Origin of the sequence: Streptomyces sp. NPDC050534 (assembly GCF_044457745.1) — a bacterium.
Classification (GTDB): domain Bacteria; phylum Actinomycetota; class Actinomycetes; order Streptomycetales; family Streptomycetaceae; genus Streptomyces.
Window position 1 is genome coordinate 167384 of record NZ_JBITHF010000001.1, and the last position, 54364, is coordinate 221747.

The 54364-nt window shown below is 72.0% G+C and carries 57 protein-coding genes and 1 riboswitch (2 of these 58 cut by a window edge); of the genes, 26 read left to right on the forward strand and 31 right to left on the reverse strand.

Annotation, left to right across the window (positions count from 1 at the left end):
- The 4 genes from ACIBN2_RS00805 to ACIBN2_RS00820 all read right to left on the reverse strand — a co-directional run.
- A protein-coding gene (locus ACIBN2_RS00805) for a GNAT family N-acetyltransferase (RefSeq protein ID WP_399131884.1) crosses the window boundary here: on the reverse strand, positions 1-26 show its 5' portion. Its footprint begins 400 nt before the window's first position; only the first 26 of its 426 coding nucleotides appear in the window; it begins with the start codon at positions 24-26; the stop codon falls past the left edge of the window.
- Between the two features lie 63 nt (positions 27-89).
- A complete protein-coding gene (locus ACIBN2_RS00810; RefSeq protein ID WP_399131885.1) occupies positions 90-977 on the reverse strand; it encodes an LLM class F420-dependent oxidoreductase in 888 nt (295 codons plus the stop codon).
- A gap of 88 nt (positions 978-1065) precedes the next feature.
- Entirely contained in the window at positions 1066-3633 is a 2568-nt protein-coding gene (locus tag ACIBN2_RS00815) for an ABC transporter permease (protein WP_399131886.1), read from the reverse strand.
- 4 nt (positions 3634-3637) lie between these two features.
- Complete coding sequence (locus ACIBN2_RS00820) at positions 3638-4453, reverse strand: ABC transporter ATP-binding protein (protein WP_399131888.1); 816 nt, start codon at positions 4451-4453, stop codon at positions 3638-3640.
- A gap of 243 nt (positions 4454-4696) precedes the next feature.
- Between ACIBN2_RS00820 and ACIBN2_RS00825 the strand changes: the two genes are divergently transcribed.
- Together ACIBN2_RS00825 and ACIBN2_RS00830 are read left to right on the forward strand one after the other, a co-directional pair.
- Positions 4697-4939, forward strand: a complete 243-nt coding sequence (locus ACIBN2_RS00825; protein ID WP_399131889.1) for a toxin-antitoxin system HicB family antitoxin — start codon at positions 4697-4699, stop codon at positions 4937-4939.
- Between the two features lie 4 nt (positions 4940-4943).
- Entirely contained in the window at positions 4944-5321 is a 378-nt protein-coding gene (locus ACIBN2_RS00830; RefSeq protein ID WP_399131890.1) for a fic family toxin-antitoxin system, toxin component, read from the forward strand.
- On the opposite strand, the gene ACIBN2_RS00835 is transcribed toward ACIBN2_RS00830, so the two are convergent.
- On the reverse strand, positions 5322-6023 hold the full coding sequence (locus ACIBN2_RS00835; protein WP_399131892.1) for a class I SAM-dependent methyltransferase: 702 nt from the start codon (positions 6021-6023) through the stop codon (positions 5322-5324). It lies immediately after the preceding gene.
- Between the two features lie 99 nt (positions 6024-6122).
- The gene (locus ACIBN2_RS00840) at positions 6123-6809 is read right to left on the reverse strand and encodes an esterase/lipase family protein (protein WP_399131893.1); all 687 of its coding nucleotides are present in this window, start codon (positions 6807-6809) and stop codon (positions 6123-6125) included.
- A gap of 137 nt (positions 6810-6946) precedes the next feature.
- Here ACIBN2_RS00840 and ACIBN2_RS00845 point away from each other — a divergent pair, with 137 nt between their 5' ends.
- The 7 genes from ACIBN2_RS00845 (at position 6947) to pqqE (ending at position 13987) form a co-directional block, all read left to right on the forward strand.
- Positions 6947-9427 carry a LuxR C-terminal-related transcriptional regulator gene (locus ACIBN2_RS00845; protein ID WP_399132856.1) on the forward strand — a complete coding sequence of 827 codons (2481 nt, stop codon included), beginning with the start codon at positions 6947-6949 and terminating at the stop codon, positions 9425-9427.
- Positions 9428-9663: 236 nt separating this feature from the next.
- Positions 9664-10767: a PQQ-dependent sugar dehydrogenase gene (locus ACIBN2_RS00850; RefSeq protein ID WP_399131894.1), complete on the forward strand. Its 1104-nt coding sequence runs from the start codon at positions 9664-9666 to the stop codon at positions 10765-10767.
- A 46-nt stretch (positions 10768-10813) separates the two neighbouring features.
- Entirely contained in the window at positions 10814-10954 is a 141-nt protein-coding gene (pqqA, locus tag ACIBN2_RS00855) for a pyrroloquinoline quinone precursor peptide PqqA (protein WP_399131896.1), read from the forward strand.
- Positions 10955-10963: 9 nt separating this feature from the next.
- Positions 10964-11863: a pyrroloquinoline quinone biosynthesis protein PqqB gene (gene pqqB, locus ACIBN2_RS00860; protein WP_399131898.1), complete on the forward strand. Its 900-nt coding sequence runs from the start codon at positions 10964-10966 to the stop codon at positions 11861-11863.
- On the forward strand, positions 11860-12594 hold the full coding sequence (pqqC, locus tag ACIBN2_RS00865) for a pyrroloquinoline-quinone synthase PqqC (protein WP_399131900.1): 735 nt from the start codon (positions 11860-11862) through the stop codon (positions 12592-12594). Before pqqB ends, pqqC begins: the two co-directional genes overlap by 4 nt.
- Before the next feature lie 11 nt (positions 12595-12605).
- Positions 12606-12863, forward strand: a complete 258-nt coding sequence (pqqD, locus tag ACIBN2_RS00870; protein WP_399131902.1) for a pyrroloquinoline quinone biosynthesis peptide chaperone PqqD — start codon at positions 12606-12608, stop codon at positions 12861-12863.
- Positions 12860-13987, forward strand: coding sequence for a pyrroloquinoline quinone biosynthesis protein PqqE (gene pqqE / locus ACIBN2_RS00875; protein WP_399131904.1), 1128 nt, complete (start codon positions 12860-12862; stop codon positions 13985-13987). Before pqqD ends, pqqE begins: the two co-directional genes overlap by 4 nt.
- Positions 13988-14006: 19 nt before the next feature.
- Here the strand turns inward: pqqE and bioD are convergent, their stop codons facing one another.
- From bioD to bioB, 3 genes are read right to left on the reverse strand one after another with little or no spacing between them, the layout of a single operon-like run.
- Entirely contained in the window at positions 14007-14723 is a 717-nt protein-coding gene (gene bioD, locus ACIBN2_RS00880) for a dethiobiotin synthase (RefSeq protein ID WP_399131905.1), read from the reverse strand.
- Positions 14724-14725: 2 nt separating this feature from the next.
- The gene (locus tag ACIBN2_RS00885) at positions 14726-16006 is read right to left on the reverse strand and encodes an adenosylmethionine--8-amino-7-oxononanoate transaminase (protein ID WP_399131906.1); all 1281 of its coding nucleotides are present in this window, start codon (positions 16004-16006) and stop codon (positions 14726-14728) included.
- Complete coding sequence (gene bioB / locus ACIBN2_RS00890) at positions 15999-17219, reverse strand: biotin synthase BioB (protein ID WP_399131907.1); 1221 nt, start codon at positions 17217-17219, stop codon at positions 15999-16001. Before bioB ends, ACIBN2_RS00885 begins: the two co-directional genes overlap by 8 nt.
- A 147-nt stretch (positions 17220-17366) precedes the next feature.
- Here bioB and ACIBN2_RS00895 point away from each other — a divergent pair, with 147 nt between their 5' ends.
- Positions 17367-18494: an 8-amino-7-oxononanoate synthase gene (locus tag ACIBN2_RS00895; RefSeq protein ID WP_399131908.1), complete on the forward strand. Its 1128-nt coding sequence runs from the start codon at positions 17367-17369 to the stop codon at positions 18492-18494.
- Between the two features lie 41 nt (positions 18495-18535).
- Here ACIBN2_RS00895 and ACIBN2_RS00900 read toward each other — a convergent pair whose 3' ends face one another.
- Positions 18536-18763 (reverse strand): DUF397 domain-containing protein, encoded by a 228-nt coding sequence (locus tag ACIBN2_RS00900; protein WP_399131909.1) that lies wholly within the window; start codon positions 18761-18763, stop codon positions 18536-18538.
- A 9-nt stretch (positions 18764-18772) separates the two neighbouring features.
- Positions 18773-19633, reverse strand: a complete 861-nt coding sequence (locus tag ACIBN2_RS00905; RefSeq protein WP_399131910.1) for a helix-turn-helix domain-containing protein — start codon at positions 19631-19633, stop codon at positions 18773-18775.
- Between the two features lie 213 nt (positions 19634-19846).
- Between ACIBN2_RS00905 and ACIBN2_RS00910 the strand changes: the two genes are divergently transcribed.
- Positions 19847-20305, forward strand: coding sequence for an ATP-binding protein (locus ACIBN2_RS00910; protein ID WP_399131912.1), 459 nt, complete (start codon positions 19847-19849; stop codon positions 20303-20305).
- 35 nt (positions 20306-20340) lie between these two features.
- On the opposite strand, the gene ACIBN2_RS00915 is transcribed toward ACIBN2_RS00910, so the two are convergent.
- The 4 genes from ACIBN2_RS00915 to ACIBN2_RS00930 all read right to left on the reverse strand — a co-directional run bounded on the left by ACIBN2_RS00915 (position 20341) and on the right by ACIBN2_RS00930 (position 22889).
- Positions 20341-20829, reverse strand: a complete 489-nt coding sequence (locus ACIBN2_RS00915) for a DUF6328 family protein (protein WP_399131913.1) — start codon at positions 20827-20829, stop codon at positions 20341-20343.
- Between the two features lie 82 nt (positions 20830-20911).
- The gene (locus ACIBN2_RS00920) at positions 20912-21385 is read right to left on the reverse strand and encodes a C40 family peptidase (protein WP_399131914.1); all 474 of its coding nucleotides are present in this window, start codon (positions 21383-21385) and stop codon (positions 20912-20914) included.
- Positions 21386-21388: 3 nt separating this feature from the next.
- Positions 21389-21600, reverse strand: a riboswitch (cyclic di-AMP (ydaO/yuaA leader).
- Between the two features lie 338 nt (positions 21601-21938).
- The gene (locus tag ACIBN2_RS00925; protein ID WP_399131915.1) at positions 21939-22247 is read right to left on the reverse strand and encodes a hypothetical protein; all 309 of its coding nucleotides are present in this window, start codon (positions 22245-22247) and stop codon (positions 21939-21941) included.
- Positions 22248-22253: 6 nt separating this feature from the next.
- Positions 22254-22889, reverse strand: coding sequence for an ATP-dependent Clp protease proteolytic subunit (locus ACIBN2_RS00930; protein ID WP_399131916.1), 636 nt, complete (start codon positions 22887-22889; stop codon positions 22254-22256).
- Positions 22890-22992: 103 nt separating this feature from the next.
- Between ACIBN2_RS00930 and ACIBN2_RS00935 the strand changes: the two genes are divergently transcribed.
- Positions 22993-23271, forward strand: coding sequence for a type II toxin-antitoxin system Phd/YefM family antitoxin (locus ACIBN2_RS00935; RefSeq protein WP_399131917.1), 279 nt, complete (start codon positions 22993-22995; stop codon positions 23269-23271).
- Positions 23272-23382: 111 nt separating this feature from the next.
- Here the strand turns inward: ACIBN2_RS00935 and ACIBN2_RS00940 are convergent, their stop codons facing one another.
- On the reverse strand, positions 23383-24396 hold the full coding sequence (locus ACIBN2_RS00940) for an ABC transporter permease (RefSeq protein WP_399131919.1): 1014 nt from the start codon (positions 24394-24396) through the stop codon (positions 23383-23385).
- Positions 24397-24530: 134 nt separating this feature from the next.
- On the opposite strand from ACIBN2_RS00940, the gene ACIBN2_RS00945 reads away from it, so the two are divergent.
- The 8 genes from ACIBN2_RS00945 (at position 24531) to ACIBN2_RS00980 (ending at position 31580) form a co-directional block, all read left to right on the forward strand.
- Positions 24531-25169 carry a TetR/AcrR family transcriptional regulator gene (locus ACIBN2_RS00945; RefSeq protein WP_399131920.1) on the forward strand — a complete coding sequence of 213 codons (639 nt, stop codon included), beginning with the start codon at positions 24531-24533 and terminating at the stop codon, positions 25167-25169.
- A 112-nt stretch (positions 25170-25281) separates the two neighbouring features.
- Positions 25282-25584: an urease subunit gamma gene (locus tag ACIBN2_RS00950; RefSeq protein ID WP_256917076.1), complete on the forward strand. Its 303-nt coding sequence runs from the start codon at positions 25282-25284 to the stop codon at positions 25582-25584.
- A gap of 9 nt (positions 25585-25593) precedes the next feature.
- Positions 25594-25905 (forward strand): urease subunit beta, encoded by a 312-nt coding sequence (locus tag ACIBN2_RS00955; RefSeq protein WP_399131922.1) that lies wholly within the window; start codon positions 25594-25596, stop codon positions 25903-25905.
- Positions 25898-27619 (forward strand): urease subunit alpha, encoded by a 1722-nt coding sequence (locus tag ACIBN2_RS00960; protein WP_399131924.1) that lies wholly within the window; start codon positions 25898-25900, stop codon positions 27617-27619. The genes ACIBN2_RS00955 and ACIBN2_RS00960 overlap by 8 nt, the downstream gene beginning before the upstream one ends.
- A 26-nt stretch (positions 27620-27645) precedes the next feature.
- Entirely contained in the window at positions 27646-28320 is a 675-nt protein-coding gene (locus tag ACIBN2_RS00965; protein WP_399131926.1) for an urease accessory protein UreF, read from the forward strand.
- Between the two features lie 86 nt (positions 28321-28406).
- Positions 28407-29090: an urease accessory protein UreG gene (gene ureG, locus ACIBN2_RS00970; RefSeq protein ID WP_399131928.1), complete on the forward strand. Its 684-nt coding sequence runs from the start codon at positions 28407-28409 to the stop codon at positions 29088-29090.
- Complete coding sequence (locus tag ACIBN2_RS00975) at positions 29078-29845, forward strand: urease accessory protein UreD (protein WP_399131929.1); 768 nt, start codon at positions 29078-29080, stop codon at positions 29843-29845. The genes ureG and ACIBN2_RS00975 overlap by 13 nt, the downstream gene beginning before the upstream one ends.
- Before the next feature lie 130 nt (positions 29846-29975).
- The gene (locus ACIBN2_RS00980; RefSeq protein WP_399131930.1) at positions 29976-31580 is read left to right on the forward strand and encodes an alpha/beta hydrolase; all 1605 of its coding nucleotides are present in this window, start codon (positions 29976-29978) and stop codon (positions 31578-31580) included.
- Positions 31581-31654: 74 nt separating this feature from the next.
- Here ACIBN2_RS00980 and ACIBN2_RS00985 read toward each other — a convergent pair whose 3' ends face one another.
- The 6 genes from ACIBN2_RS00985 to ACIBN2_RS01010 form a co-directional block, all read right to left on the reverse strand.
- Entirely contained in the window at positions 31655-32383 is a 729-nt protein-coding gene (locus tag ACIBN2_RS00985) for a lysophospholipid acyltransferase family protein (protein ID WP_399131931.1), read from the reverse strand.
- Positions 32384-32646: 263 nt separating this feature from the next.
- Complete coding sequence (locus ACIBN2_RS00990) at positions 32647-33876, reverse strand: PP2C family protein-serine/threonine phosphatase (protein ID WP_399132857.1); 1230 nt, start codon at positions 33874-33876, stop codon at positions 32647-32649.
- A gap of 68 nt (positions 33877-33944) precedes the next feature.
- Complete coding sequence (locus ACIBN2_RS00995; protein ID WP_399131934.1) at positions 33945-36437, reverse strand: SpoIIE family protein phosphatase; 2493 nt, start codon at positions 36435-36437, stop codon at positions 33945-33947.
- A gap of 126 nt (positions 36438-36563) precedes the next feature.
- A complete protein-coding gene (gene rocD / locus ACIBN2_RS01000) occupies positions 36564-37784 on the reverse strand; it encodes an ornithine--oxo-acid transaminase (protein ID WP_399131935.1) in 1221 nt (406 codons plus the stop codon).
- Positions 37781-38605, reverse strand: a complete 825-nt coding sequence (ddaH, locus tag ACIBN2_RS01005; RefSeq protein ID WP_399131937.1) for a dimethylargininase — start codon at positions 38603-38605, stop codon at positions 37781-37783. Before ddaH ends, rocD begins: the two co-directional genes overlap by 4 nt.
- Before the next feature lie 152 nt (positions 38606-38757).
- Positions 38758-39255, reverse strand: a complete 498-nt coding sequence (locus tag ACIBN2_RS01010) for an Lrp/AsnC family transcriptional regulator (protein WP_399131938.1) — start codon at positions 39253-39255, stop codon at positions 38758-38760.
- A gap of 77 nt (positions 39256-39332) precedes the next feature.
- Here ACIBN2_RS01010 and ACIBN2_RS01015 point away from each other — a divergent pair, with 77 nt between their 5' ends.
- The 4 genes from ACIBN2_RS01015 to ACIBN2_RS01030 are packed head-to-tail and all read left to right on the forward strand — an operon-like array spanning position 39333 to position 43431.
- Positions 39333-40082 carry a LytR/AlgR family response regulator transcription factor gene (locus tag ACIBN2_RS01015; RefSeq protein WP_399131940.1) on the forward strand — a complete coding sequence of 250 codons (750 nt, stop codon included), beginning with the start codon at positions 39333-39335 and terminating at the stop codon, positions 40080-40082.
- A gap of 2 nt (positions 40083-40084) precedes the next feature.
- The gene (locus ACIBN2_RS01020; RefSeq protein WP_399131941.1) at positions 40085-40447 is read left to right on the forward strand and encodes a hypothetical protein; all 363 of its coding nucleotides are present in this window, start codon (positions 40085-40087) and stop codon (positions 40445-40447) included.
- A gap of 12 nt (positions 40448-40459) precedes the next feature.
- Positions 40460-42172, forward strand: coding sequence for a cation acetate symporter (locus ACIBN2_RS01025; protein WP_399131942.1), 1713 nt, complete (start codon positions 40460-40462; stop codon positions 42170-42172).
- A complete protein-coding gene (locus ACIBN2_RS01030) occupies positions 42169-43431 on the forward strand; it encodes a sensor histidine kinase (RefSeq protein ID WP_399131943.1) in 1263 nt (420 codons plus the stop codon). Before ACIBN2_RS01025 ends, ACIBN2_RS01030 begins: the two co-directional genes overlap by 4 nt.
- Positions 43432-43434: 3 nt before the next feature.
- On the opposite strand, the gene ACIBN2_RS01035 is transcribed toward ACIBN2_RS01030, so the two are convergent.
- From ACIBN2_RS01035 to ACIBN2_RS01065, 7 genes are all read right to left on the reverse strand, one after another.
- Positions 43435-43608: a hypothetical protein gene (locus tag ACIBN2_RS01035; RefSeq protein ID WP_399131946.1), complete on the reverse strand. Its 174-nt coding sequence runs from the start codon at positions 43606-43608 to the stop codon at positions 43435-43437.
- A 13-nt stretch (positions 43609-43621) separates the two neighbouring features.
- Positions 43622-45469, reverse strand: a complete 1848-nt coding sequence (locus ACIBN2_RS01040) for a protein kinase (protein WP_399131947.1) — start codon at positions 45467-45469, stop codon at positions 43622-43624.
- Positions 45470-45496: 27 nt separating this feature from the next.
- Entirely contained in the window at positions 45497-46810 is a 1314-nt protein-coding gene (locus tag ACIBN2_RS01045) for a DUF6777 domain-containing protein (protein ID WP_399131948.1), read from the reverse strand.
- 184 nt (positions 46811-46994) lie between these two features.
- Positions 46995-47945 (reverse strand): cytochrome c oxidase assembly protein, encoded by a 951-nt coding sequence (locus tag ACIBN2_RS01050; RefSeq protein ID WP_399131949.1) that lies wholly within the window; start codon positions 47943-47945, stop codon positions 46995-46997.
- 103 nt (positions 47946-48048) lie between these two features.
- Positions 48049-49074, reverse strand: a complete 1026-nt coding sequence (locus ACIBN2_RS01055) for a 6-phosphofructokinase (protein WP_399131950.1) — start codon at positions 49072-49074, stop codon at positions 48049-48051.
- Positions 49075-49239: 165 nt separating this feature from the next.
- Positions 49240-49968, reverse strand: a complete 729-nt coding sequence (locus ACIBN2_RS01060; protein ID WP_399131951.1) for a type 1 glutamine amidotransferase — start codon at positions 49966-49968, stop codon at positions 49240-49242.
- Positions 49969-49985: 17 nt separating this feature from the next.
- Complete coding sequence (locus ACIBN2_RS01065; protein ID WP_399131953.1) at positions 49986-51224, reverse strand: MurT ligase domain-containing protein; 1239 nt, start codon at positions 51222-51224, stop codon at positions 49986-49988.
- 111 nt (positions 51225-51335) lie between these two features.
- On the opposite strand from ACIBN2_RS01065, the gene def reads away from it, so the two are divergent.
- The gene (gene def / locus ACIBN2_RS01070; RefSeq protein ID WP_399131954.1) at positions 51336-51881 is read left to right on the forward strand and encodes a peptide deformylase; all 546 of its coding nucleotides are present in this window, start codon (positions 51336-51338) and stop codon (positions 51879-51881) included.
- Here def and ACIBN2_RS01075 read toward each other — a convergent pair.
- Positions 51878-52519 (reverse strand): TetR family transcriptional regulator, encoded by a 642-nt coding sequence (locus ACIBN2_RS01075; RefSeq protein WP_399131955.1) that lies wholly within the window; start codon positions 52517-52519, stop codon positions 51878-51880. The genes def and ACIBN2_RS01075 overlap by 4 nt on opposite strands.
- A 171-nt stretch (positions 52520-52690) precedes the next feature.
- Between ACIBN2_RS01075 and ACIBN2_RS01080 the strand changes: the two genes are divergently transcribed.
- A complete protein-coding gene (locus ACIBN2_RS01080; RefSeq protein WP_399131956.1) occupies positions 52691-53917 on the forward strand; it encodes an acyl-CoA dehydrogenase family protein in 1227 nt (408 codons plus the stop codon).
- A gap of 59 nt (positions 53918-53976) precedes the next feature.
- On the opposite strand, the gene ACIBN2_RS01085 is transcribed toward ACIBN2_RS01080, so the two are convergent.
- On the reverse strand, positions 53977-54364 hold the 3' portion of the coding sequence (locus ACIBN2_RS01085; RefSeq protein WP_399131959.1) for a response regulator. The gene runs 293 nt beyond the window's last position; only the last 388 of its 681 coding nucleotides appear in the window; the start codon falls outside the window, past its right edge; the stop codon is at positions 53977-53979.

Here is a 54364-nt window from a genome sequence, read left to right on the forward strand (position 1 = left end):
GCGGCGCGTATACGCAGATCGGTCATGCGGGGATCCCATCATGCGGGCCCGGCCCGGTCCCGGAATTCCAGCATCCGGACCGGTGGTCGTCAGCGCCCGCCCAGCTCCGCGACGACCGGCGCGAACGCCTCCATGTACGGCTCCAGGACCGTCAGGTACGTGAAGCCGTACCGCTCGCGCTGCGCCAGCACCTGGGCGACGATCTGCTCGACCGTGCCGATCAGCAGGATGGGCAGGTCCAGAGCCTGCTCGACGGTCGAGCCGACCCGCTCGGCGAGCGGGCCGACCGCGGCCGCGCGGTCCTCGGTCACGGCCACCATCTGCAGGAGCAGGTTCAGTTCGGCTTCCTCCTCGCGGCCCTCGGCCAGCCGCCGGTAGCGAGCCACGCTCTCCTCGAGGTCCCTGGGCGTGACAGGTACCAGCCGCCCGGTCGTGCTCCCGGGCACCGGACGGGCACCGGTGAAGGCCGCGATGTCGGCGTGCTCTGCGGTGAGTTGCATCATCCGGTCGCCGTTGCCGCCGATCATCAGCGGCACGCGCGGCTTCTGCGCCGGCCGCGGCTGATGGTCGTCCGAGCCGAGCAGCCGGTCCAACTCCTCGATCGTGCGCCGCAGATGGTCCACGCGCTCGCGCGGTGACCCGAACGGCAGCCCCGCCGCGTCGTGTTCGGCCTGGACGTAGCCGGCGCCGAGGCCGAGCTCCAGCCGCCCGCCGGTGAGGGCATCCGTGGTGGCCACCTCGCGGGCCAGCAGTGCCGGGTTCCAGAAGCCGGTGTTGAGCACGAAGGTGCCCAGCCGCGGCCGTTCGGTCACGGCGGCCGCGGCGACGAGCGCCGGGAACGGCGCGACCATGCCGAGATGGTCGGGCACATGGATCACGTCGTAGCCGAGCTCCTCGGCCCGGCGGCACTTGGCGTGCCAGTCCCCGGCGGGCGCGGGGCTGGTCAGGCTGACCCCGAAACGGAACGGGCGTGGCATGAACTCTCCTCACCTGCACGTTGCTTGAGCACCAGCCCGAGTTGCTTGAGTACCTGCCCAAGTTGCCTGAGCACCTGCCGCGATTGCGTCACTCGTGCGCGATGGCCGCCAGCACATTCATGCGCGACGCACGCAGCGCGGGCAGCAGCGCCGCCACGATGCCCACCACCGCCGAGCCGATCACCACCGCGACGATCGTGGTCCACGGGATGGCGAGCGCCTTCATGCCCTGCAGCGCCAGCACCTGCTGGGTGCACACGCCCCACACCAGCCCCAGTGCGAGTCCGAGCACCGCGCCGAACACCGCGATCACCACCGACTCCAGCCGGATCATCCGGCGCAGCTGCCGCCGGGCGAGCCCGATGGCCCGCAGCAGCCCGATCTCGCGGGTCCGCTCCACGACCGACAGGGCGAGCGTGTTGACCACGCCGAGCACCGCGATGATGATCGCCAGCCCGAGCAGCGCGTAGACGAGGTAGAGCAGCACCGCGATCTGGTCGTGCACCAGTTTCTTGTAGTCGGCCTGGTCGCGCACCTGGACCTGCGGGTACGGCTTGAGCGTCCGGTCCAGGTTCTTGCGCAGCTGGTCGGCGCCGGTGCCGGAGGACTTGTCGACGTACAGCGCGGAGTCCTGGCCGCCGGGCACGTACTTCTCGACCGTGGAGATCCCGAAGAACAGGCCGCCCTGCATGCCGAATCCGCCGCTGTTGGCCTGGTCGGTGAGGGCGCCGACCTTCAGCCGGGTCCGCTGCCCGCCGGGGAACTCCACCGGCAGCGTGCTGCCGACGCGGACGTGGTGGTCGTTCGCGAAGCCGCGGTCCATGCCGAGGCTGCCGGGCGCCAGCGCGGCCGCCGTGTTCCCGGCCGTGTACGTCACGTGCGCGACCTCGTCCACGCCGTTGTCGTAGCCCGCGGCGGTGGTCTCGACGCGTTTGCCGTCCGGGAGCCGTACGGCGACCGGTGCGAACCGCTGCCGCACCACGACACCCACGCCCTTGGTGCCGCGGACCGCGTCCGTGACCTCCTGCGAGAAGGGCACGAAGTTGCTGTTCTGGATCACGAAGTCGGCGCCCAGCGTCTTGTCGATCTGCTGGTCGAAGGACTTCGACATGGAGGCGCTGGCCACCGACATGCCGCCGACCAGGGCGAGGCCGACCATGAGGGCGGCCGCCGTGGCGCCGGTACGGCGGGGGTTGCGCAGGGCGTTGCGCTGGCTCATCCGGCCGACCGAGCCGAACAACGCCGGGAAGGCACCGCCCAGCACGCGGATGACGGGCCGGACCAGGAGCGGTCCGGCGATCACGGTCGCGATCAGGGTGAGGACCACGCCCAGGCCCAGCAGCGAGGCGGACGAGGCCGTCTTCGTCGCCGTGGCGCAGCCGGCCAGGGCGGCCGCGCCGAGCACGCCGACGACCGAGCCGACGACGGCCCGCGTCCTGAGCGGCTTGCCGACCCCGGCGATCTCGGCGTCCGCGAGGGCGGCCATCGGCGAGACGCCCGCCGCGCGGCGGGCCGGCAGGTACGCCGCGACGAAGGTGACGCCGACCCCGACGACGTAGGCGGCCACGGGAGTGCCCCAACCGACCGCCATCTCCGTGGTCTTGAGGTTCATCCCGAACACGCTCATGAGCTTGATCAGCCCCGCGGCCAGGCCGATGCCGGCCGCAAGGCCCAGCGTCGAGCCGACCAGACCGAGCAGGATCGCCTCGGTGAGCACCGAGCGCCGCACCTGGCGCCGGTCGGCGCCGAGGGCCCTGAGCAGGCCCAGTTCCCGGGTGCGCTGGGCGATCAGCATGGAGAAGGTGTTGACGATCAGGAAGACGCCGACCAGGACGGCGATCCCGGCGAAGCCGAGCATGACGTACTTGATGACGTCGAGGAACCCGCCGAGGTCCGCGGCGGCCGACTTGGCCTGTTCGCCGGCCGTCTTGATGTCGTAGGGGCCGGTGCCGGCCGCGGCGACGACGCGGCGCTTGAGCTGTGTGTCGCTCACGCCCTTCGCCGCGTTCACCTGGATGCTGGTGGCCCTGTCCGCCGAACCGAGCAGCTGGGTCGCCGCGGTCCTCGGGTCGAGGAAGACCAGGGCGGCGCCGGGGTTGGTCGTCTTGAAGGTGGCGATGCCGACGATCCGGACCTTGAAGGTGCCCGGCTGCGCCAGCACGGTCAGCGTGTCCCCGATCTTCACGTGCTTCTTGTCGGCGGTGTCGGCGTCCAGCAGGGCCTCGTCGCCGCTCTGCGGGGTCTGTCCCGAGGTCAGCTCGACGGGGCTGCGGTCGGTGACGTACCAGTCGGAGGCGATGGTGGGCGCCCCGGTGGTCGGCCCCACCGACTTGTTGCTGCTGTCGACGACGGTGATGTTCTGCACGCTCACGTCGGCGTGCACCGAGGCGGCCCCGGGGACCTTCGCCAGGCGCTGCGCGAGCGAGGCGGGGACGGTCTGGGTCTGGCCGGTGGGGACCTGCGACTTGAGGTCCTGTTTCGGCTGCACCGTCACATCGGCGGACGTGGAGGCGAACAGGCGGTCGAAGGTGCGGGTGACCGTGTCCGAGAAGATCAGGCTGCCGGCGACGAACGCCACGGACAGGACGATCGCGAGTGCGGAGAGCAGCAGCCTGCCCTTGTGGGCCAGGAAGCTCCGAAGCGTTGCCTTGAGCACGGCGTCAGCCCTCCTCGGCCGCCGGGGCGCCGTCCTCGAGCTGTCCGCGGATGACGTCGAAGCGCTTCAGGCGCTCCAGCACCGCCTCCGCCGTGGGGTGCTCCATCTCGTCGACGATCCGGCCGTCCCCGAGGAAGAGCACCAGGTCGGAGTGGGCGGCGGCGCCGGGGTCGTGGGTGACCATCACGACGGTCTGCCCCAGCTCGTCCACGGCCTCCCGCAGGAAGCCGAGGACCTCCAGGCCGGCCCGTGAGTCGAGGTTGCCGGTGGGTTCGTCCGCGAAGATCAGCTCCGGCCGGGAGGCCAGTGCCCGCGCGCAGGCCACCCGCTGCTGCTGGCCGCCGGACAGCTGCGCGGGCCGGTGCCCCAGCCGGTCGCGCAGACCCAGTGTGTCGATGACCTGGTCCAGCCACTTCTCGTCGGGCTTCTTGCCCGCGATGTCCATGGGAAGGGTGATGTTCTCGGCCGCGTTCAGCGTCGGGATCAGGTTGAACGACTGGAACATGAACCCGATCCGGTCGCGCCGCAGCCGGGTGAGCTCGCGGTCCTTCAGCCCTGTGATCTCCGTGTCGCCGAGCCAGACCTGGCCGGCCGACACCGTGTCGAGCCCCGCCAGGCAGTGCATCAGCGTGGACTTGCCGGAGCCGGAGGGCCCCATGACCGCGGTGAAGCGGCCGCGCGCGATGTCCACGTCCACCGAGTCCAGGGCGAGCACGGTCGTCTCGCCCGAGCCGTACGCCTTGGTCAGGCCGCGGGCGCGGGCCGCGATCCCGCCGGCCGGCGCATGGCCCGGGACGTGCTCCGCAGCTGATGTGGACAAGGCTGCCTCCTGCTCACGTGGACGTACGACTCCCTCGTTGCGGCCGAGCGTAGTGTGAGCGGGCCCACACCCGGAATCCACCGGGAGTGCTGGTCCCTCTCCACCCCAGGTCGTGCCCCCGATACCGGTGTAAGGGACACGCTCCACCCGCAGGAGGATCGCGTGCCCGTGCTCGGAGGACCACGCACCCGTACAACGGAGGACCACTTGCCCTTGCTAGCACTTCGGCGCTAGCTTCTAGATATGGCGAAGACCCAGTTGAACGTGCGAGTGGACGAGGACACGGCCCGCGCCGCCCGCGAACGCGCCCTGGCCCGCGGGATGAGCGTCAATCGCTACATAGAGGAGCTGGTCAGACAGGACACCGGCGAGGTGGGCCACACCTTCGTGGAGGCCGCCGCCGACTTCATGAAGCAGTACGAGGCCGTGTTCGCCGAGGAGTTCGACGCGGACCGGAAACCCGGACGCAGCGAAGGTCGTCACTGATCCCTTGAGTCATCTCAGCATCGACCTCGCCTGGCTCCTCATGCTCGCCGAACAGAAGACGCCCGGGGATCCCCAGGTCACCGACTGGGGTGCCCTGGTCGCCGCCGTCGCCCGCCATGAGGCGGAGATATTCGACGTCCCCGTCTACGACAGCCCCCACGCGCGCGCCGCCGCGCTGCTCCAGCTCCTCATCCACGTCCCGGCGCTCGAGCGCTCCAACGCGCTGTTCGCCTGCGCCGTGGCGTACGCCTACCTGGTCGCCAGTGGCCTGAAGGTGGCCACCTCGCCCGTGCAGGTCCGCGACCTGGCCCGCCTGGTCAAGAGCGGTGATGCGACGGTCCACGACATCGCCGCCGAGCTGCGCGGCTGGACGACGGTCTGATCACTCCCCGGCGGCCGGATCCTCGGACTCCGGCCGCCAGGCCGTGCCCAGCACGCAGTACGAGGTCGGCAGGACCGGCCCGGTCTCCGGCATCATCGTGCGCCGGTAGGGGCCGAGGACGAACCCTGCCTCGCGCAGGGCGGCGATCGGGTCCCGGCCCACGTGACAGCCGCCGTTGAGCGGCGGCCACACCGTGCGGTCCAGGGCGCGCTGCGTGACATGCATGATCCGGCCGCCGCCCCGGCCGTGCTCGAAGAACCGCACCGTCCCGCCCGGCCGCAGCACCCGCCGTACCTCGGCGAGGGTGCGCCGCACGTCCCGCACGCTGCACAGCACCAGCGAGACGACCGCCGCGTCGTAGCCCTCGCTCTTGACGGGCAGTGCCTCCGCGGCGCCCGGTGCGACGTCGACCGGCACCTCGCAGCGCAGGGCGGCCTCGACGGCCAACTGCCGCAGCCGGCGCTCCGGTTCGATCGCCACGACCTCCGCGACGGTGCTCGGATAGTGCGCGAAGTTCAGGCCGTTGCCCGCGCCGATCTCGATCACCCGCCCGGACAGCCCGGACAGGAGCCGGTCGCGGACGGCGCCCATCCCCATCCGGGTCTCGGCCCGCACGCTGATCCGGGCGTAGCAGCGGGCGAACAGCGGGTGGTGCACGGGATCGCGCGCCACCTTGGTGGCGCCGGGGGACCGCAGCGGCATGGGACCTCCCTCGCAGGACGTTCCTTACCGCGATTCTCCCCCGTGGCGGCCCCGCGCATCCCCGCCGTCGCCTTGTCCCGGCCCGCTCGGCCCGTGGGCTCAGGCGACGAAGCCCCGGACCTGCTCGTAGACGCCGTGGTCGTTGTTCATGTCGGTGTGCGAGATGCAGCCGGCGTCGACGTTCGTGGCGCCGCTCAGCAGAGCCGAGCTGTTCGGGACGACCGCGTCGTCGCAGTCCGACCAGTAGCTCGCGTAGGACACGCTGCCCGGTGTCTCGTCGCCGGAGTTGAGCGAGGTCAGGAACGAACTGCCCGTCTGCATCTCCTTGCAGGACGTGTACAGCCAGGCGCACCACGAGGCGACGGAGGTGCCGTGGTTCACGCCGGCGACCGAGACGAAGTCGTCGACGTACGCCGTTCCGCCGAGGTTCTTCAGGTAGTAACGCGAGCCGAGCACCCCCATCGAGTGAGCGACGATGTCGACCTTGGACGCACCGGTCTGCGCCAGCACGTTCTTGATCTCGGTGGCCAGTTGCTGCGCCGTCGTGGCGTTCGACTGACCCCAGTCGTACGACCACGCGTAGAGCTCGGAGGACGAGTAGCCGTCCGCCTCGAAGTCGGCGATCCAGTCGTTCCAGCTGCTGGAGTCGCTGCTCAGGCCGTGCACGAAGACGATCGGGTCGTGCGCCGCGGCCCGGGCGGGGGCGGCGGACAGGGAGAGGGACAGCAGGAGCGATGCGGCCATGGCCGAGAGTGCCGTGGCGATACGACGCTTGTGGCGCTGCATGGTGCCTCCTGACACGGGTGGTGCTTCCTGACACGGGTGGGTTCGCCAGGAGTGTCGGCCCGGGTCTACGCGCGACGCATCGGTGACATCGCCAGTCTTTACGGTTCAAGTAACTCGCCAGTAACGTCAATTGTGTGGTGACTCCGGTGAACCCCCCACCTCTCGACCGCACTTCGCCACCGCGACGCACGGCGCCCGCTCTCGCCGAGGGCGTCCGCGTACGGGTCCTGCACGCCGTGTACGGCGATCCGCGCGCCGCCGCCGAACTCGTGGCGCGGCTCACCGGCCGCCAGGCGGCCGGGCTCGACCCGCTCCCCGTCGAACCGGCCGAGCAGGCACCGCAGTTGCTGCGCTCGCTCCGCGCCGAGATCCGGTCCCTGCCGGACGGCACCCGCCTCCTGCTGCTCCTCGCCGCCGCAGACCAGTACCCGGTCGCCACCCACGCCTTTCTGCGCGCCGTCGCGGCCGTCCGCCTGGACACCCGCCCGCTGGAGGCAGCCGAGGCGGTCGGAGTCGCACACGCGGGAGCGGGCGGTGTCGTCTTCCGCGACCCCTGGACCAGGATCGCCGCCTACGAGACCGGCTCCCCGGCGGACCGCCGCGACGTCCACCGCCTGCTGGCCCGCGTCCTGCACGGCACCGGTGAGACGCCCCGCCGGTCCTGGCACCGGGCCGCGGGCGCCCTCGGCCCGAGCGGCCGCCTGGCGGCGGAGGCGCGCACGGCCGCGGAACAGGCCCGCACGGCGGGCCAACTCCTTCTGTACCAAGTCCTGTTGGAGCGGGCCGCCACCCTCAGCCCCGACCCGCTCGAACAGTCCCGGTTGCGCACCCGCGCGGCCGCGCACGCCTGGGACGCGGGCGACGCCGACCGTGCCCGCAGGCTTGCGGCCGGCGCGCCGGCCGACGACGCCCTGACGGGCCTGTTCGCGCTCCGCGCGGGGAACGCGACGGAGGCCTTCGACACACTGCTGACGGCTGCCGCCCGGGAGGGCATCCGTGGGCGTTCCGCTGTCGGGGAGTCCGTCGGTGGGGCGTCGGCTGTCGGGGATGGCGTCGGTGCGTCCTCCCCGGCCCGGGAGGGCGTCAGCGGGTCGTCCGCCGTCCGGGAGGGCGTGAGTGGGTCGTCCGCCGTCCGGGAGGGCGTGAGTGGGTCGTCCGCCGTCCGGGAGGGCGTGAGTGGGTCGTCCGCTGTCCGGGAGGGCGTCGGTGTGTCCGTCACCGCCCGGGAGGGCGTCGGTGGGTCCTCCACCGCCCGGCAGGCCGCCCGTGGGGTGTTCGCCGTCAGGGAGGGCGCTCATGGTTCCGCCGCCGCCCACCTCCTCGCCCGCGTCACCGAAGCCGCCATCTACACAGGCGACTTGGGCCGCTGCCGGGAGGCTGCCGTGGTCGCGGGCCGGCTGGGGATCGCGGCGCCCGGCACCCTGAGCGGGCTGGCCGCCGCCTTCGAGGGCCGCTACGAGGACGCGCGGGAGCTGCTGGAGGCGGCGGCCGGCCGGTGCGGGCCCGGAGGGGACCCCACCGATCCCACCCTGCTCGTGCACGCCGGGATTGCGGCGCTGCTGCTCGGCGACGACACCCGAGCCGCCGCCGGCACCGTCAGGGCGGCCGCCGCGGCCCGGGCGCGGGGCGCGACCGCCACCGTGGCCCAGGCCCTTGAGTTCCGTGCCTACGCCGACTTCTGGACGGGGCGCCCGCACGCCGGTGCCGCCACCGCCACGGATGCCCTGCGGCAGGCCCACGCCACCGGCCAGGACAACGGTGCCTGCCATCTGCGGGCCGCCCTCGCCATGTTCGCGGCGGTCACCGGCGACGAGGAGACCTGCCGGGAACGCGCCGCGGCCGCACGGTCGTACGCTCTCGCCCGGGGCCTCGGCCTGCCCGCAGCGCTCGCCCAGTGGGCCCTCGCCTTCCTCGACCTCGTGAGCGGCCGCTACGCCGGCGCCGCGGCCCGCCTGCGCGCCCTCGCCGGCTTCGGCCCGGGCCACGGCCACCGCGCCGTGCGGCACCTCGCCACACCGCACTACGTCGAGGCCGCCGTCCGTACCGGTGACACCCGCGTCGCCCGGGCCGCCCACGCCGACTACCACCGCTGGGCCAGCGCCGTGCGCAGCCCCGACGACCTGGCACTCAGCGCCCGCTGCCGGGCCCTGCTGGCACCCGGCGCGGAGGCCGTCGAGCACTACCGCACGGCGCTCGACCTGCACGCCCGCGGAGCCCGCGACTTCGAACGGGCCCGCACCGAGCTCCTGTTCGGCGGGGCGCTGCGCCGGCTTCGGCACCGTACGGAGGCCCGGGACCGGCTGCACAGCGCCCTGGAGGCGTTCGACAGTTTCGGCGCCCCCCACTGCGCGGCGCAGGCCCGCGCCGAGCTCCGCGCACTCGGGGCGCCCGCCGGCCCCGTGCGCAGCGGCGACGCCCCCACCGCGCGGCTGACGGCCCAGCAGCTCCTGATCGCCCGCATGGCGGCCGACGGCGCCACCAATCGCGAGATCGCCGCCCGGCTCGCCCTCAGCCCCCGCACCATCGACCACCACCTGCGGGGTGTGTTCGCCCGGTTGGGCATCCGCGCGCGGATCGAGCTGGTCCGGCTGCTCGGTGACGGGGACGCGGCCCGATGACGCGGCCCCGCGGCGCCCGGGCCGATCTCAACTCGCCGTGTCCTCCTCGCCGGTTGTCCCCGTCCGGTCGCGCCACCTGCGCCCTCACCCGCCCGGCTCCTCCGAATGGCAGATCAGTCGTTCATCGTCATGATCTCAATACGGAGTATGGTGACAAATCGGAAATAGTCTGCTCTTCGCGAACGTGTGCACACGCCGCACCACGGCTCACACGACGAACGACGAAGGGTGTCGACATGCCAGTGCCCGGCCGCTCGAGGCGGCGTCCGTCCCGGCTCGTCCTCGGCGCCCTCGCCGCGTCGGCCGCGCTGCTCGCGACCACCACCGGCCCGGCCACGGCCGTCGCCACCGAACCCGCCGACGGGGGCGGCCCGTCCGCGATCAGCACGTTCTCGACGGGCTATCAGACGCCCTGGGACATCACGTTCATGCCGGACGGCCGCTCGGCGCTGGTCACCCAGCGCCTCGACCACCAGGTCTTCCGCCTCGGCCTCGACGGAAAGAAGACGCGGGTCGGCGAGGTGCCCAACACCGTCCCCGAGCCCTACGACGACGGCCCCGGCGGCCTGCTCGGCGTCGCCCCGTCGCCGACCTGGGACGGCAAGAAGGACAAGCAGGTCTTCTTCGTGCACACCACGAGGACCGAGACCCGCGTCGTGAGGATGGACTACGACGGCAGGTCGCTCAGCCACTACAAGGTGCTGATCAAGGGCATCAAGCGGATCGGCAACCACAACGGCGGCCAGATCCGCTTCGGCCCCGACGGATACCTCTACGTCACCACCGGCGACGCCTACACGCCGCAGCTCGCCCAGGACCGCAAGTCGCTCAACGGCAAGATCCTGCGGATCACCAAGACCGGCGCCGCGGCTCCGGGCAACCCGTTCGGCGACCGCGTCTACAGCCTCGGCCACCGCAACCCCGAGGGCCTCGCCTGGGACCGCAGCGGCAACCTCTGGGAGACGGAGATCGGCGACCAGACCTGGGACGAGCTCAACCTGATCAAGCCGGGCGGCAACTACGGCTGGCCCACCTGCGAGGGAGGCTGCGACAAGCAGGGCATGACCAACCCCGAGGTCGTCTTCTCCCCGAAGTGGGGCGTGCCCGCCCAGATCGCCGTCGTACGCAACGTCCTGTACGTGTCGTCGCTGCGCGGCAAGCGGCTGTGGCGCATCCCGATCGACGGCGACGGCCGCCTCGGCACGGCGGTCGACTTCTACCCCGGCCAGTACGGCCGCCTGCGCGCCCTCGCCGTGGTGCCCGGCACGGACGACCTGCTGATCGGCACGAGCGACGCCGGGTACGGCAAGGACAAGATCCTGCGCCTGTCCATCAAATGACCCCGGCACGTCAACCACTCCCGCACTCCCGGAAGGACGCCCCACCATGAACGAAGTCACCGAACAGCTCAGGCCCGTCGAGCAGAGTCCCGCGCAGGATCCGGACGGCGCCACCTGGCAGACGCCCTCCTACGAGGTCGTCGACACCGCACTCGAGGTCACCGCCTACTCCCTCAGCTCCCGCTGAACCGGCGCCATGCTGCTGCTGGTACTCGGCACGGCCGCCGGCGGCGGCATCCCGCAGTGGAACTGCGCGTGTCCCAGTTGCTCCGGGGCACGCGCGCATCCGGACCGGCGCCGCCGCCACGCCTCCCTCGCCGTCCGCACCCATGACGGCCGCTGGTACCTCGTCAACGCGACCCCGGACATCGGCGACCAGATCGAGAGCCGGCCCGAACTCCACCCGGGGCCCGGCCCCCGCCGGACGCCGGTCGCCGGACTCGTCCTCACCGACGCCGAACTCGACCACACCCTCGGCATCGCACGGCTGCGGGAGGCCGACGGCATCGAGGTGGTCGCGACGGCCCCGGTGCGCCGGGCGCTCCTGGACCGCCTGCACCTGGGCGACGTACTGGCGCCGTACACCTGCGTGACCTGGCGTGAGCTGCCGCGGCACGGCGCCGGACCACTGGACCCAGGCACACCGGGCCTTCAGATCAGCGGCATCCCCGTGTCGGGCAAGCGCCCGCGCTATGCCGCCGACGCCCCGGACGACGACGCCTGGGTCGTCGCGCTGCGGCTGTACGACCCGGTCTCCGGCGCGAGGGCGCTCTACGCCCCCGCACTGGCCGCCTGGCCCGACCGCCTCCAGCAGGCCGCCGAGGAGGCCGACTGCGTCATCGTGGACGGCACCTTCTGGGACGACGAGGAACCCCGCCGTACGGGCATCTCCGAGCGCACCGCCACCGGCATGGGCCATCTGCCCATCGACGGGGCGGACGGCACCGCCGAACGCCTCGCCCGCCTCTCCGCCCGGTGCCTCTACACGCACCTCAACAACACCAACCCCCTCGTCGACCCGGCCGCGACCGAGCACAAGCGGCTCGCCCGGCTGGGCCTCGAGGTGGCGTCCGACGGTATGGAGATCGAGCTGTGAGCACGGCAACCCTGCTTACGTCCGCCCCGCTCGCGGAGCCCTGGAGCGCCGCGGAGTTCGAGGCGCGACTGCGTGCGGTGGGGGAGGAGCGGTACCACGACCGCCACCCCTTCAACCTCCGTATGCACAGCGGCGATCTGAGCCGGGAGGAGCTGCGCCGCTGGATCGCCAACCGCTTCCACTACCAGCGCCACATCCCCGTCAAGGACGCGCTGATCACCGCCAAGCTGGACACCTGCTCGCTGCGCCGGATGTGGCTGCGGCGCATCCAGGACCACGACGGGCAGCAGGAGGGCGAGGGCGGCATCGAGCGGTGGCTGCGGCTCGGCGAGGCGGCGGGGCTGGACCGCGGGACGCTGCTCGGCGCCGACACCGTGCTTCCGGGTGTACGGCTGGCGGTCGACGGATACGTCAACTTCTGCCGGCTGCGCCCACCCCTCGACGCCGTCGCCGCGTCGCTGACCGAGCTGTCGGCGCCGGACCTGATGCGCACCCGTATCGACGCCTTCGAACGCCACTACACGTGGATCGAACCCGAGGGCCTCGCCTACTTCCGGACCCGGGTCTCCCAGGGGCGGCGCGACAGCCGGGAGGCGCTCGACCTGGTGCTCGGCTGGGCCCGTACCCGGGACGAGCAGGAACGGGCCGTGGCCGCGCTGCGGTTCAAGTGCGACGTCCTGTGGTCGCTGCTCGACGCCGTGGACCATGCGGGCCGCCGGAGCCAGCCGTGAGGGTGGCGGCGGTGTCCGACTGGCGGCCCAGGCTCGCGCCCGCGATCGTCCTGCGGCACGACCGCGCACGCGACACGGACCTGTTGCTGCTTCCCGAACGCGTCGTCGTCCTGCGGGGCGCGGCCGGGGCGGTCGTCGGCCTGTGCGACGGGGCGCACAGCGTGCGCGACATCGTCGACGAACTGGCCGGCCGCTTCCCTGATTCGGCCGTGGCCACCGATGTCCCTCCCTTCCTGGAGGGGATGCGCAAGGAGGGCTGGCTCCGTTGACCGCAGCCGTTGCGGCACCCGCGCCCGCCCGTCCATGGGCCCTGCTGGCCGAACTCACCCACGCCTGCCCGCTGCACTGCGGGTACTGCTCCAACCCGCTGGAGCTGACGCGGCGTTCGCATGAGCTGAGCACGTCCCGGTGGGCGGACGTGATGCGCCAGGCGGGCGAGCTGGGCGTGGTCCACACCCATCTCTCGGGCGGCGAACCGCTGTTGCGCCGCGACCTGGAGGAGATCGTGACCGCGGCCGAGACCGCCGGGATCTACACCCAGCTGGTCACCAGCGGCGTGGGCCTGGACCGTGCCCGGCTGTCCGCGCTCGCCGCCGCCGGGCTGCGCAGCGTCCAACTGTCCGTCCAGCACGCCGATCCGGACGCCTCCGACCGGATCGCCGGGCGCCGGTCCTTCGCCGACAAGGAGAAGGCCGCCGCACTCGTACGGGCCGCGGGCCTCCCCCTCGGCCTCAACGTCGTCCTGCACCGCGAGAACCTCGACGCGATCGACGCCGTCGTCGAACTCGGCCTGTCCTGGGGCGTGGACCGCATCGAACTGGCCAACACCCAGTTCTACGGCTGGGGCCTGCTCAACCGCGCCGCGCTGCTCCCGACACGTGACCAGCTCACCCGCGCGCAGGCCGCCGTGGAGCGATGGCGCGAGCGGCTCGCACCGGGCGGCCCCGCCTTGGTCTGGGTCGTCCCCGACTACTTCGACGGCGTGGCCAAACCGTGCATGGGCGGCTGGGGAGCCGTCTCGCTCACCGTCACCCCGGACGGCACCGTTCTGCCCTGTCCCGCCGCGGTCTCCCTGCCGGACCTGGACCCGCCGAACATCCGCGACCACCCGCTGACGTGGATCTGGGACCACTCCAACGCCTTCACCCGCTACCGCGGGACCGACTGGATGCCCGCCCCCTGCCGCGGCTGCTCCCGCCGCGACGAGGACTTCGGCGGCTGCCGCTGCCAGTCCTACGCCCTCACAGGCGACCCGGCCCGCACGGACCCGGCGTGCCGGCTGTCCCCGGACCACGCGCTGATCCGGACCCTGACGGAAGAGACCCCGGACGCGCGGCCGACGATCGTACGCAGGGCGCCTGCCCGCCCCGAGAGGGCCGGGCAGGCGCCCTGAACGCAACGCCACGTCGGCGCTAGGGCGCTTCCCGCACCTGAAACGCCTCCGCGTCCCAGACCCCGTTCAGCCGTGGCGCCAGCCAACCCGGCGCTGTCGTACGGAAGTCGGCAGGCTCCAGGGCTGCCGCACCCTCCGGCAGGGCGCCCAGCAGAGGTGCGTCCGTGACGGCCGGGAGGTCTGCCAGGTTGCAGCGGGAGGCCAGGTCCGGGGAGGCGGGCCAGCTGCCGATCACCATGCCCAGCAGGTCGAGGCCGCGTGCTCGCAGTTCGCGTGCCGTCAGTTCCGACGTGTTCAGCGTGCCGAGGCCCGGCGACGTGACGACCAGTACCGGGGCGTGCAGCAGCGCGGCCGCGTCCGCCAGGGTGCCGCCCGCCGGGTCGAAGCGGACGAGCAGGCCGCCCGCGCCTTCGACCAGGACCAGGTCGTGCTCGGAGGCCAGCTTGGCGGCGGCCTCGGCGACGTCCTCGGGGTGCACCGGCGTCATCCCGGCGCGCCGCGCGGCCGTCTCCGGCGCCAACGGCTCGGGGTAGCGGGCGAGTTCGGCCGTGGTGACGGGTCCCGCGAGCCGCGCGACCTCGGCGGCGTCGCCGGGCTCGTCCGGCCGTACACCCGTCTGCGCGGCCTTGAGTACGGCCACCGACCGGCCGGCCGCGAGGGCGGTGGCGGCGACCGCGGCGGTCGTGATCGTCTTGCCGACCTCCGTGCCGGTGCCCGTGATCATCAGGATCGGCATGTTCATCCTTCCCGCGCCGCCGCGCACACCGCGCGCGCGATCCGCGCCAGGTCCGCGTCCCCGGTGACGTACGGCGGCATCGTGTAGATCAGGTCGCGGAAGGGCCGCAGCCACACGCCCTCGCGCACGGCCGCCTCCGTCGCGGCCTTCATGTCGACCGCGTGGTCCAGCTGGACGACGCCGATGGCGCCCAGGACCCGTACGTCCCGCACGCCCGGGAGATCCAGGGCCGGTGCCAGCCCCTCCCGCAGGCCCGCCTCGATCCGCTTGACCTCCTCGAGCCAGTCCTGGCCGAGCAGCAGCTCGATCGAGGCGCAGGCGACGGACGCGGCGAGAGGGTTGCCCATGAAGGTCGGGCCGTGCGCCAGAACCGGCACCTCACCCCGCGAGATGCCGTCGGCCACCCTCGGCGTGCACAGCGTCGCCGCCATCGTCAGGTAGCCGCCGGTCAGCGCCTTGCCCACGCACATCACGTCCGGCGTCACGGCCGCGTGCCCGGCCGCGAACAGCGAGCCCGTACGCCCGAAGCCGGTCGCGATCTCGTCGAACACCAGCAGCACGTCGTGCGCGTCGCACGCCTCGCGCAGCACCCGCAGATACGCGGGGGAGTGGAACCGCATGCCGCCCGCGCCCTGCACCACCGGTTCCACGATCACCGCGGCCAGTTCGTCGGCATGCGCGGCGATGGCCGAGCGCAACCGTTCCGCGTACGCCTCCTCGTACTCGGCCGGAGGCGCGTCCACGAACACCTGCTGGGGCAGCACCCCGGTCCACAGCTCGTGCATCCCGCCCTCGGGGTCGCACACCGACATGGGCTGCCAGGTGTCGCCGTGGTAGCCGCCGCGCCAGGTCAGCAGCCGCTGCTTGCCGGGACGGCCCAGCGAACGCCAGTACTGCAGGCACATCTTGACCGCGACCTCGACCGACACCGAACCGGAGTCGGCGAGGAAGACATGCTCCAGGCCGTCGGGCGACATGTCGACAAGGAGCTTCGCGAGCCGGACGGCGGGCTCGTGCGTGAGCCCGCCGAACATCACATGGCTCATCCGGCCCAGCTGCTCGCGCGCGGCCTCGTTGAGCACCGGGTGGTTGTAGCCGTGGATCGCCGACCACCAGGACGACATCCCGTCCACCAGCTCGCCCGAGCCGTCCGCCATCCGCAGCCGCACCCCGCTCGCCGACTCCACGACGAGCGGCTCGGCCCGGCCGGGCATGGGGCCGTAGGGATGCCACACATGCCGCCGGTCCAGCTCCAGCAGCTCGGGGAGGGGCAGGTCAGGCATTGGGCGCGAGGTCCGTTCCGGCACCGCGGCGGCGGACGGCGACCAGGTCGCTGCGCAGCTCGCCCGCAGCGGGCGCGGCAGCGGCCGTACCGCACACACCGCCGCCCTCGTGCGACCCGCACCCGGCGTCCTCGTGGGACCCGCAGCCGCCGCCCTCGTGCGTCCCGCACCCGGCACCGGCGTGCGAACCGCACCCGCCGCCCGCCGTCGCCCGGTGCTCCGGCAGCGTCACCTCGCCGGCGCCCTCCACCTCGAACCCGGCGTCCGCGATCATCTCCAGGTCCGTCTTGCCGGCCTGGCCCTCACTGGTGAGGTAGTCACCGAGGAAGATCGAGTTGGCCAGGTGCAGCGCGAGCGGCTGCATCGTGCGCAGATGCACCTCGCGGCCGCCCGCGATGCGCACCTCGACGTCCGGGCATACGAACCGCACCATCGCGAGGATCCGCAGGCAGCGCTGCGGGGTGAGGTGCCACTCCGTGGCCAGCGGGGTGCCCTCCATCGGGATCAGGAAGTTCACCGGCACCGAGTCCGGGTCCAGCTCGCGCAGCGAGAAGACCACGTCCACCAGGTCCTCGTCGCTCTCGCCCATGCCGGCGATCAGACCCGAGCAGGCGGACAGCCCGGCCGCGTGCGCCTTGGAGACCGTGTCCACCCGGTCGGCGTACGTGTGCGTGGTCGTGATGTCCCCGTACGTCGACTCGGACGTGTTGAGGTTGTGGTTGTAGGCGTCGGCGCCCGCCTCGCGCAGGCGCTCGGCCTGGCCGTCGGAGAGCAGGCCGAGGCAGGCGCACACCTCGACGCTCTCGTTCTCGTCCTTGATCGCCTTGATGGTGCCGGCGACCCGGTCGATGTCCCGGTCGGTCGGACCGCGTCCGGACGCCACCAGGCACACCCGCTTGGCGCCGCCGGCCAGTCCCGCGGCGGCGGCCTGCGAGGCCTGTTCGGGCTTGAGCCAGGTGTACTTGAGGATGTCGGCCTTGGAGCCCAGCCGCTGGGAGCAGTACGAGCAGTCCTCAGGACACAGGCCCGACTTGAGGTTGACGAGATAGTTGAGTTTCACCCGTCGGCCGAACCACTGCCGGCGCACCTTCCCGGCCGCGGCCACCACGTCGAGCACGTCGTCGTCGGAAGTGGCGAGAACGGCCAGAGCTTCCTCGCGGGTCGGCAGTTCGCGCCGAAGCCCCTTGTCCACCAGCGTGTTCAGCAGGTCCATGAGAGCCGATCCTGTCCTACGGACCCGCTCCGGGCCAAGGAGAGAAGGAACAACAGAGTCACTTCGTCGTGTGTGTATTGCCACATCATGGGGTGGCGCTCGTCCGGCTAGTGTCTGTCCACTGCCTACAAAAGCCCCGGAGGAGCCATGGCGTTCGGCTGGATCGACGAACAGGCGGAGCAGCGCCGTCGCGCCGGGCTCGTACGGACCCTGCGGCCGCGTCCGGCCGGCTCCCCGCTCCTCGATCTCGCGAGCAACGACTACCTGGGTCTGGCCCGCCACCCGGAGGTCGCCGAGGGCGCGGCCGGGGCGGCGCGGACCTGGGGCGGCGGCTCGACCGGCTCCCGGCTCGTCACGGGCACGACCGAGCTCCACACCGAGCTGGAGCGCGAGCTGGCCGACTTCTGCGGCTTCGAGGCGGCTCTGGTCTTCTCCTCGGGCTACGCGGCCAACCTCGCCGCGGTCGCCACACTGGCCCCGCACGGTTCGCTGATCGTCTCCGACGCGGGCAACCACGCGTCCCTGATCGACGGCTGCCGGCTGGCCCGGGGCGCCAAGCAGGTGGTCGGGCACGCCGACCCGGAGGCCGTGCGCAAGGCACTGCGGACGCACGAGGGCCCGGCCGTCGTCGTGTCGGACACCGTCTTCTCGGTCGACGGCGACGCCGCCCCGCTGGCCGAACTGGCCGCCGCCTGCCGTGAGCGCGGCGCGGGACTGCTGGTCGACGACGCCCACGGCCTCGGCGTCCTGGGCGAGGGCGGCCGCGGTGCGGCGGACGCCGCGGGACTCGCGGGCGCCGACGACCTCGTCGTCACGGTCACGCTGTCGAAGTCGCTCGGCAGCCAGGGCGGTGCGGTCCTCGGTCCCGCCAAGGTCATCGACCATCTCGTCAACGCGGCCCGTACGTTCATCTTCGACACGGGACTCGCGCCCGCCGCGGCGGGCGCGGCCCTCGCGGCGCTGCGGCTGCTGCGCCGCGAGCCCGAGCGGGCGGCACGGGCGCGCACGGTGGCCGCCGAACTGCATGCACGGCTGACCGCCGCGGGGCACGAGGCGGTACGCCCGGACGCCGCGGTGGTCTCGGTGCGCGCGCCCTCCCCGGAACAGGCCGTGCAATGGGCGGCCGACTGCCGTACGGCCGGCCTCGCCGTGGGGTGCTTCCGTCCTCCTTCCGTGCCCGACGGCATCTCACGGCTGAGGCTGACCGCCCGTGCGGACCTGTCCGGGGCAGAGATCGAACGCGCTGTCCTGGTGATCGGCGAGACGCGACCATGAGTCGGCGTGACACGGCCGTGTGCCGCACGATGCAGGACTGATCAGGACACGAGTGCGGCCATGAAGTCCGTCCAGCTCCCGGGGGAGAAGAGCAGGGCGGGACCGTTCGGGTCCTTGGAGTCGCGCACGGCGAGCAGCCCGGCCAGGGGCCCGGAGCACGGGCGCGCCGTTTCGACGCAGTTGTTCGCTCCGGTGCTGTAGCTGCTGCGCAGCCACCGCACGCCGTGCAGATCGGTACTGGAAGGTACGTTCCGAGGCATTGCGGACATGGTGCCTCCTTACGCGCCGTCACCTATCGCGGCGATGTAATCCAACGAGTCCTCGGGCGAAAGGGCGTGGAACTGGAGGTCCTTGAAGGCCTCTCTGTAAGCCCGGAGGTCTTCTTTCCGTTCGAGGTAGAGGCTACTCGTCAGGTGGTCGAGAACAACCACGTCCAGATCAGAAGTGCTCGAAAACGAGAAGATTACGAAAGGCCCGGTGACGCCGACATGCGCACCGGCGGCGAACGGCAGTACCTGCAGCCGCACTTGAGGCAGATGCGCCGTGTCCAGCAGCCGCCGCAGCTGACGCGCCATGACATCGGGGCCGCCGACCTCCCGGTGCAGCACCGCCTCGTCCAGCACCGCGCTCAGGCTCAGCGGCGGATTCGAGCGCAGCACGTCCTGTCTGGCCAGCCGCACCTCGACCAGGGCGTCGAGCCGTTCGTCGTCCAGTCCGCCGACCGCCGCCCTGGTCACCGCGCGTGCGTAGTCGGGCGTCTGGAGCAGGCCGGGCACGACGGACGTCTCCAGCGTGCTCATCGCGCTCGCCTGGGACTCGAGGCTGATGAAGTCGCGGTAGGTGGGCGGCAGCACCCCGCGATAGGCGTGCCACCAGTGATGCCGGCCGCCGCTCTCGTCGGATCCCGCCAACACCATCAGCAACTCCCGTAGTTGGGCGTCCGCCACGGCGTAGACGTCGAGGAGTAACCGCACATCGGCCGGTTTCACCCCGCTGGCACCCGTTTCGATCCGGCTCACCTTCGACTGGTGCCAGCCCGCGAGCCGGGCCGCCTCACCACTGGTGAGCCCCGCACCCGCGCGCAACTCGCGCAATTCGGCGCCCAGCTTCCGGCGGCGCACCGCGGGACCGTGCTGCATGCGCTACTCCTTACTCCTTCCGGGCCACCCAAATACGGTCTCCCGTCGCAGAGTTCACCGCATCGAGCGACAGATATATGCATATCTTGGTGGATCGCCACCCGTGACAGGCGCAGTAATGGCACTCTGGCGACGAAGCACCAGTCCGGGACCGTACTCGAACCATCCGCTCCGTGTCGGACTCCGGCCCCGTGGGAAAGGGACGACCGCGCCATGGCAGACCATCTGGAAGCATCCGTCACTCTGCCGAGCGAACCCGCCTCGGTCTCCGCGGCCCGCGGCTACGTGGTCGACACACTGGCCGAGTGGGGGCTTCCAGCGACCAGCGACACCGCCGAGACCGTCCGGCTCATCGTCTCCGAACTTGCCACCAACGCCGTACAGCACACCTTCGGGCAGTCACCCACCTTCACGGTGGACATCGAACTCCACCGTGACGAGGAACTGCGCATCGGCGTCACGGACTCCCACCCCCGTTTCCCGAAGCGCCTGCCCGCCGCCGTCCAGCAGGACAACGGCCGGGGCATGGTGATCATCCGCTGGCTGGCCGCCGAGTGCGGCGGGAGAATGCGGGTGCGGCCCACCAGGGAGGGTGGCAAGACGGTCTCCATCGAACTGCCCTGGACCGTCCCGGCGGAGCCCGTGACGGCAGCGGGGCAGCAGGAGCCGTAGCGGATCGGCGGGTGACGGGGCCTTCGCCCCAGGTGCTAGTCGGACGTGACCGCACGGCGCACCAGCCGGGGCAGCAGTCCCCACAGTCCGAGGCACACGCAGAGGGTCGCCGCACCCGCGGCCGCCCCGGCGCCCCGGCTGTGCGTCGTCACGTCGACCACGAGCAGCACCGATCCGGTGAAGGCGAACATCAGCACGCCCATGCCGACCGTGGCGAGCCGCGACGAGACCTGCACGATGTGCGGCTTGGCGCCGCGCCGGAAGAGCGAGCGGTGCAGTGCGGCGGGCGCGGTGAACAGCGCGGCCGCGAGGACCGTGAGCAGCAGCGTGATGACGTATGTCGTGCGCTGGAGCTGGTCGAGCGACGGGAAGCGCTGGGTGAAGGCCAGGCTCAGCAGGAAGGCGAAGAGGATCTGCACCCCGGTCTGGACGACGCGCAGCTCCTGCAGCAGCTCGACGAAGTTGCGGTCGGCGCGCTCGAGCGGCGTCTCGTTGCGCGCGGTGCAGCGACGGTGCTCGGACATGGCATACGTGTATCCAGCCGAGCCCGGATCAGGCCCCGCGGGGGCGACGGCCAGTCAGGTCGCCGCCGCCCCCGCGGGAGAGTCAGCTGACCCGGCCGTACCAGACGCTCCTCGTCCAGATCTTCTGGAGCTTCACGACATCGCCCGTCTTGGGGGCGTGCCAGATCTTCCCCTTCCCGGCGTAGATGCCCACGTGGTAGACGCTGGAGCCCGAGTGGAAGAACACGAGGTCTCCGGCCCTGCGGCTCTTCGCGGAGATGTGGTGGGTCCGGTTGTACTGCTGGGCCGCCGTGCGGGGCAGTTTCTTGCCCGCTTTCTTGAACGAGTACAGCGTGAGCCCGGAGCAGTCGAACCGGCGCGGCCCTATGGCTCCCCACTTGTACGGGGAGCCCTTTTTCGAGGCCGCGATCTGAAGTGCCTTCGTCGCCGGTGTGGCGGCCGCGGCGTCGGAGGCGACGCCCGGGACCACGATGGAGCCGCCCACGGCGGCGATGGTGAGAGCCGAGGCGGTGCCGGCCCGGACCATGAGCGACGGGACACGATTGAGCGCAGTCATGCGCAACCCTTCGTCAGCCGCCTGTGAAGGATGACCTGTCGGATTCGGGCTGGCGAAGTTGCCCGGCCGCTGACGCGGCTTCACCCCAAGGGCTGCTCGACCCGGCCATGGCATGACCGTTCCGGCGACCCGTCGTGCTTGGGTCCTCCACTCCTGCCGATCCACTCCTGTCGACCAGTCATCCGGGCGGCGGCAGGACTCGGCGTCCGCCCGGATCGCCCCGCCGCTGCGGCGGGGGCTTGTCGTCAGACAGGGATCTTCGCCTACGGATGTCCGAAAATCCCAATGGAACCGGGGATTTGTGTTGTTACTCACCACTCGCCCGTTCGGGTGGACACCCCTGTGTTCGAACCGGTGTTGAGGACCCGGGCGAGGCCCGGACCAGCACCGGAACACTCCATTCCGCCCTGGGTCCACGCGTGTTGCGCAACTGGAACCGTCGAAAGATTGGAGCCGTATCTCCTCCAAACGGCGGTACCTCATTTGGTCCGTTTGAAGCCTGGTCCGGACGCCTCGCCGCCGGGGCGGGGTGTCCGGACCGTCCGAGCCCGCGTCAACTGTCGGGATGCGGGGGCACGGTGACCCGGGCCGTGCGCCGCTCGCCGTCCAGGACCAGGAGCGCGCGCCGCAGCGTGGGTGCGTGCAGCTCGGTCTCGCCGCGCTGGTGCATCACCGCCAGGGCGTCGCGCAGCGCGACCGCCTTGCTCACCAGCGCCTGCGCGGCCCGCAGCCCGCGGTAGGTGTCTCCGTGGTGCGCCGGGTTGATGCGTCCGAGCAGGTCGACCACGTCGAGGTAACGGTCGATCAACTCACCCTCGGCGCGCGTGAGGGCGGGCAGCGGAGGCAGTTCGGGTGGGAGCACCTGCGCTCACCGCCCGGTGGGCGGCGCGAGGGTGGCCCTGCGGCTGGTGACGATGCGGTCCACCAGCCCGTACTCCAGCGCTCCTTGGGCGTCCAGGATGTGGTCGCGCTCGATGTCGGCGCTCACCTGCTCGGGGCTGCGCCCGGTGTGCCGGACCAGCATCTCCTCGAGCCGGTCCCGTGTCCGCGTCAGCTCGTCGGCCTGGATGGCGAGGTCGCTGGCCTGGCCCTGCACCGGTTCGTACAGCGCCGGCTGATGGATCACCACGCGTGCGCCCGGCAGCGCGAGCCGCTTGCCCGGCGTGCCGGCCGCGAGCAGCACCGCCGCCGACGAACCCGCCTGCCCCATGCAGATCGTCTCCACGTCGCAGCCGACGAACCGCATGGTGTCGTAGATCGCCGACATGGCCGTGAAGGAGCCGCCGGGGGAGTTGATGTAGAGCGAGATGTCCCGGTCCGGGTCCTGGTACTCGAGGTGCATGAACTGCGCCATCACGTCGTTCGCCGACGTGTCGTCGATCGGTGTGCCGAGGAAGACGATCCGCTCCTCGAGCAGCTTCGAGTACGGATCCATCGTCTTCTGCCCGGCACTCGTGCGCTCGGTGAACTCGGGCAGGACGTAGCGGGCGGACGGTCGGGTCATGGCATACCCCTCCTCGCGGCAGAGCGGTCTCTCGCTGAGCGGTCTCTCGCGGAGCTGTCTCTGTAAAAAATGTACAGGACGTACATGACGTTATGATGGGGGTATGGCCTACGAGATTCCGGTGACGCAAGCCAGGGCTGAGCTCGCCGACCTGATCAACCGGGTGGTGTACGGCAATGAGCGCGTCGTCGTGACGCGCCACGGAAAGCCCCTCGTCGCCCTGGTCTCCGCCGCCGACCTGGAACGACTCGACGCCCTGGACCGGCCCGCCGACGAGCAGGTGATCAGCGCGGTCTCCCGGGTGCGCGAGGCCGGTTCCGCTCCCCGCGAACGGCAGCGGTTCGGCATCGCCGCGGAGCACCGGGGGCCGAACCCCTCGTAGGGGGACCCCTCCCGGCGGCCGGCACCCCGCGCGGAAGACGAGAAGACCGTGCACCCCCGTCCGCTACAGCGGGGGTGCACGGCCGGTCGTTGCGCGGCCGGTTCCGTGCGGTCAGCCGACCGGCGCGAGTTCCCTCTCGGCGGCCTGTTCGGCGGACTTCGGACGGCCCCTCAACGCGCTGCCGAGCAGGACGGCGCCCAGGCCCAGCGCGGCCCACCAGGTGAGCGTCAGGGCGGGGCCGGTCGCCGCGGCGCCGTCGAAGAACGACACCGAGCGCAGCAGGGTCGCGCTCGCGCCCGGCGGCAGCCACTGACCGATCGCGCCGACCGGGTGGGGCAGCATCTGCGGGGCCGAGGAGGCGCCGGAGAACGGGTTGCCGAACAGCATCACCACGCCCGCGGCGATCCCGATGCCCGCAGGGCCGAGGAGCGCGGCCAGCCCGGCGACCGCGGCGCTCACGGCGAGCGTCGCGAGGCCCAGCACGCCCGCCTCCGTCCACCAGGCACCGGTGAGCACCCCGAGCCAGCTGTGCGCGATACCGGCCGCCGCCATGCCGGTCAGGGCCGCGGCACCCACGAGCCCGGCCACGGCGCGCACGCCGCGCAGTCCGAGCAGGGACACCACCGAGCCGGCCGCGATCCCGGCCAGCGCGAGCGGCAGCACGCTCGAGGTCAGGGCGGCGCCACGGGGGTCCTTCGCCGGGGCGGCCACGACGTCGACGGTCCTCACCTGCGTGCCGTGGGCGGACGCCTGCTCCGCCACCGCCTGCTGGAGCATCTGCGCCACCACCGGGCTCGCGGCCGACGCGGTCAGCAGCTCCGGGCCCTGGGCGGTGACGACGACCGCGCCGTATACGGTCCGGTCCTCGATCGCGTCCCGGGCGGCGGCCTCGTCGGCGTAGCGGTGGATCTCGAAGGCCCCCGGGTGCCGCGTCAGCTGCCGCTCCATCTGTGCGGTGGCGGCGGTGGGCCCGGCGACGCCGAGCGGCAGGTCGCGGGGCGCGGTGCGGGCGGCGGGCCAGGCGAAGGCCCACAGGGCGAGCGCGGCGAGGACGGGGACGAGCACGGCGGCCGCGATCAGGCGGCGGGAGTGTGCCCTTGCGGGGGTAGCGGATGCGGTCGGCATGGCTTCCTCTCGGATGGGGGCGTCCGCCGGGCGGGGGAGCCGTAAAAAGAAGGATCGTTCGTTTTAGGTGTGTCACCACCGTCCTGCCGAAGCCCGGCCTTGTCAAGAAGGAATGTTCGTTTTACTTTGGGGCCATGGCCCGCGTATCCCAGGAACACCTCGACGCCCGCCGCCGGCAGATCCTCGACGGCGCCGCCGTGTGCTTCGCCCGCAACGGCTTCCATGCCACGTCCATGCAGGACGTGCTGAAGGAGGTCGACCTGTCGGCCGGGGCGGTGTACCGCTACTTCAGCGGCAAGGACGCGCTCATCGCCGCGATCGTCGGCGAGGTGCTCGGCCAGGTCCACGAGGGCTTCGAGGAAGGGGCGCGCAGCAGCCCGCCCCCGCCGCCGGACGCCCTGCTGGCCTCGGTGCTCAGCCGTGTGCTCGCCACCAAGGAGTCCGTCACCGTGGACGGGCGGCCCGCGTTCCCGCGGCTGATCGTCCAGGTGTGGACGGAGACCCTCCGCAACGACGAGCTCGCCGCGGTCCTGCGCGAGGGCTACGGCGTGGTGCAGCGGACCTGGGCGCGGATCGTCGAGGCGTACCAGGACGCCGGGATGATGCGGCCGGACGTGACCCCGGACTACGTGGCGCGCACCATGATGGCCTCGGCGATGGGGTTCCTCGCGCAGCAGGCCCTGTTCGGCCCCGCGCCGGTCGAGATCCTGCGGGACGGTCTCCGGGGGCTGATGAGCGTGCCGGACCGGGGCGCCGGATCACAGTCCGGTTAACGTGGCCGAAACCCGGCCCAACTAGCCTCCGGTCCACGCCATCAGGGACTTCGGCCCGTGGCTGCGGCAACCGGGGCCCCGCACGGTCCGGGCGAGGACTGTGAGGTGGGACGTGCAACTGACCCCGCACGAGCAAGAGAGGCTGCTGATCCATGTCGCGGCCGACGTCGCCGGGAAGCGCCGGGCCCGTGGGCTGAGGCTCAACCACCCCGAAGCGGTCGCGCTCATCACCTCGCACATCCTCGAAGGCGCACGTGACGGCCGTACGGTCGCCGAACTCATGGCCTCCGGGCGCAAGTTGCTCACGCGCGACGACGTCATGGAGGGCATCCCGGAGATGATCCACGACGTCCAGGTGGAGGCGACCTTCCCCGACGGCACCAAGCTCGTCACCGTCCACGACCCGATCGTCTGAGGTGCCGCGATGATTCCCGGCGAGATCCTGTTCGCGGACGAGCCCGTCGTCTTCAACGAGGGCCGTGAGGTCACCCGGCTGACCGTCCTGAACGCCGCCGACCGGCCCGTCCAGGTCGGCTCCCACTACCACTTCGCCGAGGCCAACCCCGGTCTGGACTTCGACCGCGCCGCCGCGCGCGGCCTGCGGCTCAACGTCGCCGCCGGTACGGCCGTGCGCTTCGAGCCCGGCATCCCCGTCGAGGTGGAACTCGTCCCGCTCACCGGTGCCCGCATGGTGCCCGGGCTGCGCGGGGAGACCGGAGGTGCCCTCGATGCCTGAGATCTCGCGTGCCGCCTACGCCGACCTGTTCGGTCCCACCACCGGCGACCGGATCCGGCTCGCCGACACCGACCTGCTGATCGAGATCGAGGAAGACCGCTGCGGCGGGCCCGGACTCGCCGGTGACGAGGCGGTGTTCGGCGGCGGCAAGGTCATCCGCGAGTCCATGGGCCAGTCCCGTGCCACACGTGCGGAGGGCACCCCGGACACGGTCGTCACCGGTGCGGTGATCGTCGACCACTGGGGGATCGTCAAGGCCGACGTCGGGCTGCGCGACGGCCGGATCACCGGCATCGGCAAGGCCGGCAACCCGGACACCATGGACGGCGTCCACCCGGACCTGGTCATCGGCCCCGAGACCGAAGTCATCGCCGGCAACGGGCGGATCCTGACCGCCGGTGCCATCGACGCGCACGTCCACTTCATCTGCCCGCAGATCGCCGACGAGGCGCTGTCCGCCGGCATCACGACGCTGGTGGGCGGTGGCACCGGCCCGGCCGAGGGGTCGAAGGCGACCACGGTGACGCCCGGTCCCTGGCACCTGGCGCGGATGCTGGAGGCGATGGAGCAGTACCCGCTCAACATCGGCTTCCTCGGCAAGGGCAACACCGTCTCGCACGAGGCGATGCTGTCGCAGATCCGCGGCGGCGCCCTGGGCCTGAAGCTGCACGAGGACTGGGGCTCGACCCCGGCCGTCATCGACGCCTCCCTGACCGTCGCCGAGCAGACCGGCATCCAGGTCGCCATCCACACGGACACGCTCAACGAGGCCGGTTTCGTGGGCGACACGCTCGCCGCGATCGCGGGGCGCGGCATCCACGCGTACCACACCGAGGGTGCGGGCGGCGGGCACGCGCCGGACATCATGACCGTCGTCTCCGAGCCGCACGTCCTGCCGAGCTCGACGAACCCGACGCGCCCGTTCACCGTCAACACCGCCGAGGAGCACCTCGACATGCTGATGGTGTGCCACCACCTCAACCCGGCGGTGCCGGAGGACCTCGCCTTCGCCGAGTCGCGGATCCGGCCGTCCACCATCGGCGCGGAGGACATCCTGCACGACCTGGGCGCCATCTCGATCATCTCCTCCGACTCCCAGGCGATGGGGCGGGTCGGTGAAGTCGTCCTGCGCACCTGGCAGACGGCGCACGTGATGAAGCGGCGACGGGGTGCGCTGCCGGGTGACGGGCGGGCGGACAACCGGCGGGTGCGGCGGTACGTCGCGAAGTACACGATCAACCCCGCGCTAGCGCAGGGGCTCGCGCGGGAGATCGGCTCGGTGGAGACCGGCAAGCTCGCCGACCTCGTGCTGTGGGAACCGGCGTTCTTCGGCGTCAAGCCGCACCTCGTCATCAAGGGCGGGCAGATCGCCTACGCGCAGATGGGCGACGCCAACGCCTCGATCCCGACGCCGCAGCCCGTGCTGCCTCGGCCGATGTACGGGGCGATCGGGCGGGCGCCCGCCGCGAACTCGGTGAACTTCGTGGCGCCGCTCGCGATCGAGGACGGGCTGCCCGAGCGGCTCTCGCTGAGCAAGAAGTTCGTCGCGATCGAGTCGACGCGCGGGGTGACCAAGGCGGACATGCGCGAGAACGACGCGCGGCCGCGGGTGCGGGTCGAACCCGACAGCTTCGCGGTGTACATCGACGGGGAGCTGGTGGAGGCGACGCCCGCCGCCGAACTGCCGATGGCCCAGCGGTACTTCCTCTTCTGAGCCGAGCATGATTCCGAGGTGGTGTGATGTCCAGGGCTGCACTGCTGGTTCTCGCCGACGGGCGATTTCCCGCCGGGGGGCACGCGCACTCCGGCGGGGCCGAGGCGGCGGTCAAGGCCGGGCGGATCACCGGGGGCGCGAGCCTGGAGGAGTTCTGCCGGGGGCGGTTGCACACGGCGGGGCTGGTCGCCGCGTCGGTCGCTGCCGCGGGCGTACTCGGTGCGGACGTGCGGGAGTTGGACGCGGCCCTGGACGCGCGGACTCCCTCGCCGGCCTTGCGTGTCGCCGCGCGGAAGCTGGGGCGGCAGTTGACGCGGGCCGCCCGGGCGACCTGGCCGTCGGAGGAACTCGACGCTGTGGCACTGGAGTTTCCCAAGGGGGTGCATCAGCCGGTGGTGTTGGGGCTGGTGGCCAGGGCAGCGGGCCTTGGCGCCCTGGACGCGGCCTACTGTGCGGCGTACGAGAGCGTGAGCGGGCCGGCGAGCGCGGTGGTGCGGCTGCTGAGCCTTGACCCGTTCGACGCCACGGGAGTGCTGGCCCGGTTGGCGCCAGAGGTGGACCGGGTGGCGGACCGGGCCGTGGAGTCGGCGCGGGCCCTCCTCGACGAGGGGGCCGACGCCCTGCCTGCGGCTTCGGCTCCGTTGCTGGAGATCGGGGCGCAGCTGCATGCCGGTTGGGCCGTGCGGTTGTTCGCCTCGTAGGTGACAGGACCAGAACTCGGCCGAAGAGGCGCCGCAGCAAACTCAGCTGAAGAGGCGCCGCAGCACAACGTATTGGAGCCGTACCCATGCACCTCGACCACTCTCACACCCACGCCGGGCCGTCCGCCCTCAGCGCGGACTCCCGCCGCCCCGACGGATCGCGTCGCGCTCTGCGGATCGGGCTCGGGGGGCCCGTCGGGTCAGGGAAGACCGCGACCGTTGCCGCGCTCTGCCGGGTTCTGCGGGACGAGATCTCCCTCGCCGTCGTCACCAACGACATCTACACCCGCGAGGACGCCGAATTCCTGCTGAGGGAGGCCGTGTTGCCGCCCGAGCGGATCACCGCCGTGGAGACGGGGGCCTGTCCGCACACGGCGATCCGGGACGACATCTCGGCGAACCTGGAGGCGGTGGAGGACCTGGAGGACGAGGTCGGGCCGCTGGATCTGATTCTGGTCGAGTCCGGTGGGGACAATCTCACCGCGACCTTCTCCAAGGGGCTGGTCGACGCGCAGATCTTCGTGATCGACGTGGCGGGGGGTGACGACATTCCGCGCAAGGGCGGGCCCGGGGTGACCACGGCCGATCTGCTCGTCGTCAACAAGACCGACCTCGCGCCGTACGTGGGATCCGATCTCGAGCGGATGGCGGCCGACGCCAAGGCGCAGCGGGCCGAACTGCCCGTCGTCTTCCAGTCGTTGCGCGAAGAGGCCGGCGTGCGGGACGTCGCCGGCTGGGTGCGGGGGCAGCTCGCCGCGTGGACGGCGTGAACGTGAGCGGGGTGCGGGCCGCGGCCCGGATCGTCGCCCGACCGGACGGCAGGGGGGGTACGGCCCTGCCCGTGCTGGAGGGGGACGGGCCGCTCGCGCCGCGGCGGACGCGGGGGAGTGCCGGTGAGGCTCGGGTCGTGCTCGTCGGGGCGATGAGCGGGCCGCTCGGCGGGGACGAGTTCGCGGTGCGGGCGGAGGTGGAGGACGGGGCGCGGCTGCGCGTCGGGTCGGCCGCCGCGACCATCGCGCTGCCGGGGCAGGCCAAGGGGGCGGCGCGGTACGAGGTGCGGCTCCGGGTCGACGGCGGGGGCGAGTTGGAGTGGCTGCCCGAGCAGCTGATCTCCGCGCGGGGGAGTGATCTCCACGTCGGCACCAGGGCCGAACTCGCCGCCGGCGCCCGGCTCGTGCTGCGCGAGGAGCAGGTACTCGGGCGGGCGGGGGAGGAACCCGGACGGCTGACCAGCCGTCTTACGGTGTGCGTCGAGGGACGGGTGGTGCTCGACCAGGAGCTGGCCTGCGGGCCCGGAGCGCCGGGCGGCTGGGACGGTCCCGCCGTGCTGGGCGGCCATCGGGCGGTCGGGCAACTCGTGGTCGTACGGCCTCAGTTCGCGGCGGAACCCGTGGTGGCCCGGGTGCTGGGCGAGGGTGCGGTGGTCATGCCGCTCGCCGGGCCGGCCGCGCTGGTCGGTGCCGTGGCCGCCGACGGACTGCGGTTGCGGCGGGTGCTGGACGACGCGCTGGCCGTGCTTCGGTGACGTTCCGCTGAGCGGGACGGCCGTCTCCGTTTATCGGATTGGTAAAGAACGTAAACGCCCCCTGTTCTCAGGCAGTTCACAGCCGACAGGATCCCTGTACCGCCAAAGTGACGTATGGGGAGGGTCAAACTTGAGGCGAATGAGACCGAACAGGCGGGTGACCGCGCTCGGCTCGGCCGGCGCGCTCGTCACCGCCACACTCATAGCCGGCGCTGTCGCGGCGCCCAGCGCAAGCGCGAGCGCGAGCTCGCGGGGCGGGCAGGACCGCGAGGCCCGCGGTGCCGCCATCGCCGCCCAGCAGGCGGCCAAGACCGGTATCGACTGGGCGGACTGCCCGGCCGACTGGGGGCTTGCCAAGCCCATCCAGTGCGGCTGGGTGAGCGTGCCGGTGGACTACGCCAAGCCGTACGGCAAGAAGATCAAGCTCGCGGTCGACCGCATCGGCAGCACCGGCACGAAGGACGAGCGGCAGGGCTCACTCGTCTACAACCCGGGCGGACCGGGTGGTTCCGGACTGCGCTTCCCGACCCGGGTCACCAGCAAGAACCCGGTGTGGGCGAACGTGGCCAAGGCGTACGACTTCGTGGGCTTCGACCCGCGCGGTGTCGGCCACTCCGCGCCCATCTCCTGCATCGATCCGCAGGAGTTCGTGAAGGCGCCCAAGATGGACCCGGTGCCGGACAGCGAGGCGGACAAGCTCGCCCAGCGCAAGCTGGCCCGCGAGTACGCCGACGGCTGCGCCGAGCGGACCGGCAAGGCGATGCTCTCGCAGATGACCACGCCGAACACCGTGCGCGACCTGGACGTGATCCGTGCCGCGCTCGGCGAGAAGAAGCTCAACTACCTGGGCGTCTCCTACGGCACCTACATCGGCGCCGTCTACGGCACCATGTTCCCCGGCCATCTGCGCCGGATGATCGTGGACAGCGTGGTCAACCCGTCGCGGGAGAAGATCTGGTACCAGGCCAACCTGGACCAGGACGTCGCCTTCGAGGGCCGCTGGAAGGACTGGGAGGACTGGGTCGCCGCCAACGACGCCGCCTTCCACCTCGGCACCACGCGGGCGGCGGTCCAGGCGAAGTGGCTCGAGCTGCGCGCCACCGCCAAGAAGAACCCGATCGGCGGGGTCGTCGGCCCGGCCGAGCTCATCGGCTTCTTCCAGAGCGCTCCGTACTACGACTCCGCATGGGTGCCGATCGCGACGGTGTTCAGCAAGTACGTCGCCGGCGACACCCAGGCGCTGATCGACGCCGCCGCCCCGGACATGTCCGACACCGCGGGCAACATCTCCGCGGAGAACGGCAACGCGGTCTACACGGCGGTCGAGTGCACGGACGCCAAGTGGCCCACCAGCTGGCAGAAGTGGGACCGCGACAACACCGCGCTCAACAAGAACTACCCGTTCATGACCTGGGCCAACGCCTGGCTGAACCTGCCGTGCGCCACCTGGCCGGTGAAGCAGCAGAACCCGGTGAACGTCAAGACGGGCAAGGGCCTGCCGCAGGTCCTGATCGTGCAGTCCACGCGTGACGCCGCCACTCCGTACGACGGCGCCGTCGAACTGCACCACCGCTTCAAGGGCTCCCGCCTGATCACCGAGAAGGACGCGGGCTCGCACGGTGTGACCGGCCTGGTCAACCCGTGCATCAACCAGAAGGTGGACGCCTACCTGGTGGGCGGCAAGCTGGACGCCGCGGACGTGACCTGCACCCCGCACGCCACGCCCAAGCCGTAACCGGCACTCGTACGACGTGAGGGGCGGCCGGAGATCTCCGGCCGCCCCTCATCCGTGGTCGCGCTCGACTCGCCCTATCCCAGCGGCATGCGCGGGAACCGGCGCTCCTTCGCGGCCTTGTCCGCCGCGGTCTGTTCCGCCTTGACGACGGCCGCGTACTGGTCGACGTACTCCTGCTCGGACAGCGTCAGGATGGCGTACATGATCTCGTCGGTGATGGCCCGCAGGATCGCCTTCTCGTTCTCCATGCCGGCGTAGCGGGAGAAGTCCAGGGGCTTGCCGAAGCGGATGACCACGGGGTGGCTGTTCGGGATGACCTTGCCGGGCGGCTGGGCCTCGAAGGTGCCGATCATCGCGCAGGGGATCACCGGGACCTGGGCCCGCAGTGCCATCACCGCGACGCCGACCTTGCCCTTGTAGAGGCGGCCGTCGTGCGAGCGGGTGCCCTCCGGGTAGATGCCGAGCAACTCGCCCTTGCTCAGCACGCCGAGGCCCTCGCGGATCGCGGCCTGGCCCGCCTCCTTGCCGGTGCGGTCGACCGGGATCTGCCCGGCGCTGCGGAAGAAGGCCGCGGTCAGCCGGCCCTTGATGCCGGGTCCCGTGAAGTACTCCTTCTTCGCGAGGAAGGTGATGCGGCGCTTGAGCATCGCCGGCATCAGGAAGTGGTCGGAGAAGGACAGGTGGTTGCCGGCGACGATGGCCGGTCCCTCCGCCGGTACGTTGTCGAGACCTTCGATTCGGGGCCGGAAGAACAGTCTCAGCAGGGGTCCCAACAACACGTATTTGAGTACGTAGTAGAACAAAGGGGTCGCTCCTCACTCCGGCGGATTCGCCAGGGCCGCCTCGTTCCAGCAGGTCAACCGGCGTGTCGTGGGGTTGCCAGTGTATGTGCAGGCGCAGTTCGCCGGAACACGGCTGACGCCGCTTCGGCGCGTGTGGGGACAACTGCCGCACCAGCCTCCAGTTACCGACCGGTAGACAGCAACCCGATGCCGCATCATGGCGCGATCACGCTCAACTGCTGGCGTACGCACGGCTCTTGTGTCCGCACGGACCCTCTGCTCGCTCACAGCCGCACGATGACCAGGGCGGTGTCGTCGGTGGCACCCCCCGGCGGCAGCAGCTCCAGGAGCACCGCGTCGGCGAGGGTCTCGGGGTCCTCGGTGCGGTGGCCGGTGAGAGCGTCGGCCAGGCGGTCCAGGCCGGTGTCGATGTCCTCGCCTCTGCGCTCGATCAGGCCGTCGGTGTACAGCACGAGGATGGCGCCCTCGTCGTAGCGGATGCCGGCCTGGGGCCGGGGTATGGGGTCGAAGCGGGCGTCGAGCGGCGGGTCGGTGGCCTGGTCGAGGAACTCGATGCGGCCGTCGGCGTGGACGAGGACGGGCGGCGGGTGCCCGGCGCTGCTGTAGGTGATGGTGTGCTCGTCGAAGTCGATGAAGGTCGTGACGGCGGTGGCGGACTCGGCGCCGTCGACCACGTGCGCGTACCGGCCCAGGACGTTCAGCGCCTCGGCCGGTCCCGCGGCGACGCGGGAGGCCGCGCTCAGGGCGCTGCGCAGCTGTCCCATGACCCCGGCGGCCGGGAGGCCGTGCCCCACCACGTCGCCCACCGCCACGCCGATGCGGTTGCCGCCCACCAGATCGACGACGTCGTACCAGTCGCCGCAGACGTTGAGCGCGCCGACGGCGGGGCGGTAGCGCACGGCGGCCTGATGGTGGCCGACCTGGCGGCGGGCGGGCAGCATCGCCTCCTGCAGCGCGAGGGCCACCTCCCGCTCGCGGGCGTGGGCCTGACGGAGCCGCTCGTTGAGTTCCTGCAGCTCGCGCGCGCGGGTGTACAGCTCGGCCTCGAGCACCCGGGACCGGCTGCCGGTCGGGCCGCCCCGCGCCTTGATCAGCTCGGTGACCTCCTCGACGCGGTGCACCAGCAGCACCACATTGCCGTCCGGGTCGCACACCGGGGCGTTGACCGGGCTCCAGTAGCGCTCGTCCCACTCCCCGGGCCGGTCCGGGTCCTCGACGTCGTAGCGCTGCAGCGCCATGGCGTCGCGCTCGCCGGTCTTCAGCACCCGCTTCAGTGAGGCCGCCAGGTTGCGCATGCCGGACGCGGCCGCGTCGTTCGGGTTGTCGGGGAAGACGTCGAACAGGTAGCGGCCCACCACCTGCTCGCGGGTGCGCCCCGCCATCAGCAGGAACTCCGCGTTGGCGTCCGCGTACACCAGTCCGGGTGTCAGCAGCGCCACCATTCCGGGCAGGCACTGGAACACCGCCGCATAGTCGATCGCCTCATCGTCCATGGCCACCGCCTTCACCGCCTGGTTCACGCCATTTTCTCGCGTCATGCGACATTTGCACCGCGTGTCCGTCAGTCCGCGGGAGCCTCCAGGGACTGCTCCGCCCAGATGACCTTTCCCTCCGGTACGAAGCGGGTGCCCCAGCGCTGGCTGAACTGGGAGACCAGCAGCAGCCCGCGGCCGCCCTCGTCCGTGGCGCGCGGGTGGCGCAGATGGGGTGCGGTGGCGCCGCCGTCGGAGACCTCGCAGATCAGGGCCGCGTCCTTGATCAGGCGCAGCCGGATGGGGCCGGTGGCGTACCGGATGGCGTTGGTGACCAGCTCACTGACCACGAGCTCGGTGGTGAACGCGAGTTCCTCCAGGCCCCACTCGGCCAGCTGCCGGGCGGCCTCCTTGCGGGCGTCGGCGACCAGGGCCGGGTCCGCGGGCAGGTCCCAGTCCGCGACCTGGTCGACGCCCAGGAGCCGGGTGTGGGCCATCAGCAGGGCCACGTCGTCGTGCGGCCGGGCCGGGACCAGGGCGTCCACCACGGCCCGGCAGCGCAGCTCCAGCGCGCGGGACGGCGGTGCCCCCGCGTGAGGTGGTTCGGTCGTGGGGGGCCGCTCCAAGGCCTCGCGCAGCCGCTCGCGGTCCGCGTCCACGGCCCAGTCGCGGTCCTCGCGGGCCAGCAGCCCGTCGGTGTGCAGGGCGATCGTGCTGCCCTCAGCCAGGGCCAGCTCCACCGCCTCGAAGGGCGGGCCGCCGGCGCCGAGCGGCGAGCCCTGCGGGAGGTCGACGAAGGTGACGGTGCCGTCGGGCAGCACGACGGCGGGCGCGGGATGGCCGGCGGCGGCCATGGTGCACTGCCCGTCGACGGGGTCGTAGACGACGTAGACACACGCGGACCCGGCGACCTCGACGCCCTCGGCCACGTCCGGCTCGACGCCCTCCTCGCGGGCCGTGCGCGCCACCAGGTCGTCGAGGTGCGCGAGCACCTCCTCCGGCGGCAGGTCCAGCGCCGCGAGCGTGCGTACGGCGGTGCGCAGGCGGCCCATGGCCGCGGCGGCGTCGATGCCGTGGCCCGGGACCTCGCCCACGACGAGGGCGACGCGCGCTCCGGACAGCGGGATGAGGTCGTACCAGTCGCCGCCGAGGCCGGTCAGCTCGTCGGCGGGCCGGTAGCAGGCGGCCACCTCCACCGCGTTCTGCTCGGGCAGCCGGCGAGGCAGCAGGCTGCGCTGCAGCACCAGCGCGGCATCGCGCTCGCGGGTGTAGCGGCGGGCGTTGTCCACGCAGACGGCCGCACGCGAGACGAGGTCCTCGGCCAGGCTCAGGTCGTCCGCGTCGAACGGCTCCTGACGCCGGCGCCGGAAGAACGTGGTGATGCCCAGCGTCACGCCCCGCGCGCGGATCGGCACGATCATCACGGAGTGCAGGCCCAGCTCCAGGAAGGTCGCCGCGCGCCCGGCGGCCGGGCCGGCCGCCCAAGCCGTGGCGAGCGGGTCGAGCCGCTCCTCGAGCCAGGAGCTGCCCATGCTCAGACAGCGGATCGGCGGTGACCCGGAGAGGTACCTGGCCACGTCGCCGATCTCCACGACGGCCTCCGGGACGCCCGTGTTCACCGACTGGTGCCCGGCGCGGCGCAGCGGCACGCGGTCCGAGACGCTCAGCGGCCCCGGCGTGAGCTCCGCACCCCGCAGCACCGAGTCCAGCAGGTCCACGGAGACGAAGTCGGCGCACTCCGGCACGGCCACGTCGGCCAGTTCCTGCGCGGTCCGTACGACGTCGAGGGTGCGGCCGATGCGCTCGCCCGCCCGGTCCAGCAGGGCGAGGCGCTGCCGGGCGCGGTGCCGCTCGGTGACGTCGACGACCGTGTAGTACACGCCCATCGGGCGGCCCTGCTCGTCGTCGAGCCGGGCGAAGGACAGCATGTGCGCCGTCTCCCGGTGCGGCGCCGCCCGCACATGGCCCACCTGCTCGTAGTCGAAGACCGGCTCACCCGTCCGCAGCACGTGCCGCATGCGGTCCTCGATGCCCTCGGCGTTCATGCCGGGCTGGATCTCCGCCACGCGCCGCCCGAGCCGGTCCCGGGCGGAGCCGCCGCCGAACTGCTCCAGCGCGTCGTTCGACCACACGCACCGCAGCGTCGTGTCCACGATCGCTATGCCGACCGGTGAGGCCGTGACCATCTGCTCCAGCACCGAGCGGCTCATGTCCCAGCCCGGCGCCCCGGCCATGTCGGAGACGAGTGCGAGCCACCGGGTGGCGCCGCCGGGGTCCGCGGCCGGGGTGACCCGCACCATGACCCGCAGCCGCTGCCCGCTCTTGCGCCGCGCGGTCAGCAGCCCCGCCCAGCCGTCGTCCCTGCGGCAGCGCTCGGCCAGCTCCGGCAGGCGCGCGGCGTCCTCGGCCGCCAGCAGCCCGGTCACCCTGGTGCCCACCACTTCGGCGGGCGCGTAGTGCAGCAGCCGCTCGGCGTCGCGTGTCCAGCTGATCACCACGCCCTGTGCGTCGAGCAGCAAGGGCACGGCATCGGCCACGTCGAACCGCTGCCGGGCGACGTCCTGCTCCTCTTGAGTGCCCACGGCCGACCTCTCTGTCGCTGAGAGTGGTCTACCACTACTTGTCCCAGTCTTCACCCTTCGGGCATCTCGTGGAGGAATCCGCGCGGGAGAAGCGTGGGGGGCGGCACCGGGCCGCCCCCCACGGGGTCACGGGACCAGCACCCGCTCCAGCGCACCCAGCGCCGACTGCAGCTCCTGGGTCGTGATCGTCAGCGGCGGCGCCAGCCGGATCGTCGAGCCGTGGGTGTCCTTGACCAGGACGCCCTCGCGCATCAGCCGCTCGCTGATCTCGCGTCCGGTGCCGATGGCCGGGTCGATGTCGACGCCCGCCCACAGGCCCCGCGCGCGGAAGCCGGTGACGCCCTTGCCGGCGAGGGCGGCGAGGCCGCCGCGCAGCACCACGCCCAGCTCGGCCGCCCGGCGCTGGAACTCGCCGGTCTCCAGCAGCTCGACCACCGCCGTGCCGACCGCGGCGGCCAGCGGGTTGCCGCCGAACGTCGAGCCGTGCTCGCCCGGGCGCAGCACGCCGAGCACGTCCCGGCGGGCGAGAACCGCGGAGACCGGCACGATCCCGCCGCCCAGCGCCTTGCCCAGCAGCAGGACGTCGGGGACGACGCCCTCGTGCTCCACGGCGAGGGTGCGGCCCGTGCGGCCGAGCCCCGACTGGATCTCGTCGGCGATGAACAGGCAGCCGTTCCGGCGGGTCAGCTCGCGTACGCCGGTCAGGTAGCCCTCGTCCGGGATGACGACGCCCGCCTCGCCCTGGATGGGCTCGATGAGCACGGCGGCCGTCGTCTCGTCGACCGCCGCCTCCAGCGCCGCCAGATCGTTGTACGGCACGATCCGGAAGCCCGGCGTGAACGGGCCGAAGCCCGCCCTGGCCGTCTCGTCCGTGGAGAAGCTGACGATCGTCGTCGTACGGCCGTGGAAGTTGTCCGCGGCGACCACGATCGTCGCCCGGTCCGCGGCGACGCCCTTGACGTCGTAGGCCCACTTGCGGGCCACCTTGATGCCGGACTCGACCGCCTCGGCGCCGGTGTTCATCGGCAGCACCATGTCCAGGCCGGTCAGCGCGGCCAGCCGCTCGGCGAACCCGGCCAGCTTGTCGTTGTGGAAGGCGCGCGAGGTGAGGGTGAGCCGGTCCAGCTGGTTGTGGGCCGCCTCGATCAGCGCCGGGTGGCGGTGGCCGAAGTTGAGCGCCGAGTAGCCGGCCAGCATGTCGAGGTAGCGGCGGCCCTCGACGTCCTCCACCCAGGTGCCCTCCGCACGGGCCACCACGACGGGCAGCGGGTGGTAGTTGTGCGCCAGGACCGGCTCCTCGGCACGGATCAGGTCGGCGGACGAACGGGTGGAAACGGGAGCGGTCATGAACGGATCTCCTGGGTGCAGCACTTGATGCCGCCGCCTGCCTTGCGGAACTCGGACAGGTCGACGGGTACGGGGACATAGCCGCGGTCGGCGAGCGTGGAGGTGAGCGCCTCGGCCTGGGGCGCGATGAAGACGTTGCGGCCGTCGGACACGGAGTTCAGGCCGAAGGCCAGCGCGTCGTCGAGGGTGGCGAGCACGGCGTCCGGATACAGCCGCGCCAGCACCTCGCGGCTGCCCGGCGAGAACGCCTCCGGGTAATACGCGACGTTGTTGCCCTCGGCGGAGTCGTCCAGCACGAACAGCGCCGTGTCCAGGTGGTAGAAGCGCGGGTCCACCAGGGTCAGGCTGATCACCGGGTGGCCGAAGAACTCCTGCACCTCGCGGTGCGCCTCGCGGGTCGTGCGGAATCCGGTGCCGGCCAGGACGTAGCGCCCTGTCCAGACCAGGTCGCCCTCGCCCTCGCAGACGGACTCGGGACGGTGGACGGTGAAGCCGGCCGTCTTGAACCACGTGTCGTAGTGCGTGGACTCCGGGCGCCGCTCGGGCGCGTGGAAGAGGGAGCCGAAGACGCGGCCGTCCACGACGACCGCGGAGTTCGCGGCGAAGACCATGTCCGGGAGGCCGGGGGCGGGCTCCAGGGCGTCGACCGTGTGGCCGTGGGCGCGGTAGGCGTTCATGAGCGCCTGCCACTGCGAGCGGGCCAGGTCGACGTCGGGCTGGGTGTCGGGATGCATCCAGGGGTTGATCGCGTACTGCACGGCGAAATGTCTGGGTTCGCAGACGAGGAAGCGCCGCCGGCGCGGCACACGGGAGTCGGACACAGAGGGGTTCCTCCGCTTCCTGAGCGTCACTGAGGGTTGACACCAAGGTAGGAAGTGACGAGGACGCGCGACAAGGAACAAGAATTGCGTGTCTGCGCAGGAATGCTGCGTCTTTGGCCGGTCGCACGCAGCGCTGCTGCGTACTCGGACGCCTATGCGGGCGGCGCCTCGGGCGCGGGCTGGGTGGCGCCCGCCTCGGGGCTCTCCGGCAGCAGGTGGGACAGCACCATCACGCTGATCGTCTTGCGGATGAACGGCTCGGTGCGGATGCGCTCCAGCACCTCCTCGAAGTGCTCCACGTCCCGCGCCCGCACGTGCAGCAGCGCGTCCGCGCCGCCGGTCACCGTCATCGCCGCCGTGATCTCCGGGTGGTTGCGCACCACCTCCGCGAGCCGCCGCGGCGGGGCCGCGCCCTCGCAGTACACCTCGACGTACGCCTCCGTGCGCCAGCCCAGCGCGGACGGTTCGACCGTGGCCGTGAACCCCGTGATCACGCCCGTGTCGCGCAGCCGGTCGACGCGTCGCTTGACTGCCGTGGACGACAGCCCGACGGCCGCGCCGATCTCGGCGAAGCTCGTCCTGGCGTTGCCCATCAGCGCGGTGATGATCTTCCGGTCGAGGTCGTCGAACGGCGCGGGCCTGCTGTTCATGCCCGCACTGTATCCAGCGGGAACGTCCATGCCCGGCACATGTCCAGCCGTCCTGATTCCACCTAGACTCCGGGTTCATGCTGCGCGCCCTCGCCGTCGACGACGAACGCCCCTCGCTGGAGGAACTGCTCTATCTGCTGCACGCCGACCCTCGCGTGGGCAGCGTGGAGGGCGCCGGAGACGCGACCGAGGCGCTGCGCCGCATCAACCGCGCGCTGCAGTCGGGGCCGGGCGGTCCGGAGGCGATCGACGTGGTCTTCCTCGACATCCACATGCCCGGCCTGGACGGGCTCGACCTCGCGCGGCTGCTGAGCGGGTTCGCGAAGCCGCCGCTGGTCGTCTTCGTCACCGCCCACGAGGACTTCGCCGTGCAGGCCTTCGACCTCAAGGCCGTCGACTACGTCCTCAAGCCCGTCCGCAAGGAACGCCTCGCGGAGGCCGTGCGCCGGGCCGCCGAACTCACCGGCGCCGCGCCGCGCATCCCGGTGCACGAGCCCGACCCCGACCACATCCCCGTCGAACTCGGCGGCGTGACCCGTTTCGTGTCCGTCGACGACATCACCCACGTCGAGGCCCAGGGCGACTACGCCCGCCTCCACACCGACAAGGGCAGCCATCTAGTCCGCATCCCGCTGTCCACCCTGGAGGACCGCTGGCGCTCGCGCGGCTTCGTCCGCATCCACCGCCGCCACCTCGTCGCCCTGCGCCACGTCGGCGAACTGCGCCTGGACGCGGGCACGGTGAGCGTCCTGGTCGGCGGCGAGGAGCTCCAGGTCAGCCGCCGCCACACCCGCGAGCTGCGGGACCTGCTGATGAGGAGGCCGTAGCCGTGCCCGGCCAGGACCCCGCCGAGCGGCGCGTCGTCGTCACCGGCCCGCCCCGCCGCGCCCGCAGGGCCTTCGGCTACTACCGCCCGCGCACCGAGATCGACGAGCAGACCACCCTCGGCCACACCTACGTCCGCTCCCTGATGCGCAGCCAACTGCGCGCCGGGCTGGCCGTGTTCGCGTTCCTCGTGCTGCTGATCGGCCCGCTGCCGCTGGTGTTCGCCGCCATGCCGGACGCCCGCCGCCTGGAGTGGGCGGTCCTCGGCTTCTGCCTCTACGCCCCGCTGGTCCTGCTCGGCCTGTGGTACGTACGGCGCGCCGAGCGCAACGAACGGGACTTCGTGCGCCTCGTCGAAGACCGGTGACGCGGTGGGCCGATGAACTCCAGCTACGCCGTCCCCGCAGTCGCCCTCGTCGTCGTGGCCACCGTCCTCGTCGGCGCGTTCGGCCTGCGCATCTCCCGCACCACCTCCGACTTCTACGTCGCCTCCCGCACCGTCGGCCCGCGCCTCAACGCCGCCGCGATCAGCGGTGAATACCTCTCCGCCGCCTCCTTCCTCGGCATCGCCGGCCTGGTCCTGGTGCAGGGCCCCGACATGCTCTGGTACCCGGTCGGCTACACCGCCGGCTATCTGGTCCTGCTGCTGTTCGTCGCCGCCCCGCTGCGCCGCTCCGGCGCCTACACACTGCCCGACTTCGCCGAGGCCCGGCTCGCCTCCTATCCGGTACGGCGGCTGGCCGGAGCGTTCGTCGTCGGGGTCGGCTGGCTGTACCTGCTGCCCCAACTCCAGGGCGCCGGGCTGACGTTGACGGTGCTGACCGGTGCGCCCCAGTCGCTCGGCGGGATCATCGTGGCGTTCGTCGTGGTCGCCACCGTCGCCGCCGGCGGCATGCGCAGCATCACCTTCGTGCAGGCCTTCCAGTACTGGCTCAAGCTCACCGCCCTGCTCGTCCCCGCACTCTTCCTCGTCCTCGCGTGGCAGGGCGACGGCGCGCCCCGCCACGCCTTCGAGGAGCCCGCCACCTTCCGCGAACAGCGCGTCGTGCGCGTCGGCGACAGCGTCGACCTGACCCTGCGCGGCCCGCTGACCGTGACGGCGAGCGGCACCATCGACGGCCGTAACCGTGACGACGAGCAGGTCCAACTCCCCGCCGGTACGCACCACATAGCGGCCGGCACCCGGCTGACCTTCGCCAAGGGCGCCCCCGTCCCGGCGGCGGACCGCGGCACCGGCGGCGGCATGTCCACCTCGCTGGAGTCGAGCCGCGAGGAACGCCCGCTGTACGCCACGTACGGGCTGATCCTCGCCACCTTCCTCGGCACGATGGGGCTGCCGCACGTGGTCGTCCGCTTCTACACCAGCCCGCACGGCGTCGCCGCCCGCCGCACCACGGTGGCCGTGCTCGGCCTGATCGGCGCCTTCTACCTGCTGCCGCCCGTGTACGGCGCCCTCGGCAGGCTCTACACCCCCGAACTCACCCTCACCGGCGACGCGGACGCCGCCGTGCTGCTGCTGCCCGACCGGATGATCGGCGGCGTCGGCGGCGACCTGCTCGGCGCGCTGGTGGCGGGCGGGGCCTTCGCCGCGTTCCTGTCCACGGCCTCGGGGCTGACCATGGCCGTCGCGGGCGTGCTCACCCAGGACGTCCTGCCGACGCGCGGCGTACGGCACTTCAGGCTCGGCACGGTGCTCTCCATGGCCGTGCCGCTCGCCGCCAGCGTCATCGTGGGCGGGCTGCCGGTCGCCGACGCGGTCGGCCTCGCCTTCGCGGTGTCCGCCTCGTCCTTCTGCCCGCTGCTCGTGCTCGGCATCTGGTGGCGCCGGCTGACCCCGCCGGGGGCGGCCGCCGGGATGCTGATCGGCGGCGGCTCCGCGTTCGTGGCGGTCGCCGCCACCATGGCCGGCTTCCCTGCCACGGGCCCGCTGCACGCCCTGCTCGCCTGGCCCGCCCTCTGGTCGGTGCCGCTGGGCTTCCTCACGATGGTGCTGGTGTCCCTGGCCACGCCGGGGCGGGTGCCGACCGGGACGGAGGCGATCCTGGCGCGGTTCCATCTGCCGGAGCAGCTGCGGGCGGAGGTGAAGGCATGAGCGGATTCCTGGCCGGGCTGTGCGTGGCCGTCCTGCCGCTGCTGGCCGCCGGGTTCTGGCTCGGCCGGCGTACGGCCCGCCCGGAGAGCCTCGGGGGTCTCGGCACCCCCGTCGAGCACGCCACCTTCGAGACCCTGCACACCGCCTCGCTCGCGGCGCCCCCGCTGCGGGCGGGCCTGACGGAGGAGACGGCGCGCAAGGCCGCGCGCAGGCTGCGCACCCTGCTCGGCACGGACGCGCTGTGCCTGACCGACCGGAAGGAGGTCCTGGTCTGGGACGGCGTCGGCGGCCACCACCGCACCGAGATCATGGAGCGCCTGGCCGGACCGCTGGAGAGCGGCCGCGGCGAGGCCTTCCGGCTGACCTGCGACACCCCCGACTGCCCGGTGCGCTGGGCGGTCGTCGCCCCGCTCACCGTCGACGACAGCGTGCACGGCGCCCTCGTCGCCTGCGCGCCCCGCGAGTCCGCGGTGCTCGTCCGGGCGGCCGGGGAGGTCGCCCGCTGGGTCTCCGTCCAGCTGGAGCTGGCGGACCTGGACCAGTCCCGGACCCGGCTGATCGAGGCCGAGATCAAGGCCCTGCGCGCGCAGATCTCCCCGCACTTCATCTTCAACTCACTCGCCGTGATCGCCTCGTTCGTCCGCACCGACCCCGAACGCGCCCGTGAACTCCTCCTGGAGTTCGCCGACTTCACCCGCTACTCGTTCCGCAGGCACGGCGACTTCACCACCCTCGCCGACGAACTGCACGCCATAGACCACTACTTGGCACTGGTCCGGGCACGCTTCGGCGACCGCCTCTCCGTCACCCTGCAGATCGCCCCCGAGGTGCTGCCGGTGACCCTGCCCTTCCTGTGCCTCCAGCCGCTCGTCGAGAACGCCGTCAAGCACGGCCTGGAGGGCAAGGCGCTGCCCGCCGGCAAGAGCCGTATCAGCATCACCGCGCAGGACACGGGCGCCGAGGCCCTGGTCGTCATCGAGGACGACGGCGCCGGCATGGACCCCGCCCTGCTGCGCCGCATCCTGGCCGGCGAGGTCAGCCCGTCGGGCGGCATCGGCCTGTCCAACGTCGACGACCGGCTCCGCCAGGTCTACGGCGACGACTACGGGCTCGTCATCGAGACCGCCGTGGGAGCGGGCATGAAGATCACCGCCCGGCTGCCCAAGTACCAGCCGGGCGTGCACCCCGCCGGGCGGATCACCCAGGACCTCGCCGACGACCTTGCCGAGGACCTCCCCGCGGACCTCTCCGGGCAGTGAGCCTCAGGCGCTGCTGCGGGTGGCGATCATCCCGAGGGTGAGCACGCCCAGCACGACCCAGCCGAACCACAGCCAGCCGTTGGAGCCGAGCGCCACCGTGTAGGCGGTCACGACGACGAGACCGCCGACGGTGAGCGCCCCCATCGTCTTCGTGGAACTGTCCGTGGAACCGGGCATCGCAACACCCTCCTCAGGATTCGTTCCCCTCCATGGTGCCCCCGTTCTGCCTCCGCACGGTGCACACGACGAAATGCGTGCCCGACTTCCACGCTCCGGCGCTGGTCCAGGAGCCCGAGGTGTAGAGCGAGGGGTCGAAGCCGTAGTCGCGCGGCGGCACGTCCTTCGCGCACGCCGAGTCCGACTCCGTACGGGCCCGGGCGAGCGTGACGCCCTTGCCCAGCCGGGTGAAACCCAGCACCTGCTCGTCGTGCGGGCCGGAGCAGGACACCAGGTGGGCGTCCCGGTTGGTGCGGGTCTCGAGGCAGTCCCGCCGCTGCATGTTCGCCGTGTCGGCGAAGGCGGCGCCGGCCTTGCGGTGAGCGTCGAGCGGCCCGTACACCGGCCCGTGGGCGCCCAGCACCAGACAGGCGGCGCGCCGCCCCGCGGCCTGGAAACCGCCGTCGCTCGGCACGACGGCGATGCTGCGCACATCCGCCAGCCGCTCCCGGACCTCCTGCGTCCGCTCCTCGCACCGGGCCGGCCCCCGCTTGCGCGCCTCCTCCGCCGAAGCCGCCGTCACGAAGGCCATCACCTGCCCGTCCGGCGGCCCGTCCGAGCAGGCGGTGACCAGGCGCAGCCGGGGCGTGCCCCGGAAACGGGCCGAGTCCGGCCAGTCCGCGAGCACACAGTCCCCGTCCCTGAGCGGCTTGGCGAGCCCGACCGCAGTGCCGTACGGCAGCGCCTTCGCACCGCTCCCGCCCGAGCCCTGGTGCGCCGTGGCGTACCAGACCCCGCCCAGGCCGAGCACCAGGCCGAGCGACGCGGCGAGGGCGGCGCGCAGGGCGCCGGGCAGCTCGCGGCGGCGGTGCGCGGGCGCCTGTCTGCGCACGACGACCGGCCCGGAGCCGTCCGGGACGGGCCCGGGCGGGGGCGGGGGCTGGGCGGACGCCACCGCGGCCCACGGCGGCTGCGAGCCGAGGTCGGTCTGCGTCCTGGCGTAGGAGTCGGCCTGTGGCGTCACGATCCGCGACAGGGCCGCCTCCGCCTCGGTCGCGGTCGGCCGCCGTCCCGGGTCCTTGGCGAGCAGGTTCTGCAGTACGGGGCCCAGCGCGCCGGCGCGCCGGGCCGGCCGGGGCTCCTCCATCACCACCGCGGTGACCTCGGCGAGGTTGGACTCGCGCTCGAAGGGGCCGCGCCCCTCGACGCCGTAGTACAGCGTGCAGCCCAGCGAGAACAGGTCGGCGGCCGGGGTGGGCGACCCGCCCGTGGCGCGCTCCGGCGCCAGATAGCCCGAGGTGCCCACCAGCACGGACGCCATCGTGTACCGGGTCTCGCCGGCGTCCGGCTGCACCGAGATGCCGTAGTCGGTGAGCAGGATGCGGCCGTACGGCGCCCCCGTGCGGTCCGGAGCGAGCAGGATGTTCGCCGGTTTCACGTCCCGGTGCATCACGCCCCGCTCGTGCCCGGCCGTGAGTGCGTCGAGAACGGCGAGCCCGAGGCGGGCGCACTCCGCGGGTGCGAGCGGGCCGCGCGTGGCGACCAGCTCCTTCAGGTCGACGGCGCCCGCGACGTACTCCATCACGATCCACGGCAGCCCGTCGTGCTCCAGTACGTCGTGCACCGTCACCACGTGCGGATGGCCGCGCAGCCCCGCCGCGTGCCGGGCCTCCGCCCGCGCGCGGGCGACCCGGGCCTCCCGCTCCTCGCCGCTGGGCTCCGCGTCCCGGAAGAAGATCTCCTTGAGCGCGACCTCGCAGGCGAGTCTCTGGTCGTGGGCGAGCCACACATGCCCCATGCCGCCGCTGCCGAGCCGGTTCAGCAGCAGATAGCGGCCGGCGATGACCCGGCCCACTCCCGACGTCGGTGATCCTGGATGCATCCGGTGACTCCCGGGTTGTGCGGTGCGCTAGGTGATCGCGGCGGAGGCGGGCCCGGAGGACGCGGGCTCACTCGTGGCGGGGGCGCTGCTCGCCGGCTCGCTGCCGGCGGGCGCGCTCGTGGTGACCGGGACGCTGGGCGGCGGCGCGCTGCTCGTCACCGGGTCGCTCGGTGGCGGCGGCGCACTGCTGGTGACCGGGGCGCTGGAGCTCGTCGTGACCGGCGGAGGTGAACCGACCGGCGGACCCGACGTGGACCCGGAGGACGACGTCCCGGGCCCGCTGCTCGTCGGGTGCGAAGGTGACGACTGCGGTGACGACCGCGGTGGTGTGGACGGCTGGGACGCCGAGGACGACGGGGGAGTGGCCGACCCGCCGGACGGGGTCCCCGACGTGCCGGACGTCCCACTGGACGGGCCGCTCGACGTCCCTCCGGACGGGCTTCCCGGTGTCCCCCCGGACGTGGTTCCCGACGCACCCCCGGTCACGCTCAGCGTGACGTACGCCCCGAACCCCAGGCCCGTCCCGGCCGGCGGATCGGACGCGGTGACCCGTGCGTCGTCGGGCGGCCGCTGCTTCCCGGCGTACCCGACCGCCAGCCCCTCGGCGGCCAGTTGCCGGCTCGCGTCCCCGAACGGGCTCCCCATGACATCGGGCACCGCCCGCCGCTCGGCAGCGTCGAAGGTCCTGTCCCGCGCGCCGGTCGTGCCCACCGGCCGGTCGATGCCCCGGCCGGGACGGCGGACGTCGACCAGAGCGAGTTGCTCCATTTCCCGGGGCGCGGGCCGCACGGCGACGACAGAGGAACGCTCATATCCGTGCCACTTCTTGTTGCCGTCCCCGAACTTGACCGAAATCCGATTCGTGTCATCCGTGAAGGGGCGGAGCGGATTTCCGCACGAGCACTTCACAGCCGGAAGTCCCCGTTCGTCGACGAGTACGGCGATTCCCGTCTGGAGCAAGGAGTTGAAGGGGGTGGCTTTTCCCTTCTTGTAGTCGTGATTCACCACGAGGGTGTCGTGACGCAGGAGAACAGGAGTGAGCCGGTCCAGATATCCCGGAATCCGGGCCGTGCCGATGTCCAGTGCGTCGGCCCACGCCTGCGCCTTTCGGCGGTTGGCGGGGTCCGTGAGAAAGACCTTGAGCCGCTTGACGTCGCAGATCGTCGGCTGCCTCGTGCCCCCGTACAGACCGGGCGTGCCCCCGTACAGACCGGGCGTGTCCCCTTGCTGCAGGCTGCCGTGGACGGCCTGCGACCTGATCCCCTCGGCGTCATGACCCAGGCCGCTCTTCTCGTCGAAGAACGGCGCGAGAGAGGGAACTCCCGCGGCCACCGCCTTCACGAGCAGCAGCGGCGTACTTCGATCACATCCGCTGAGCGCCAGTACGAATACGAGCAGGACGGCGATCTTTCGAATCGCCGATTTCCCCGCTCCTTGCATAAATGCGCGAAGTGTCATCACCGCTCCCCCCGGCGGTTCCCCCGATGCACTTCATGCTACTGAATGGCGCCGAAAGGCGGAGCCTTCACCTGCCGCGTGCGTTCAATGAGGCCAAATAGGCGTTGTATGCCTCGAGTTCCTTGTCGCCGTCGCGGTCGGCCGCCCGGTCCGTGCGCCGGGCCTGCCGCTGCTCGGAGCCGTACCACTGGAACAGCAGGGCGAGCAGCACCAGTACGGAGGGGACCTCGCTGAACGCCCAGGCGATGCCGCCGGCCGCGGTCTGGTCGGAGAGGGCGTCGATGCCGAGCGAGGCGGGCGGGTTCTTGAACGTCTCCACCATCGGCGTCGACGCCATCATCAGCGCGATGCCGAAGAAGGCGTGGAACGGCATGCCCGCGAACAGCTCCAGCATCCGCATGAGGTAACCCGGGCGCTGCGGGCCGGGGTCGACGCCGATGATCGGCCAGAAGAAGACGATTCCGACGGCCAGGAAGTGCACCATCATCGCGACATGCCCGGTCTTCGACCCCATCAGGAAGTCGAACAGCGGGGTGAAGTACAGCGCGTACAGGCTCGCGATGAACAGCGGGATGGTGAACGCCGGGTGCGTGATGATCCGCATGTACCGGCTGTGCAGCAGCATCAGCAGCAGCTCACGCGGTCCCTTGCGGCCCTTGCCTGCGGTCGGCAGCGCGCGCAGGGCCAGCGTGACCGGGGCGCCGAGCAGGATCAGGATCGGCGACAGCATGCTGATGATCATGTGCTGCACCATGTGCACGCTGAACATGACCATGCCGTAGTCGTTGAGCCTGGTGCACATCACGAGGCCGATGGTCAGCACGCCGATGACGAACGAGACCGTCCGCGCCGGGGACCACTTGTCGCCGCGCCGCCGCAGCCGCACCACGCCGTACACGTAGAGGGCGAGCCCCACCAGGCAGGCCACGAGGAAGAACGGGTCCGCCGACCACTGAAGACCCCGCCCCAGCGTGAACGGCGGCAGATCCATGGTCATGCCGTGACCGCTGTGATCCATCCAACGGCTCCTGATTCGTGGGGGTTGTGCAAGTTGTCCGAACCAGGGTATGACCGACCCCGGCCACGTCCGTGACCGGGGTCGGCACTATCTGTTCAGACGGCTAAAGCACGCACTCCGCCTCGTCGTACCGCTCCACCGGCACCGTCTTCAGCGTCTCCACCGCCTCGGCGAGCGGCACCATCACGATGTCCGTCCCCCGCAGCGCGGTCATCCTGCCGAACTCCCCACGGTGCACGGCCTCCACCGCATGCCACCCGAACCGCGTGGCCAGCACACGGTCGTACGCGGTCGGCGTACCGCCCCGCTGGACGTGCCCGAGGATCACCGGCCGCGCCTCCTTCCCCAGCCGCTCCTCCAGCTCGATGGAGAGCTGGCGGGCGATCCCGGCGAAGCGCTCGTGGCCGTAGATGTCCTTGCCGCCCTCGTCGAACTCCATGGACCCGGCCTTGGGCTTGGCGCCCTCCGCCGCCACGACGATGGCGAACCGCTTGCCCGCCTCGAAGCGCTCGCCCACCTTGCGGGCCAGCTCCTCGATGTCGAAGGGCCGTTCCGGTACGACGATGGCGTGGGCGCCGGCCGCCATGCCGGAGTGCAGCGCGATCCAGCCGGTGTGGCGGCCCATGACCTCCACGACCAGGACCCGCTGGTGGGACTCGGCGGTGGTCTTGAGCCGGTCCAGGGCCTCGGTGGCGACACCGACGGCCGTGTCGAAGCCGAAGGTGACGTCGGTCACCGCGATGTCGTTGTCGATGGTCTTGGGGACGCCGACGATCGGCAGCCCGCTGTCGTACATCAGCCGGGCCGCCTTGAGCGTGCCCTCGCCGCCGATGGGGATGATCGCGTCGAGCCCGAGCTCCTCTACATGGCCCTTGGCCCGCTCCACGCCGTCGCGCAGATGCGAGGGCTGGACCCGGGAGGAGCCGAGGATGGTTCCGCCGCGGGCCAGGATGCCGCCCACCGCGTCGAGATCGAGCTTGAGGTAGTCACACTCCAGGAGGCCCTTCCAGCCGTCCCGGAAGCCGATGACCTCGTCGCCGTGGTCGGCCACGGCGCGGTGCACGACGGACCTGATGACGGCGTTCAGGCCGGGGCAGTCGCCGCCGGACGTGAGGACACCAATGCGCATAGCCCGAAAAACCTTCTCCAACGTGGCCGGGACCGGACCACGCTGTCCGGCTCGAACCCCGCCACCCTAACGGCAGAGGGGGGCGGGGCCGCACTGTACGTCCGACTGCTGGACGACCCCGCTCACCTGTGCGGACGCGCCGTCAGACGGGCTGGTTCCGAGTGACTAGGCGGGCTGCTGTGCCGACGCGATGCGTTCGTTGCGCAGCGCCTCGTACCAGCGGTCGTCGGTCGGGGGCAGCGCGTTCACGTCCAGCGCGAGCTTCAGCAGCAGGTCCGCGATCTGCGGGTTCCTGGCCAGCACGGGTCCGTGCATGTACGTGCCGAAGACCGTGTCGTTGTACGCGCCTTCGGTGCCGTCGCCCGTGCCGTTGCCGTTGCCCATGCGCACCTGGGCGAGCGGGCGGGCGGTCGGGCCGAGGTGGGTGACGCCCTGGTGGTTCTCGAAGCCGGTCAGCGGCGGCAGACCGAGGCGCTGGTCGATGTCGCCGAGCACGTCACCGACGCAGCGCTGGCCCTCGCCGCGCACCGAGACCACGTCGAGCAGGCCGAGGCCGGGCTCGCGCTGGCCGAGGTCGTTGATGAACTCGTGGCCGAGGATCTGGTAGCCGGCGCAGACCGAGAACAGGATCGCGCCGTTCTCCGCGGCGCGGGTCAGGCCGCCGTCGCGGCGCAGCCGCTCGGCCGCGAGCCGCTGCGGACGGTCCTCGCCGCCACCGATCAGGTAGATGTCCCCGGAGGTGGGGATCGGCTGGTCGCTGCGCACGTCGAGCCGGGCCACGTCGAGGCCCCGCTGCCGGGCCCGGCGCTCCACGACCAGGACGTTGCCCTGGTCGCCGTAGGTGCTGAGCAGGTCGGGGTAGACCCAGACGACCCGCAGGCTGTTGTCGCTCACTTGTGTCCCCTGAGGTGTCAGTTGCCGACGCGGCGGCGCAGGTCCTGGAACGCGGTGTAGTTGGCGATGACCTCGATACGGCCCGGCGGGCTCGCCTGCACCGCCTGGTCGAGGTCCTCGCAGACCTGGAACTGCTGGTTCGCGACCTCCAGGCGCACCGCGAGGTCCAGCTTCCGGTCGCCGATCACGCAGATCGGGTGGCCGGTCAGGCGCGTGTAGTCGACGTCCCACAGCCAGGAGGTGTCGGTGCCGTCGGCGCCGCGCGCGTTCACGGAGAGGATCACCGGGGTCGGCGGCGGGTCGATCAGGCTGAACGTTTCGAGCCAGCCGGCCGGGTTCTTCGCGAGCAGCAGCCGCAGGTCACGCTGCTGGAACTGCACGACGTCGTAGCGTCCGGCCACGGCCTGCACCTGGTACATGCGCTCCAGGGCGACCTGCGGCGGCACGCCGAAGACGGCGGCCACGGCGGCGGAGCTGGCGGCGTTGGCCTTGTTGGCGCGGCCGGGCAGCTGGAGGTGGATGGGCCAGGCGGACCCGTGCGGGTCGAGGACGTGGTCGCCGGACAGGGCCCAGCTGGGCGTCGGGCGGCGGAAGCCGCACTCGCCGCAGAACCAGTCGTCGCCGGGCCGCTGCATCACGCCGCCGCAGGACGGGCAGGACCAGGCGTCGTCCTTCCACATCTGCCCGGCGGCGACCCAGATGACGTTGGGGGAGGAGGACGCGGCCCACACGACGAGCGGGTCGTCGCAGTTGGCGACGATCACGGCCTTCGATCCGGCGAGCCCCTCACGCCAGTTCTCCGCGAGCATGCGGGTCTCGGCCGCACGGTCGAGCTGGTCGCGCGAGAGGTTCAGCAGGGCGATGCACTTGGGGTCGGTGTCCCGGGCGACGCCGGCGAGGTACTTCTCGTCGACCTCGATCACGCCGTACCGCGCGTCCGAGCTGCCCGCGAGGGCCGAGGTGATGCCGGCGGGCATGTTGGCGCCGAGCGCGTTGGAGACGACCGGGCCCGCTGCCCGCAGCGCCTCGGCGATCAGCCGGGTGGTCGTGGTCTTGCCGTTGGTGGCGGACACCAGGACGACGTCCAGGTTCTGCGCGAGGCGCGCGAGGAGGTCGGGGTCGAGCTTGAGCGCCACCCGGCCGCCGATCACCGATCCGCTGCCGCGCCCCGCGGCGCGCGACGCCGCAGCGACCGCCTTGCCCGCGGTCACGGCGAGCTTGGCCCGCGGCGAGAGCGGGTCCGAGTTGCCTGACATCAGTTCTCGATCCTCCTTGCGTACGCGCCGCGCTCCTGCCTGACGGCAACGTGGTGGTGGTCAGCCTATCGAGATCCATTCGCACTCCCGAATCGCCGTACCCTTGCGGCCATGCGAAACAGCTTCATCCCGGGCACCCGCGGACGCGTGAGACCCCTCGCCCTGCACGGTGACCCGCGGCTTCACGCCCCCTGTGCGGAGGTGACCGACTTCGGACCCGAACTGGCGTCCCTGGTGGAGGACTTGTTCGCGACGATGTACGCGGCGCAGGGAGTGGGCCTCGCCGCCAACCAGGTGGGGCGGTCCCTGCGGGTGTTCGTCTACGACTGCCCCGACGACGATGACGTACGGCACCTCGGCCACGTGGTGAACCCGCGGCTGGTCGAGGCCGACGGAGTGGTGCTGCGGGGGCCGGAGGGCTGCCTGTCCCTGCCAGGTCTCGAGGCGGGGACGGAGCGCTACGACCATGCGGTGGTCGAGGGTGTCACGGTGACCGGGGAGCCGGTCACCGTGCACGGCACGGGGTTCTTCGCCCGCTGTCTCCAGCACGAGTGCGACCACCTGGAGGGGCGGGTCTACGTGGACCGCCTGGAGGGGTGGCGGAAGCGGAAGGTGCTGCGCCAGGTGGCGAAGGCCGCCTGGGGCGAGCGGGGTTAGAAGCCCGGGCCGCCGACCTTGTCGCCCGCCGCGGCCAGTCTGCCCCACAGCAGGTCGGCCAGGATGCGCACCAAGTCCGCGCGCGAGCAGGGGCGTTCGTAGAGCCACCAGTCGCCGGCGGCGTGCATCATGCCGACGATCCCGTGGCCCCACACCCGGGCCAGCTGCTGGCTCTCCGGTCCGAGGTCGAGGCGGTCCTCGATGACCTGGGCCAGCTCCTCGCCCATCCTGCGCAGCAGCGGGGCGGAGTGCTGGCCGACGTCGAAGCCCTGGTCGCTCTGGGAGCCCTCCGCCGGATGCATGAGGAACCGGTAGACCTGCGGACGTGCCTCGATTGCGGCGAGATAGGTGTCCAGCGTGGCCTCGACCCGGTCACGTCTGTCGGCCGGTGCGTCCAGGGCCGCCCGCAGTGAATCCAGCAGAGCGTCCGTGTGGCGCGTGGCCAGCGCGGCGTAGAGTCCGCCCTTGTCACCGAAGTGCCGGTACAGGATGGGCTTGGTGATGCCCGCCTCGGCGGCGATCGCGTTCATCGAGGCCTGCGGCCCGTCACGCAGCACCACCCGGTCCGCGGCCTCCAGCAGTTCACGCCGACGTCGGTCTGCGGACCGCTGTTGCTCGGTCCGCTGCGTGGTGTCCATGAGCTCTCCCCACCCGTGCTGTTTCGGTGACGCCTGCGCAAACTAACACCCAACATGCCCTCTGCATCGAACTGGCTGCCGACCGTCATCGGGAGTTGACTTTTCCTACCCACGGGTAACACATTAGTGTTACCGCTAGTAACACGTATATGTACCGCCGCTGGAGGGGACATGGCCGAGTTCACCATGGAGCTCAACGACGAACAGAAGGAGGTCCGGGACTGGCTGCACGGCTTCGCCGCCGACGTCATACGGCCCGCGGCCGCCGAATGGGACGAGCGTGAGGAGACTCCCTGGCCTGTCATCCAGGAGGCCGCGAAGGTAGGCATCTACTCCCTCGACTTCTACGCCCAGCAGTACTTCGACCCCACCGGGCTCGGTATCCCGATGGCGATGGAGGAGCTGTTCTGGGGCGACGCGGGCATCGCACTGTCGATCGTAGGCACCGGGCTGGCCGCCGTGGGCGTTCTCGCCAACGGAACCGAGGAGCAGATCGGCACCTGGATCCCGCAGATGTACGGCGATGCCAACGATGTAAAGGTAGCCGCCTTCTGCTCCTCCGAGCCCGACGCCGGCTCCGACGTGGCCTCCATGCGCACGCGTGCCGTGTACGACGAGGCCAAGGACGAGTGGGTGCTCAACGGCACGAAGACCTGGGCGACCAACGGCGGCATCGCCAACGTCCACGTCGTGGTCGCGGTCGTCGACCCCGAGCTCGGCTCCAAGGGCCACGCGTCCTTCATCGTCCCGCCCGGCACCCCGGGCCTGTCCCAGGGCCAGAAGTTCAAGAAGCACGGCATCCGTGCCTCGCACACCGCCGAGGTGGTCCTGGAGGACGTGCGCGTCCCCGGGTCCTGCCTGCTCGGCGGCAAGGAGAAGCTCGACGAGCGCTTCGCCCGGGCCCGGGAGCGGGCCAAGGCGGGCGGCGAGCGCGTGAAGAACGCCGCCATGGCGACGTTCGAGGCGTCGCGCCCGGCCGTCGGCGCGATGGCGGTGGGCACCGCCCGCGCCGCGTACGAGGTCGCCCTCGACTACGCCAAGACCCGCGAGCAGTTCGGCCGCCCGATCATCGACAACCAGGGCATCGCCTTCCAGCTGGCCGACATGCGGACGCAGATCGACGCGGCCCGGCTGCTGGTGTGGCGCGCCTCGTGGATGGCGGTCAACGGCAAGCCGTTCACCGCGGCCGAGGGCTCGATGTCCAAGCTCTACGCGAGCGAGACAGCGAAGAAGGTCACCGCACAGGCCATCCAGATCCTCGGCGGCAACGGCTACACCCGCGAGTACCCGGTCGAGCGGATGCACCGCGACAGCGCGATCTACACCATCTTCGAGGGCACCAGCGAGATCCAGCGCCTGGTGATCGCGCGGACGCTCGCCGGGATGCCGATTCGCTGACCGCTCGGGCTTGACGGGACACTGCGCCGCCGCGGTTCGTCTGCGGCGCCGCCGTCCCGTCAGGTGACCGGGCGGCCTCCGCGCGGGACCACCAGGCCGCTGTCGTACGCCAGGATGACGGCCTGGACCCGGTCGCGGAGGCCGTACTTGTCCAGGATGTGGGCGATGTGCGTCTTGACCGTCGTCTCGCCCACGCCGAGCTCGACCGCGATCTCCGCGTTCGACAGGCCGCGGGCGAGCGCGCGGAGCACGTCGAGTTCGCGGCCGGTGAGGGCGTCGAGCCGGCGGGGCACCGGCTCCTCGTCGGGCGCCCCCAGGTGCGCGAACCGGTCGAGCAGCCGGTGGGTGATGCGCGGCGAGAGCACGGCGTCGCCGTCGGCGACCGTGCGGATCGCGCCCACCAGGGAGTCGGCGGGACCGTCCTTCACCAGGAACGCGCTGGCTCCG

What these genes read in the sequence shown, in the direction of transcription:
- ACIBN2_RS00810 (WP_399131885.1), bottom strand. Translation starts at nt 977, where the DNA reads ATGCCACGCCCGTTCCGTTTCGGGGTCAGCCTGACCAGCCCCGCGCCC.
- ACIBN2_RS00825 (WP_399131889.1), top strand. Translation starts at nt 4,697, where the DNA reads ATGGCGAAGACCCAGTTGAACGTGCGAGTGGACGAGGACACGGCCCGC.
- ACIBN2_RS00835 (WP_399131892.1), bottom strand. Translation starts at nt 6,023, where the DNA reads ATGCCGCTGCGGTCCCCCGGCGCCACCAAGGTGGCGCGCGATCCCGTG.
- ACIBN2_RS00840 (WP_399131893.1), bottom strand. Translation starts at nt 6,809, where the DNA reads ATGCAGCGCCACAAGCGTCGTATCGCCACGGCACTCTCGGCCATGGCC.
- ACIBN2_RS00850 (WP_399131894.1), top strand. Translation starts at nt 9,664, where the DNA reads ATGCCAGTGCCCGGCCGCTCGAGGCGGCGTCCGTCCCGGCTCGTCCTC.
- pqqA (WP_399131896.1), top strand. Translation starts at nt 10,814, where the DNA reads ATGAACGAAGTCACCGAACAGCTCAGGCCCGTCGAGCAGAGTCCCGCG.
- pqqB (WP_399131898.1), top strand. Translation starts at nt 10,964, where the DNA reads ATGCTGCTGCTGGTACTCGGCACGGCCGCCGGCGGCGGCATCCCGCAG.
- bioD (WP_399131905.1), bottom strand. Translation starts at nt 14,723, where the DNA reads ATGCCGATCCTGATGATCACGGGCACCGGCACGGAGGTCGGCAAGACG.
- ACIBN2_RS00885 (WP_399131906.1), bottom strand. Translation starts at nt 16,006, where the DNA reads ATGCCTGACCTGCCCCTCCCCGAGCTGCTGGAGCTGGACCGGCGGCAT.
- bioB (WP_399131907.1), bottom strand. Translation starts at nt 17,219, where the DNA reads ATGGACCTGCTGAACACGCTGGTGGACAAGGGGCTTCGGCGCGAACTG.
- ACIBN2_RS00895 (WP_399131908.1), top strand. Translation starts at nt 17,367, where the DNA reads ATGGCGTTCGGCTGGATCGACGAACAGGCGGAGCAGCGCCGTCGCGCC.
- ACIBN2_RS00900 (WP_399131909.1), bottom strand. Translation starts at nt 18,763, where the DNA reads ATGTCCGCAATGCCTCGGAACGTACCTTCCAGTACCGATCTGCACGGC.
- ACIBN2_RS00905 (WP_399131910.1), bottom strand. Translation starts at nt 19,633, where the DNA reads ATGCAGCACGGTCCCGCGGTGCGCCGCCGGAAGCTGGGCGCCGAATTG.
- ACIBN2_RS00910 (WP_399131912.1), top strand. Translation starts at nt 19,847, where the DNA reads ATGGCAGACCATCTGGAAGCATCCGTCACTCTGCCGAGCGAACCCGCC.
- ACIBN2_RS00915 (WP_399131913.1), bottom strand. Translation starts at nt 20,829, where the DNA reads ATGTCCGAGCACCGTCGCTGCACCGCGCGCAACGAGACGCCGCTCGAG.
- ACIBN2_RS00920 (WP_399131914.1), bottom strand. Translation starts at nt 21,385, where the DNA reads ATGACTGCGCTCAATCGTGTCCCGTCGCTCATGGTCCGGGCCGGCACC.
- ACIBN2_RS00930 (WP_399131916.1), bottom strand. Translation starts at nt 22,889, where the DNA reads ATGACCCGACCGTCCGCCCGCTACGTCCTGCCCGAGTTCACCGAGCGC.
- ACIBN2_RS00935 (WP_399131917.1), top strand. Translation starts at nt 22,993, where the DNA reads ATGGCCTACGAGATTCCGGTGACGCAAGCCAGGGCTGAGCTCGCCGAC.
- ACIBN2_RS00940 (WP_399131919.1), bottom strand. Translation starts at nt 24,396, where the DNA reads ATGCCGACCGCATCCGCTACCCCCGCAAGGGCACACTCCCGCCGCCTG.
- ACIBN2_RS00945 (WP_399131920.1), top strand. Translation starts at nt 24,531, where the DNA reads ATGGCCCGCGTATCCCAGGAACACCTCGACGCCCGCCGCCGGCAGATC.
- ACIBN2_RS00955 (WP_399131922.1), top strand. Translation starts at nt 25,594, where the DNA reads ATGATTCCCGGCGAGATCCTGTTCGCGGACGAGCCCGTCGTCTTCAAC.
- ACIBN2_RS00960 (WP_399131924.1), top strand. Translation starts at nt 25,898, where the DNA reads ATGCCTGAGATCTCGCGTGCCGCCTACGCCGACCTGTTCGGTCCCACC.
- ACIBN2_RS00965 (WP_399131926.1), top strand. Translation starts at nt 27,646, where the DNA reads ATGTCCAGGGCTGCACTGCTGGTTCTCGCCGACGGGCGATTTCCCGCC.
- ureG (WP_399131928.1), top strand. Translation starts at nt 28,407, where the DNA reads ATGCACCTCGACCACTCTCACACCCACGCCGGGCCGTCCGCCCTCAGC.
- ACIBN2_RS00990 (WP_399132857.1), bottom strand. Translation starts at nt 33,876, where the DNA reads ATGGACGATGAGGCGATCGACTATGCGGCGGTGTTCCAGTGCCTGCCC.
- rocD (WP_399131935.1), bottom strand. Translation starts at nt 37,784, where the DNA reads ATGACCGCTCCCGTTTCCACCCGTTCGTCCGCCGACCTGATCCGTGCC.
- ACIBN2_RS01010 (WP_399131938.1), bottom strand. Translation starts at nt 39,255, where the DNA reads ATGAACAGCAGGCCCGCGCCGTTCGACGACCTCGACCGGAAGATCATC.
- ACIBN2_RS01015 (WP_399131940.1), top strand. Translation starts at nt 39,333, where the DNA reads ATGCTGCGCGCCCTCGCCGTCGACGACGAACGCCCCTCGCTGGAGGAA.
- ACIBN2_RS01025 (WP_399131942.1), top strand. Translation starts at nt 40,460, where the DNA reads ATGAACTCCAGCTACGCCGTCCCCGCAGTCGCCCTCGTCGTCGTGGCC.
- ACIBN2_RS01030 (WP_399131943.1), top strand. Translation starts at nt 42,169, where the DNA reads ATGAGCGGATTCCTGGCCGGGCTGTGCGTGGCCGTCCTGCCGCTGCTG.
- ACIBN2_RS01035 (WP_399131946.1), bottom strand. Translation starts at nt 43,608, where the DNA reads ATGCCCGGTTCCACGGACAGTTCCACGAAGACGATGGGGGCGCTCACC.
- ACIBN2_RS01040 (WP_399131947.1), bottom strand. Translation starts at nt 45,469, where the DNA reads ATGCATCCAGGATCACCGACGTCGGGAGTGGGCCGGGTCATCGCCGGC.
- ACIBN2_RS01050 (WP_399131949.1), bottom strand. Translation starts at nt 47,945, where the DNA reads ATGGATCACAGCGGTCACGGCATGACCATGGATCTGCCGCCGTTCACG.
- ACIBN2_RS01055 (WP_399131950.1), bottom strand. Translation starts at nt 49,074, where the DNA reads ATGCGCATTGGTGTCCTCACGTCCGGCGGCGACTGCCCCGGCCTGAAC.
- ACIBN2_RS01065 (WP_399131953.1), bottom strand. Translation starts at nt 51,224, where the DNA reads ATGTCAGGCAACTCGGACCCGCTCTCGCCGCGGGCCAAGCTCGCCGTG.
- def (WP_399131954.1), top strand. Translation starts at nt 51,336, where the DNA reads ATGCGAAACAGCTTCATCCCGGGCACCCGCGGACGCGTGAGACCCCTC.
- ACIBN2_RS01075 (WP_399131955.1), bottom strand. Translation starts at nt 52,519, where the DNA reads ATGGACACCACGCAGCGGACCGAGCAACAGCGGTCCGCAGACCGACGT.
- ACIBN2_RS01080 (WP_399131956.1), top strand. Translation starts at nt 52,691, where the DNA reads ATGGCCGAGTTCACCATGGAGCTCAACGACGAACAGAAGGAGGTCCGG.